The following is a 57,256-nucleotide window of genomic DNA, read 5'->3' as shown; positions in this document are numbered from 1 at the left end:
TAAACTTCGCGTTGATCACTCAGAACGCCTCTTAGATATGGCTAAGAAATTAGACATATCTGTAGCATTTTTATCTTCTGTAGAGATTGGAAAAAAATCTGTTCCTGTAGGATTGGAAGAAAAGATCATAGAGCTTTATGGTTTAGATAAAGCTATGGCTTCTCTCTTAAAAAAAGAAGCCTATTCTTGTCGAAAAAGCATCATAATAAAACCTTCTACTCCGTTGCAACGTGAAACTGTTGTTGCGTTTATGAGGCTTTTAGATGGCTTACATCAAGAAGCGTTAGCAGACTTCAAAGAAACATTAGAAACATTGTGCGAAGCGTGCTTTATAGAGAAATGTTAGAAAATCCTATTCCCTAACTTTTATCCACGTATCCATCACTTAAAAAAACATATGAAGTATCAACAGCTTAATAGGAATATAAAGCTATATGGTGGGCGATGAGAGACTCGAACTCCCGACATCCTCGGTGTAAACGAGGCGCTCTACCAGCTGAGCTAATCGCCCAATGCAATGATTAGCAATTGAATGGGAACTCTTTAAGGAAAAATTTTTCTAAACGCAAGAATAAAGATAGCATTTGATAATTTTTTTTAAAAATGCATAATCCTTCTTGACATAAACGCATGAACCCCTTACACGACCGCTTGTACCAAATTAAATTGGTTCGAAAAAAATGCGCGGGTGTAGCTCAGTTGGTTAGAGTGCTGGCCTGTCACGCCGGAGGTCGCGGGTTCGAGCCCCGTCACTCGCGCCATTTCGTGATTCCTTGTGAAATTTCCTTTTTAAAATATCCATATAGTATTGAGTGTGGTGGTGGAGTATTTGATTGGGGGATGATATGTTTTTTCTTTCTTTTTATATGGTTTATAAGAATAGGGCTTGCGTCTTTCTTTGCTCTGCGTTACCTATGCCGATAAGAAGAGTATCGCTCTATATGCATTTGAAGCAGTATGAATATAATTAATAGAGCGATTATTAAATTTGTCTGTTTGGTCTCGCAATATTGAATCATTGTGTTAAACTCAGGCATTTCGTTACGATGGAAGAGGGTTATGGCTTATTTATTGAGCTCTTATTTACCGGTCTTGATTTTCATTATTGTGTCAGCTGTTATTGCTGGAGTTTTGTTGATTACACCTTACATTGTAGCATATCGTTCCCCCGATCCTGAAAAGTTATCGGCTTATGAATGTGGGTTTAATTCATTTAGTGATGCACGCATGAAGTTTGATATTCGTTTCTATTTGGTATCAATTTTATTTATTATTTTTGATCTTGAAGTTGCTTTTCTTTTTCCTTGGGCTGTTTCATTCGAATCAATAGGTATGTTTGGCTTTTGGTCTATGATTGTGTTTTTAGCAATTTTGACTATTGGGTTTATATATGAATGGAAAAAAGGAGCCCTTGAATGGAATTAGGATCTAATAATTCAACGATTGCTGCTCCAAAACCAAAAGGAATCATTGATCCCAATACTGGTGAGCTGATAGGGTCTGACGATAAGTTTTTTCGTGATCTTAATGCTGAATTATCAGATAAGGGATTTTTAGTTACCTCGGCAGATGCTTTGATTACTTGGGCACGTACCGGTTCTTTAATGTGGATGAGTTTTGGTTTGGCATGTTGTGCTATCGAAATGATGCAATGCTCAATGCCTCATTATGATAATGAGCGTTTTGGATATGCGCCACGAGCTTCACCCCGTCAGTCAGATGTGATGGTGGTTGCAGGTACTCTAACAAATAAGATGGCTCCTGCTTTAAGAAAAGTGTACGATCAGATGCCAGAGCCACGTTATGTGATTTCTATGGGATCATGTGCAAACGGTGGGGGATATTATCATTATTCCTATTCAGTAGTGCGTGGATGTGATCGTATCGTGCCTGTCGATATATATGTTCCAGGGTGCCCACCTACAGCAGAGGCATTATTATACGGCATATTGTTGCTACAGAAAAAAATCCGTCGTACCGGATCCATAGAGCGATAGAGAGTTTTCTTGTCATGATGGATAAAACTTTGGTTGAACTTGCTGCTTATTTGGAAAACAAGTTAAAAAATAAGCTTGAAGAGACTGTTATTGCTTTTGGTGAATTGACCATTGTGGCACGTCTTGACGCAATTATCGATGTCTTAATGTTTGTTCGTGATGATTCGCGCTGTCAATTTATTAATCTCACAGACATTAGTGGTGTGGATTATCCTTCTCGCGATAAGCGCTTTGATGTTTCTTACCAATTGTTATCTCCTCGTGAGAATTTACGCTTACGTGTAAAAGTTCGTACGGATGAAAATACTCCTGTTGCTTCAGCTTGTACGGTTTATCCTGGCGCAGAGTGGTATGAACGTGAAACGTATGATATGTATGGGATTTTATTTTCAGGACATCCGGATTTGAGACGGATTTTAACAGATTATGGGTTTGAAGGATATCCTTTACGCAAAGACTTTCCTGTGACAGGATTTGTTGAATGTCGTTATGATAATGAAGCAAAGAGGGTAATTTATGAGCCTGTTGTTTTGCGTCAAGAGATGCGTAATTTTGATTTTCTTTCTCCTTGGGAAGGAGGACAGTATACTTTGCCATGTGATGAAAAATAATAATATTGGTTTTGATAAGGCATTATATTAGAGTACTGTATTTCTTAAATAATTAAATATTTTTTAGTATGATAGATTTTTTTGATATTTGATATGAAGTTTTTTAAAAAGCAAGGGGTTGATTGTGGCTGAGGTCAATGTTCGAAACTTTAATATCAATTTTGGTCCGCAGCATCCTGCCGCGCATGGGGTTTTGCGCATGGTTTTGGAGTTGGACGGTGAAGTTGTTGAGCGTGTAGATCCACATATTGGGTTATTGCATCGCGGTACCGAAAAATTAATGGAAACAAAAACTTATCTTCAAGCGGGTCCTTATCTAGATCGTTTGGATTATGTTGCTCCTATGAATCAGGAACATGCTTTTGTCCTTGCTATTGAAAAGTTATTGGATATTAAAGTTCCTAAAAGAGGGCAATTAATACGTGTTTTGTTTTCTGAAATTGGGCGTATTCTTAATCATTTGCTTAATGTAACGACACAGGCAATGGATGTTGGTGCTTTAACACCACCTCTTTGGGGGTTTGAGCAACGTGAAAGATTGATGATTTTTTATGAGCGTGCCTGTGGCGCACGTCTTCATGCAAATTATTTTCGTCCTGGTGGTGTGCATCAAGATTTACCAGAATCTTTAGTTGAAGATATAGGTAATTTTATTGATCCTTTTCTTGTTGCTCTTGGTAAACTTGATGCGCTTGTAACGCCAAATCGGATTTTTAAGCAGCGTAATGTGGATATTGGCGTGGTAACTATTGATGAAGCTTGGGCACGTGGTTTTTCTGGGGTTATGATTCGTGGGGCTGGTGTTCCATGGGATTTACGTAAAAGCCAACCTTACGAATGTTATGATGAAATGGAATTTGATATTCCTGTAGGTAAGAATAGCGATTGTTATGATCGTTATCTTATTCGTATGGAAGAAATGCGTCAATCAGCAAAAATTATGCGCCAATGTGTGGAGCGTTTGCTGAGTACTGAAAAAAATGGACCGGTTTCGAGCTTGGATCGCAAGATTGTACCACCGAAACGGAGTGAAATGAAAAGTTCGATGGAAGCACTGATTCATCATTTCAAGCTTTATACGGAAGGTTTTCATACGCCTCCTGGAGAAGTATATGTTGCTGTGGAAGCTCCGAAAGGGGAGTTTGGTGTTTATCTTGTTTCTGATGGAACCAATAAGCCTTATCGTGTAAAGTTGCGTGCTCCTGGGTTTGCGCATCTCCAAGCTATGGATTTTTTAACCAGAGGCCATATGCTGGCGGATGCTACAGCTATTTTGGGTTCGATTGATATTGTTTTTGGGGAGGTTGATCGCTAATGTCCGTACGCCGTCTTGCAGATGATGTTTATCAGCCCGCTGAGTTTTCTTTTACAAAAGAAAATCAGATATGGGTAAAAAATACTATAGAGAAATATCCTGTAGGGCGTGAGCAGTCTGCTGTAATTCCATTATTAATGCGTGCTCAAGAGCAAGATGGTTGGGTGACACGTGCCGCGATTGAGCATATTGCTCAGATTCTTTCCATGGCTTATATTCGTGTTCTGGAAGTTGCAACTTTTTACACTCAGTTTCAGCTTAAGCCTGTTGGAACAAAAGCGCATATTCAAGTTTGTGGTACGACCCCTTGTATGTTACGTGGATCTGGTGAATTGATTAAAGTTTGTCAGAAAAAAATTCATCATGAACCTTTTGTTACCAATCAGGATGGAACCTTATCATGGGAAGAGGTAGAATGTCTTGGTGCTTGTGTGAATGCTCCTATGGTTATGATTTTTAAAGATACTTATGAAGATCTTACAGCTGAGCGTCTTGAAGAAATTATTGATGCATTTGAAGCTGGGAAAGGTTCTGAGATAGCGGTTGGTCCGCAAAGTAGCCGTAAGTCGTCGGAACCGATTAGTGGTTTAACTTCTCTTATTGATGATGAGAAAGAAAAAAAGATCTCTCAAGTCTTCACCAAAAAAGGATAAGGAAAGAGTGGGAACATAATTAAGTATTTTTCTTGAAAAAATATTTTATTATTCTACCCATGATGACAACATTTAATGAAAAGTAAGAAGTCTTGAAAAGATATTTAAAAATTGCATTTGAGGAAAAGCGGAAAATGCTATGGGTAATAGAAAAAAAGGTGGGGTATGCTAGCTGATAAAGATCGTATCTTCACCAATCTGTATGGTTTAAAAGACAAATCATTAAAGGCTGCGATGTTGCGTGGGCATTGGAATGGTCTGAAAGAGATGATTGACAAAGGTCGTGATTGGATCATTGATGAGGTGAAGGCATCGGGTTTACGCGGTCGTGGTGGTGCTGGTTTTCCTACCGGAATGAAGTGGTCCTTTATGCCAAAGCAGAATGATGGTCGTCCTCATTATTTGGTTGTCAATGCCGATGAATCTGAACCTGGAACTTGTAAAGACCGTGATATTTTACGTCATGACCCCCATACTTTGATTGAAGGATGTGCAATCGCTACTTTTGCTATGGGAGCCAATGTTGCTTTTATTTATATTCGTGGTGAATATATTCGTGAACGTGAAGCGCTACAAGCTGCCGTTGATGAATGCTATGATGCAGGTTTACTTGGCAAAAAAACGAAATATGGGCATGCTTGTGATATTATTATTCATCATGGAGCTGGTGCTTATATTTGTGGTGAAGAAACAGCTCTTCTTGAAAGTCTTGAGGGAAAAAAGGGACAACCTCGGCTTAAACCACCATTTCCTGCCAATATGGGGATTTATGGCTGTCCAACAACAGTAAATAATGTAGAGTCCATTGCTGTTGTTCCAACGATTTTGCGACGGGGTGCTTCGTGGTTTTCGTCAATCGGACGAGCAAATAATGTTGGAACGAAATTATTTATGGTTTCAGGGCATGTTAATGCACCTTGTACATTTGAAGACGCTCTTGGTGTTTCATTCCGTGAATTAATTGAAAAACATACGGGTGGTGTTCGTGGTGGGTGGAATAATCTTTTAGCAGTTATTCCAGGGGGAGCTTCTTGTCCAGTCGTCCGTGGTGAGGATATGATCGATGCGATCATGGATTTTGATGGGATGCGAGATGTCGGGTCTTCTTTTGGCACGGGGGGAATGATTGTTATGGATAAATCAACCGATATTATCAAGGCAATTTGGCGTATAGCTGCTTTTTTCAAGCACGAGAGTTGTGGTCAGTGTACTCCGTGTCGTGAGGGGACGGGTTGGATGATGCGTCTTTTAGGGCGTATGGTTGAGGGAAGAGCACAAAAACGCGAGATTGATCTTTTGTTTGAAGTGTCTAAACAGGTTGAAGGACACACTATTTGTGCGCTTGGTGATGCTGCCGCATGGCCTGTACAGGGATTGATACGTAATTTTCGTCCGGAAATCGAGCGTAGAATTGATGAATACACGCGAAATGTAGTTCAAAGCAAAAACATTGCTTTAGAAGCAGTAGGATAGAAGATTTTTTAAAGAGCAGCCGAATGCAAATTTTAAGTGGGTTATCCGCAGGTTGGATGGGTGATGATAAATATCAAAGTTGATGGCAAAGAGATTGAAGTTCCTGATTACTACACGTTGCTTCAGGCTGCTGAGGCGGCTGGGGCAGAAATTCCACGTTTTTGTTTTCATGAATCTTTGTCAATTGCTGGAAATTGTCGTATGTGTTTGGTTGAGGTTAAGGGGGGTCCTCCAAAACCTCAGGCTTCTTGTGCTATGGGGGTTCGTGATTTACGATTAGGGCCTAACGGTGAAGCACCTGAGATTTTTACCAATACGGCGATGGTAAAAAAAGCACGTGAAGGTGTTATGGAATTTCTTCTCATTAATCATCCTTTGGATTGTCCAGTGTGTGATCAAGGGGGAGAATGCGATCTTCAAGATCAAGCAATGCTTTATGGACGAGATTGTTCTCGTTATAGTGAAAATAAGCGTGCTGTAGAAGATAAATATATTGGACCTCTTGTCAAAACTGTCATGACACGGTGTATTCATTGTACACGGTGTGTTCGTTTTACAACGGAAGTCGCAGGTATTTCTGAGCTTGGTTTGATCGGTCGTGGTGAAGATGCTGAAATTACGACGTATCTTGAAAAAGCTATGACATCTGAATTACAGGGAAACGTTATTGATCTTTGTCCGGTGGGAGCTTTAACTTCAAAACCTTATGCGTTTCATGCTCGTCCGTGGGAATTGGTAAAAACGGAATCGATTGATGTGATGGATGCGCTTGGTAGTGCGATCCGTATTGATAGCCGTGGCCGTGAAGTCATGCGGATTATGCCGCGTACGAATGAAGATGTAAATGAGGAATGGATCTCTGATAAAACGCGTTTTATTTGGGATGGATTGCGCACTCAGCGGCTTGATAGGCCATATGTACGCAAAGATGGAAAGCTTCAGCCTGTCAGTTGGACAGAAGCTTTTGCAAAAATTAAAATGGTGATCTCTAAAATTTTTCCAGAAAAAATTGGAGCCATTGCTGGAGATCTTGCGTCTGTTGAGGAAATGTATGCCCTTAAAGCATTATTGAGTTCTTTGGGCTCAACGCTTTTTGATTGTCGCCAAAGAGGGGGGGCTTTATCGCCTGAGTTTGGGCGTTCGAGTTATATTTTTAATCCTACAATTGCAGGTATTGAACAGGCTGATGCACTGCTTATTGTGGGATCTAATCCACGTCATGAAGCAGCTGTTTTAAATGCGCGTATTTTAAAGCGCCAACGGATGGGAAATTTTCCTATTGCATTAATTGGAGAGAAAGTCGATTTACGTTATCCTTATTCTTATCTTGGATCTGGGAGTGATACATTAACGACACTTATTCGTGGAGAGGATGTTTTTTTTAATGTCTTAAAAGAAGCGAAGAGGCCCCTTATTCTTATCGGAGAGGGGGCTGTTTCAGGAAATGAAGGTTTATCTGTTTTAAAAAGTCTTGCTAAATTAGCTGACAATATTGGTGCTCTTAGTGAAGAATGGAATGGGTTTGGGGTTCTTCATAATGCAGCATCGATTGTTGGAGGGTTGGACATAGGCTTTACTTCTAAGCTTGGGGTTGCAAATATTCTTAAAACCTGTGAAGTTTTATTTTTACTTGGTGCTGATGAAGTAGAATTAGCCAATACAAAAGCTTTTACAGTTTATATTGGTAGCCATGGTGATAATGGTGCACATGCTGCTGATGTTATTTTGCCTGCATCTGCTTACACTGAAAAATCAGGGCTTTATGTGAATACAGAAGGACGTGTTCAAATGACAAATCGGGCTGGTTTTGCTCCAGGTGAAGCAAAAGAAGATTGGGCTATTTTGCGTGCTTTATCGGATATTTTAGGACAAAGGCTCCCTTTTGATTCTCTTTCTCAATTAAGACAATGCTTGTTTAATGATTATCCACACCTTTGTGCTGTTGATGATATAGTACCTTCTGATATAAGTGGTCTTAAGGCGCTTGGTTCAAAAATGGTTTCTCTAGAGAGTCAAACCTTTACTTCTATGGTTAAAGACTTTTATTTAACAAATCCGATAGCACGTGCTTCTGCTGTTATGGCTGAATGTTCATCTCTTGCAAAAAACCGTGCTACGCAAACTGTAAAGTAAGGCAAAGGAAAAGGAATAATGATGTATGATTTCTTTATGACTTGGCTGTTGCCATTACTCATTATAGTTGGAAAAACACTTCTTCTTTTGGTCGTTCTTTTGATCTTAGTTGCTTATCTTCTTTACGCAGATAGAAAGATTTGGGCTGCGGTACAATTGCGTCGTGGACCAAACGTTGTTGGTCCATGGGGTTTGTTACAGTCTTTTGCAGATTTAATTAAATTTGTTGTTAAGGAGCCTATTATCCCTGCAGGTGCAAATAAGGGTGTTTTTCTTTTGGCTCCTTTTGTTTCAGCGACACTTGCTTTATCAACGTGGGCTGTTATTCCAGTTAATGAAGGCTGGGAAGTTGCAAAAATTAATGTTGGCTTGCTTTATATCTTAGCCATTTCATCTCTTGAGGTTTATGGTGTTATTATGGGGGGATGGGCATCAAATTCAAAATATCCTTTCTTAGGAGCCCTTCGTTCGGCGGCACAGATGGTTTCTTATGAGGTTTCAATTGGTTTTGTGCTTGTAACCGTCATTTTAGTGAGTGGTTCATTGGATCTTACAACAATTGTTCATAAACAAAGTTCTGGAATTGGTACAACTCTTGGTCTTCCTTTTAACAGCTTTCTCGATTGGAACTGGTTGGTCCTTTTTCCAATGTTTATTATATTTTTTATTTCTGCGCTCGCAGAGACAAACCGTCCTCCTTTTGATTTGGTTGAAGCTGAATCTGAACTTGTAGCTGGTCATATGGTAGAATATTCTTCAACGCCTTACATGCTTTTCTTTCTTGGTGAATATGTTGCGATTGTTTTAATGTGCGCATTAACAACCATTCTATTTTTAGGCGGTTGGCTGCCACCCTTAGATGTTTGGTGGCTTAATTGGGTTCCTGGTATCATTTGGTTTGTTTTAAAAGTCTGTTTTGTATTTTTTTGGTTTGCTATGGTTAAAGCATTTGTTCCACGTTATCGCTATGATCAGCTCATGCGGCTTGGTTGGAAGGTTTTTCTTCCTCTCTCACTAGCAATGGTTGTGATAACTGCTGCTTTTTTAAAGTTTACGGATTTCGTTTAAGAGGAGATTTTACGATGTCAGGTTTTATTCATGCGGCAAAGTCACTTCTTCTATTGGAATTTGTGAGTGCTTTTTTCTTAGCCATGCGTCAATTTTTTTCACCAAAGCCCACGATTAATTATCCTTATGAAAAAGGTTTTGTATCTCAGCGTTTTCGCGGTGAGCATGCATTGCGTCGCTATCCAAATGGTGAAGAACGGTGTATTGCTTGTAAATTATGTGAAGCAATTTGCCCTGCGCAAGCGATTACAATTGAGGCTGGACCGCGACGTAATGATGGTACGCGTAGAACTGTTCGTTATGATATCGATATGGTTAAGTGTATCTACTGCGGTTTTTGTCAAGAGGCTTGTCCGGTAGAGGCTATTGTTGAAGGTCCAAATTTTGAATTTGCAACAGAAACGCGTGAAGAACTCTATTATGATAAAGAAAAGCTTTTAATGAATGGAGATCGTTGGGAGCGAGAAATTGCTCGAAATATATTGATGGATGCGCCTTATCGTTAAGTGTATCGTTAAATGAGGTGTCGGATATTTTTCCGATAAATTGTAATCTGGTATGAAGTTTATACCAATTGTTTGAATATTTGAGGAGAAGCCTATGCTAACAGATCTAGCGGCGGCATTTTTCTATTTGTTTGCTTTTATTATGCTAACAAGTGCAGTTATTGTTATTACAGCACGCAATCCAGTGCATTCTGTTTTGTTTTTAATCCTCGCATTTTTTAATGCAGCGGCTTTATTTTTGCTTGCAGGAGCAGAGTTTTTAGGGCTTATTCTGCTTGTTGTGTATGTTGGAGCTGTCGCTGTTTTATTTTTATTTGTCGTTATGATGCTTGACGTTGATTTTGCTGAATTAAAGAGTGGAACTCTTCGGTATGCTCCTATTGGAGCTCTTATTGGTGTTATTATCGCTGTAGAATTGATTGTTGTTTTTGTGAGTAGCTATTTTTCTCCAGACTTGAGAACGCATGTTACCCAACCAATGCCAGATTTAGCGCAGCGAACAAATACACAAGCATTAGGTGATATTCTCTATACGGATTATGTTTTTTATTTTCAAATTGCTGGAATGATTTTATTGGTTGCAATGATTGGGGCTATTGTTTTAACACTTCGTCATAAATTAGGAGTAAAGCGGCAATCTATTGCGGAGCAAGTTTCTAGAACGGTAGAAAGTGCCATTGAAATCAAACAAGTTGAATCAGGCAAAGGTATGTAAGGGGGGCTATGTAGATGTATATTGATATTACACATTATCTCATTGTTTCTGCTTTGATGTTTACAATTGGTATTGCTGGAATTTTTCTCAACAGAAAAAACGTAATTATTATCTTGATGTCCATTGAGCTTATATTGCTTTCAGTTAATCTCAATTTTGTTGCATTTTCAGCATTTCTTCATGATCTCGTTGGTCAGATATTCGCTTTATTTGTCTTAACCGTAGCAGCTGCTGAAGCTGCCATTGGTTTAGCAATTCTGGTCGTTTTTTTCCGTAATCGTGGTTCCATTGCGGTTGAAGATGTTAATGTAATGAAAGGCTAACCAGTGATGTATTATACGATTGTCTTTCTTCCGCTTTTGGGTTTTTTAATTGCTGCACTAGGTGGAAAAACGATAGGAGATCGTGCGAGTGAATTGATAACATGTAGCTTTATGGTTGTTGTTGCCATATTATCGTGGATAGCATTTTTCAGTATTGCACTTGGTCATATTCCAGCGATTGATGTCTTGGTATTACATTGGCTTACTATTGGTGACTTAAGCTTTAATTGGGCTTTACATGTTGATACATTAACAGCTGTTATGCTTATTGTTGTGAATAGTGTTTCGGCATTGGTACATATTTATTCAATTGGTTATATGCACCATGACCCTTCAAGGTCTCGTTTTTTTTCTTATCTTTCTTTGTTTACATTTATGATGCTTATGTTGGTCACATCCAATAATTTGATTCAGATGTTTTTTGGATGGGAAGGTGTCGGACTTGCTTCTTATTTACTCATTGGTTTTTGGTTTCAGCGCGATTCTGCTAATAAGGCCGCAATGAAAGCTTTTGTAGTTAATCGTGTTGGAGACTTTGGTTTTCTCTTAGGAATCTTTAGTATTTTTGTTTTATTCCAATCGGTTGATTTTGCTTCCATTTTTGCAAAAGCTGCAAACAATAACCTTATACAAAATATGACATTTTTAGGTTGGCAATTTGATGGGCAGACGGCAATTACCATTACATGCCTTTTATTATTTATTGGTGCGATGGGAAAATCAGCACAATTTCTTTTACATACTTGGCTGCCTGATGCAATGGAAGGACCAACCCCTGTATCAGCGCTTATTCATGCCGCTACAATGGTAACGGCTGGTGTTTTTATGGTTGCGCGTATGTCGCCAATTTTTGAACTTTCTTCAACTGCTTTGACCGTGATTATTATTGTTGGAGCAACAACAGCGTTTTTTGCAGCAACTGTGGGGTTGGTGCAGAATGATATTAAACGTGTTATTGCTTATTCTACATGCTCTCAGCTCGGTTATATGTTTGTGGCATTAGGTGTTGGAGCTTATGGCGCTGCTGTCTTTCATCTTTTTACGCATGCTTTTTTTAAAGCCTTATTGTTTCTTGGTGCAGGTTCTGTCATTCATGCTGTATCTGATGAACAAGATATGCGAAAAATGGGTGGGTTACGCAAACATATAAAAGTCACCTATTGGATGATGATGGTCGGGACCATTGCATTGACAGGTGTTGGAATTCCAGGAACACTTTTCGGGACTGCAGGTTTTTTCTCAAAAGATGCGATTATAGAGTCTGCTTTTGTATCCCATAATATTGCTTCAGGATATGCTTTTTATCTTCTTGTTTTTTCAGCTTTATTAACAAGTTTCTATTCATGGCGGCTTATCTTTATGACATTCCATGGTAAACCACGGGCAACAGTTGATGTTATGCATCATGTTCATGAATCACCTCCAGTTATGTTGATTCCACTCTTTCTTTTATCTATTGGAGCAATATTTTCTGGTGTCGTTTTCCAACCTTACTTTTTTGGTGACTTGTATAATGCTTTTTGGAAGGGAGCATTATTTACAAGCAGCCACAATCACATTCTTCATGATGCCCACCATGTCTTTAATTGGGTAAAATGGTCGCCATTTATAGCGATGGTTCTTGGGTTTATTTTAGCTTATTTATTTTATGTTTCTATTCCATCTCTTCCTAAGAAAATGGTTCGTATTATGCCAGGAGCATATAATTTTCTTTACCAAAAATGGTATTTCGATCAATTATATAACTTTTTGTTTGTTCGTCCTACCTTTAGAATTGGTTCTTTTCTTTGGAAAGTGGGAGACGGTAAGATTATTGATGGTCTAGGTCCTAATGGTATCGCAGCGCGTGTTGTTGATATTACAAATAGAATTGTTCGATTGCAAACAGGCTATCTTTACCACTATGCATTTGCAATGCTTATCGGCGTTGCATTACTCATTACATGGATGATGATCGGGGGCGTAAACTAATGTCCGATTGGCCTATTCTTTCTACGGTTACATTTTTGCCACTTGTTGGTGTGCTTCTGATTTTGTTTATCAAAGATGATAGTGAAGTAGCACGCCATAATATACGTAATGTCGCATTTTTTACGACTTTATTTGTTTTTATTATTTCTTTAATTATTTGGATAGGATTTGATTCTAGCAACCCAAATTTTCAAATGGTTGAAAAGTCCAGTTGGTTAGGAGGGGGCATTAGCTATCATATGGGGGTTGATGGTATTTCTATTCTTTTTGTTGTTCTCTCGGCTTTTCTTTTGCCTTTTTGTATTTTAGCAAGTTGGGAAAATGTTAAAGAGAGATTAAAGGCTTATATGATTGCATTTCTTCTTCTAGAAGTTGCGATTATTGGCGTTTTTTGTGCTCTTGATGCAATGCTATTCTATGTTTTTTTTGAAGGCAGCCTTATTCCAATGTTTATCATTATAGGTGTATGGGGTGGAGCACGTCGTGTTTATGCAAGTATAAAGTTTTTCTTATATACTTTACTTGGTTCAGTGCTTATGCTGGTTGCTCTTATGGCTATGTATTGGGAGGCTGGGACACTTGATATACCAACTTTACTCAATTACCAGTTTCCTGCTCATATGCAAATATGGTTATGGCTTGCATTTTTTGCTTCTTTCGCAGTTAAAATGCCAATGTGGCCAGTTCATACATGGCTCCCTGATGCTCACGTGGAAGCACCGACAGCGGGTTCCGTTATTTTAGCTGGTGTCTTACTCAAATTAGGTGGGTATGGTTTTCTTCGTTTTTCTTTGCCTATGTTTCCTATCGCTTCAGCAGATTTTGCACCTTTGATTTTTACATTATCGCTTATCGCTATTATTTATACGTCGTTGGTTGCACTTGTTCAAAATGACATCAAAAAGCTTATTGCTTATTCTTCAATAGCGCATATGGGGTATGTGACAATGGGCATTTTTTCTGCGAATGAACAAGGGATACAAGGGGCTATTTATCAGATGCTATCCCATGGAATTGTTTCAGCAGCGTTGTTTCTTTGTGTTGGGGTTATCTATGATCGCTTGCATACACGTGAAATTTCAGCGTTTGGTGGTTTAGTGAATAATATGCCTAAATATGCTGTTGTTTTCTTAATTTTCACTATGGCAAATGTTGGTTTGCCTGGAAGCTCAGGATTTTTGGGTGAATTTTTAACCTTAATAGGTGTTTTTCAAGTAAATAAATTGGTTGTTGTTTTAGCAACAACGGGTGTTATCTTATCGGCAGCCTATGCCCTTTATCTTTATCGGCGTGTGGTTTTTGGTTCCTTGGATAAAGAGAATTTAAAAGTATTAATAGATCTTTCTTTAAGAGAAAAATTCATCCTTTATCCAATGGTTATTCTTACAATATTCTTTGGTATCTATCCAACGCCTATTCTTAAAGCAACGGCGTTTTCCGTAGAAACCCTCATCAATAAACTGCACTAGATAAGGGAAGAACGCACATGCAAACTGAAATAATAGCGCAATTAGTCTTAATTCTTCCGGAGCTTTTAATCGCATTAGGAGCTGTCGTGTTGCTTATGATTGGTGTTTATTCCAATACACGTGCTTCTTTAACAGTGACAGGTTTAGCCATGGCACTTCTTGTGGCAACCATTATTATTCTTATAGTTTTTCCGAAAAATGGTTCATTTCAAACCAATGCGCTCGTTATCGATTCCTTTAGTCGTTATATGAAAATTTTAATGCTTATTGGTGCACTCTTTTCTCTTATCATGTCTGTTGGTTTTGCCAATGCACAAAAGTTTAATATATTTGAATTTCCAGTGCTTGTTCTTTTAGCAACCCTTGGAATGATGTTTATGATTTCAGCGGGTAATATGCTGTCGCTTTATATGGGGTTAGAGCTGCAATCTTTAGCTTTATATGTTTTAGCAGCGATTAATCGTAATAATGTAAAATCTTCTGAAGCCGGTATAAAATACTTTGTTTTAGGAGCATTATCTTCAGGATTGCTGCTTTATGGTATTTCTTTGCTTTATGGTTTTACGGGTCAAATTGGTTTTCACGAAATTGCTGTTGCTTTAAAAAGTGAAAATTTGCAATTGGGAGTTATCTTTGGAATTGTTTTTATTTTAGCTGGTTTGGCTTTCAAAATTTCTGCTGTTCCATTTCATATGTGGACACCTGATGTTTATGAAGGAGCGCCAACACCGATTACAGCATTTTTTGCTGGTGCCCCTAAAGTTGCTGCAATGGCTTTAATCATCCGTATTATTGTGATGACCTTTATTCCCCTAGGGCATGTTGATAATGTGATGCCTGCATGGCAACAAATTTTGGTCTTCATGGCGATTGCATCAATGATACTTGGTGCATTTGCTGCAATTGGTCAAAATAACATTAAGCGCTTAATGGCTTATTCGTCGATCAGTCATATGGGCTATGCACTTGTTGGTTTATCTGCTGGAGATATGCTAGGAATAAAAAGTGTTATTCTTTATATGACGATTTATCTTGGAATGACGATTGGCTCGTTTGCTTTTATTCTTGGAATGCGCTCTCAGAATGGCAATGTTGAAAATATTTATGATCTTTCAGGGTTAGCAAAAACAAATCCGTTTATGGCTATTGTTATGACAATACAGCTTTTCTCGTTAGCCAGTGTACCACCTATGGCTGGTTTTTTTGGGAAGTGGTATACATTTTCTGCTGCTGTCCATGCTGGTCTGACGCCACTTGCAGTCGTTGGGATGATAGCGTCTGTCGTTGGAGCTTTTTACTATTTACGAGTCATTAAAATTATGTGGTTTGATGACGCAAAAGCGCATTTTGTTGCTTTATCGAATGAGCTTCAATTTTGTCTCGGTCTTTCTGCATTGTTTATTTTATTTTATACACTTTTTGGAGTTTGGTTTGCTGAATTAGCAGAAAAAGCAGCAGCTGCATTGTTTTAATGAATATGGTTTATATTTTATCAGATTTTGCTCAAGAACAAGGATACACTATTGAAGCGTATGATAGTGTTGACTCAACAAATCTCATTGCGCAACGAAAAGCACAAACTGGTCATCAAGGCAATCTTTGGATTGTTGCACAAGAACAATCACAGGGAAGAGCAAGAAGAGGGAGGACTTGGTCTAGTCCCAAAGGGAACCTTTATTCTAGTCTTTTATTAATTGATGATATTGTTCATCAAACTGCAGCTCAACTTGGTTTTGTTGCTGGAATAAGTGTGGCAGAGGCAATAAAACAATTGATAAAAGATGAAAAGCAGGCAAACAATATTGTGAGTTTAAAATGGCCAAACGATATTTTGCTCAGAGGAGAAAAAAGCTCTGGAGTTTTGCTTGAGATTTTAAAATTGTCATCACAACAATATGCATTGGTTATTGGTATTGGAATAAATGTGAAATATAATTATGAAGATGCACCCTATCCCACTTCAAGCTTAAAGAATATCGGTTTGCATATTGAAGCAGAACAATTATTTACGGTTTTGACGGAGTGTTTTTCTAGAAATTACCTTCTTTGGAAACAACCAAAAGGATGTGAAATAATCCGAAAAAAATGGCTTTTATATTCTGCTCATCTTGGGAAATATGTCAAAGTGGTGAATGATGAAAAAGTCATTGAGGGTGTTTTTGATGGTCTTGATAGTGATTTTAACTGCATCATAAAGCAAAAAAATGGTCAGACAGCCATTATAACAGCTGGAGATGTTCATTTTGGTTCGGCTGCTTCTATTAATGCAGGTCGTTATTAAAAAATTATTTTACCATCAGATACCTTAATGATTTTGGGAGATATTTATGGTTGCAGCTAATAAGAATGAGTTTGTTTTTTTACCTCTGGGGGGTGTAGGTGAAATAGGGATGAATTTAGCTGCTTACGGATTTGGTCCCCAACATCTTCGTGAATGGCTGCTGGTTGATATGGGAATTAGTTTTGCTGGTTCTGAATTACCAGGAGTCGACCTTGTTTTTCCTGATATTCGTTTTCTAGAAAGTGAAAAACATAATATACGGGGTCTTGTTTTAACACATGCACATGAAGATCATTATGGGGCCGTTCTTGATTTATGGCCAAAGTTACAAGTTCCAATTTACTGTACGCCTTTTACAGCAGGATTATTGGAAACTAAAAAACAATTAGATTTTGAATCTCAAAAAATTTTACTCAATATTTTTCAAGCTGGTGATTGTTTTCAGGTAGGTTCCTTTGCTGTAGAGGCTATAGCTGTTAACCATTCAATACCAGAATCTGTATCTTTAGCAATTACAACCTCTTTGGGGACTGTGATTCATACTGGTGATTGGAAAATTGATCATACTCCTTCACTTGGGGCTGTGACGAATGAAAAAAGATTTCGTGCGTTAGGAAAAAAAGGTGTTTTAGCATTACTTTGTGATTCTACAAATGCGTGTCGGGATGGTATATCTCCATCAGAGCAGCAGGTTCAAGCCAGTCTTTCTGAGATTATTTCCAAAGCTGAAGGGCGCGTTGCAATAGCAACTTTTTCTTCTAATATTGGTCGGATACGTTCTATTGCTCTTGCAGCTGAAGCTGCTGGACGTAAGGTGCTTGTCATTGGGCGCTCCCTTAAGCGAAGTATTATGGTTGCACAAGAGCTTGGTTATATGAATGGTTTAGCACCATTTGTAACGGAAGATGATTATGGTTACATTTTGCGAAAAGATCTTGTTTTAATTGTCACAGGGAGCCAAGGTGAGCCATGTGCTGCTTTGGCTAAACTGTCACGTGATGGAATGAGAAATATTGCACTTTCTGCTGGTGATACCGTTATTTATTCATCACGAAGTATTCCAGGAAACGAAAAAGCGATTATTGAGGTACAAAATCGTTTCATTGATTTGGGTATTGAAATTATTACGAATGAAGATGCACTTGTTCATGTTTCAGGTCATCCCCGTCGTTCAGAACTTTTACAGATGTATGATTGGGTAAAACCACAGATACTTGTTCCTGTACATGGGGAAGCAATGCATCTTAAGGCTCAGGCAACTTTAGCGCGTCAAGCGGGTATTAAAATTGTTACAGATATCAGAAATGGACATATGTTACGTTTTGCACCAGAGCCTGTAGAAGTTGTTGATCAAGTTCCTGTTGGCCGCATCTATAAGGATGGTTGCCTAATTGGAGATGAAAATGAACTAGGGATTCGTGAACGTCGCAAACTAAGTTATGCTGGTCATGTTACTATTTCTCTCCATATAAATAGTAAGCATGAATTATTAGGGGATATAGGTCTAACAACATTCGGGTTACCTGAAAGTAATGGAAAGGGAGAAAGTTTAAAAGATATTCTTTTAGATATTATAGAAAATACAGTTTATAATATCCCACGCATGAAACAGAAAAATAATGAACTTATTCGAGAGGCAACACGACGTGCTGTGAGGGCGGCTGTTCATGAAATTTGGCAAAAAAAACCTATCTGTACAGTTTTTTTACATCGGTCAAAATGAGGAACTTTCATATTACGTTATTTAAAAAGAGAAGAGCATTTTTATTTTATTGCTAAATAAGAAAAATAGAGAATAAAGCCTGGTAAATTTTTAAATAATAAGATCGTTATATTTGCAAGTATTCAGAATGCGGCTATAGATGAATAGAGGGTGTGATAAATTGTTCCGATATGATAGGTGTGATTAGGAGTTAGTTATTTAATGCGTCTTACTCAATATTTCCTTCCACTTTTAAAAGAGAATCCTAAGGAAGCAGAGATTGTTTCTCATCGGCTCATGTTGCGTGCCGGTATGATTCGCCAACAAACATCAGGAATTTATTCTTGGCTTCCTTTGGGAAAAAAAGTGCTTGATAAAGTTTGTAAAATTATTCGTGAGGAGCAAGAACGTGCGGGTGCAATAGAAATATTGATGCCTACAATTCAATCTGCTGATCTTTGGCGTGAAAGCGGTCGTTATGATGATTATGGTTTGGAAATGCTTCGCATTAAAGATCGCCAAAAGCGTGATTTACTTTATGGTCCAACCAATGAAGAGATGGTAACAGATATTTTTCGCTCATATGTTCGTTCTTATAAAGATCTTCCACTTAATTTATATCATATTCAATGGAAATTTCGTGATGAAATTCGCCCACGTTTTGGTGTGATGCGGGCACGAGAATTTTTAATGAAAGATGCTTATTCTTTTGATCTTGATTATGAAGGTTCTAAAACATCTTATAATCGTATGTTTGTTGCTTATTTACGCACTTTTTCTCGTCTTGGTTTAAAAGCAATTCCTATGCGTGCAGATACAGGTCCAATAGGGGGGGAACTCAGTCATGAATTTATCATTTTGGCTGAAACGGGAGAGAGCGCTATCTTCTGTGATAAACAATTTCTTGAACTTACTGTTCCTGATAGTTCAATCGATTTTAGTGATAAAGCTGTTTTGGATGATATTGTTAAACAATGGACATCTTTTTATGCAGCGACGGAAGAAATGCATAATGAAAAGGAGTGGGCTAAAGTTTCTGATCATAATCGTCTTTCAGCGCGTGGTATTGAAGTCGGGCATATTTTCCACTTTGGCACGAAATATTCTGCTCCAATGGGAGCAAAAGTTATGGGACAAGATGGAAAAGAGCATGTAGTCTCTATGGGATCTTATGGTATTGGACCTTCGCGTCTTGTTGCGGCCGCTATAGAGGCTTCTCATGATGAAAATGGTATTATTTGGCCAAAGTCGATGGCACCGTTTGATTTTGGAATTATCAATATGAAACCAGAGGATGAAAAATGTACACAGACATGTGAAATGCTCTATCAAGGATTAAGGCGTGCTGGTTTTGATCCATTATTAGATGATAGAAATGAACGTCCTGGATCAAAATTTGCAACAATGGATTTGATTGGTTTGCCAACGCAAATCATTGTTGGTCCTAACAGCATTGCACAAAATGAAGTTGAAATTAAAGATCGAAAAACAGGTGTAAAAAAATCTCTAAAGGTTGAAGATGTACTCAGCCAACTTTCTATGAATTAATAGGAAATGTTATGAAGAGGCTGAAAGACAAATGGTTTTCATCTTATGAGTGGATGATCGCTTTTCGTTACATGATTCCCAATAAAAAACATGTCGTTGCATCTGTTATTTCAATTATTTCTCTTATTGGGATTATGTTGGGCGTATTTGCTCTGGTTGTTGTTATGGCGGTGATGAATGGCTTTCGTACAGAGCTTCTCAATCGTATTCTTGGTATGAATGGGCATCTTATTGTTCAAACAGTTGATTCTGGTTTTTCTGATTATAAGACTCTTATTTCTTCTTTAGAATCTACAAAGGGTGTGAAGTTTGCTTTGCCTGTTATTGAAGGTCAAGCGCTTGTTCAAGGTGAAGTTCAAGGTGGCTCTGGCGCATTAGTTCGTGGTATGCGCAAACAAGATCTAGAAAAGCTTAAAACAGTCTCTCAAAACATTAAATTAGGATCGATTTCTCGGTTTGATAAAGAAGAAGGTGTTGCAATTGGAAGTGGCTTAGCAGAAAAATTGGGGCTGACAGTTGGAAGAGATATCCGTATTATTACTCCAGATGGTGATGAGACTCCTTTTGGCGTTACACCACGTGTGAAAGCTTATAAAGTCGTTGCTATTTTTGAAGTTGGTATGTCTGAATATGATTCAATATTTATCTTTATGCCTCTCCATGAAGCACAAATGTTTTTTAATTTGGGAGATAAGGTTCAGTCTTTAGAATTATTTCTAAATGATCCTGATGCTGTTGATCAAATAAAACCTGTTGTAGAAAAAACAGTTGATCAACAGGTCTATTTAATTGATTGGCGTACACGCAATCAGGCTTTTTTTTCAGCCTTACAGATTGAACGAAATGTTATGTTTTTCATTCTTTCTCTGATCGTTCTTGTTGCTGCTTTAAATATTATTTCAGGGCTGATTATGCTTGTAAAAGATAAAAGTCATGATATTGCGATTTTACGCACGATGGGGGCTCAACAGAGTGCGATTTTGCGTATATTTATCATTACAGGAATGATGATTGGTTTTATTGGAACTATATTGGGTTTAGTTTTAGGTGTTATCGCGACCGCGAATATTAATCATATCCAAGACTTTATATCTTGGTTATTTAATGTCGACGTTTTTAATCCTCAACTTTATTTTTTAACAAAATTGCCTGCACAAATTGAGTGGAAACAGACCATCTTGGTTGCTATGATGGCTTTATTTTTGTCGTTTCTTGCTGCTCTCATTCCGGCATGGCGTGCTGCTAAGCTAGATCCCGTACAAGCTTTGAGGTATGAATAATGACAGCTATTTTAGAGCTTGTAGAGATTGAAAGACACTTTTTCGAGAGTCATAAGCCGCTTATTGTTTTAGATAAAGCGAATTTTATTCTTAATCGTGGAGAGCTTGTTGCACTTGTTGCACCATCTGGTGCTGGAAAATCAACACTTCTTCATATTGCTGGATTATTAGAAAAACCAACAGCTGGTGATGTGATGTTACGGGGTATTTCTTGTGCAAAGCGCTCTGATAGTGAGCGAACAGCTATAAGACGAAATGATATTGGTTTTGTTTATCAATTTCATCATTTACTTCCAGAGTTTACGGCGTTAGAAAATGTCATGGTACCGCAAATGATAGCAGGATTAAAAAAATCCATAGCAGAAGATCGTGCGCGCAAATTATTGACGTATCTGCGTATTTCTCATCGTGCTAACCATCGTCCCTCAGAGTTATCGGGAGGAGAACAACAACGTGTTGCTATTGCACGTGCAGTAGCAAATGGCCCTTCGGTTCTTTTGGCTGATGAACCTACAGGAAATCTTGATCCAGTAACTTCAGCTTATGTTTTTCAAGCTTTGTCTATCCTTGTTCGTCAGTCGGGTCTTTCTGCCCTTATTGCAACACATAATTACGCTTTGGCTAAGCAAATGCATCGTCGAATTACACTTAAAGAACAAAAGATTATAGAACTTCCTTAAAAGCAAGGTACAAATTTTATACGACTAATTGAATAGTTTATATTACTTTATTCAAGGAGATTTTTTATGACAGTTTTTGTCGTTGACAAAAATCAATTAGATGTGCGTCGTCGTCGATTGATTTTTCGTGCATGGCATCGCGGTATTCGTGAAATGGATCTCATTTTTGGACATTATGTCGATGCTCATATTACTGAAATGAATGATAAAACGCTCTCTGAACTTGAATATATTATGTCTTTTGATGATCGTGATTTACTCACATGGATTACTGGAGAAGTTTCGCCACCCTCTGAAGTTGATAGTCCACTTTTTCGCGATATTGCCAATTATCGTATTTGCTTAAGTTATTAATCCTGATGCCTATATTTAAAAAAATTGTTATTCCCAAAAATAATTCTGTTCGTATGATTTTTGATGGAGTTCCTGATGGATTTGAAGCCTTTGCGCTTGCTAAATTAAGTTCAGAAATTGCACAAGGTAAACCACTCATCTATGTTGTCCGCGACGGAACAAAAATTGTTCATTTACAACAAGTTTTAAATTTTATTGAGCCCAATTTACCCATACTTCAATTTCCTGCATGGGATTGTTTGCCTTATGATCGTGTGTCACCAGGAATTGCTGTTATGGCACGTCGACTATCAGCATTGGCACACATAGCAAATTTACGTAAAGATCCACATCCTGCAATTATATTAACAACAGCAAATGCGATTATGCAAAAGTTACCTCCTCGTGAAATGATAGAAGCTCAGCTTATTCACGCACGTGTTGGCCAGCGCAATAACATGGGAAATCTTATTCAGTTTTTAGAAACCAATGGTTTTGAACGCGTTACGGTTGTCCGTGATGTTGGTGAGTTTGCTGTAAGAGGAGGAATACTTGATATCTTTTCTCCCATGGATGTTGAACCTTTACGTCTTGATTTTTTTGGAGATACCCTAGAAAGTATCCGCATATTTGATCCAGAAAGTCAAAGGACAACAGGTCAAAAAACTGAACTTTTATTACAGGCAATGAGTGAGGTTGTTCTTACACCAGAACGCATAAGCCGTTTTAAGAGCAATTATACCCGTACATTTGGTGTATCACAAAAAAATAACATGCTTTATGAAGCAATTGCTCAAGGTCGGCGTTTTGCCGGTATGGAACATTGGCTTCCATTTTTTTATGAAAACCTTGATAGTTTTTTTGACCATTGTGGTAACTTACCGATAGTTTTTGAGCATCTCATAGAAGAAGCCTTCATTGAACGCTATCGTCTTATTGAGGACTATTATAACGCGCGCAAAGAGCGCGAAAATGATGAAAAAAATTCTACTTCTTATCATCCAATAGATCCTAGTCTTTTCTATTTAACGCCAGAGCGTGTTTTGGAGGGTGTGCAACAATCTTCACAGCGTATTGATTTTTCGCCTTTTAATATTCCACAAAGTTTGGAAAAAACTGTTATTCACACCAATGTTAAACAGGGATATGATTTTGTAAAAGAGCGTAATGCGCAAGAAAAAAATGTTTTTTCAAGTGTTATTGATCATATCGCATCTTTACGCACTGCTGGTAAAAAAGTGCTTTTAGCGTGTTGGAGTGAAGGATCTCTCAATCGTTTGCTACAAGTTCTCGATGAGCATGGATTGAAAAAAATAGATGTTGCAAAATCCTTGCAAACTGTCAAAGCAACACCACGAGATCGCATATTAGCAGCTGTTATCATGATAGAACATGGTTTTGAGGCTGAAGATTTGGCTGTTATAGCAGAGCAAGATATCCTTGGCGATCGTTTTATAAGATCGCCAAAGCGGCGTAAAAATAATACAAATTTTATTTCTGAAATTTCTGCTTTAAATTCTGGTGATATTATTGTGCATATCGACCACGGTATTGGCCAATTTGTTGGTCTTAAAACCATCAAAACTACTGGAATTTTACGAGATTGTCTTGAAATTAGATATGCTGGAGGTGATTTACTCTTTTTACCTGTTGAAAATATTGAGCTTCTCTCACGTTATGGCTCAGAAGGAACAGAGGTAACTTTAGATAAATTAGGGGGTGTTGCTTGGCAAGCACGTAAAGCTCGGCTTAAAAAACATTTATTGGAAATGGCAGGGCAATTAATTCGTATAGCTGCAGAGCGTATGACTCGTGCTGCGCCTGCTTTACTTCCACCAATTGGACCATTTGATGAGTTTGTTGCTTGCTTTCCCTATGAAGAAACGGAAGATCAAATGAATGCAATTGATGCTGTTTTAGACGATTTAGCCTCAGGAAAGCCTATGGATCGCTTGATATGCGGTGATGTTGGTTTTGGAAAAACCGAAGTAGCCATTCGAAGTGCTTTTGTCGCAGCATTAAATGGATATCAGGTTGCTGTTGTTGTACCGACAACTTTACTTTCACGTCAACATTACAAGACATTTATTTCTCGTTTTCAAGGATTACCGGTTAAAATTGGACATGCTTCAAGGCTTGTAAAAGCGAAAGAACTTGCACAAGTAAAAAAAGGTGTTTCAGATGGTACAATCGATATTGTCATTGGAACCCATGCATTATTAAGTGGTGCCGTTAATTTTTTACGGTTAGGCCTTCTCATCATTGATGAGGAGCAACATTTTGGTGTCAAACACAAAGAGCGTTTAAAAGAGCTTAAAAGTGATATTCATGTTCTCACACTTTCAGCAACTCCCATACCACGCACTTTAGGATTAGCATTATCGGGTGTACGTGAACTTTCATTGATAACAACGCCCCCCATTGATAGAATGGCGGTTCGTACTTTTATTTCACCTTTTGATGCACTTGTTATACGAGAGACCCTGCTTCGAGAATATTATCGTGGCGGACAAAGTTTCTATGTTTGTCCTCGTATTTCTGATCTGGCTTTTGTAGAAGAATATCTCAAAACACATGTGCCAGAACTTAAATTCGTTGTGGCTCATGGACAAATGCCGGCTGGACAACTTGATGATATTATGAATGCATTTTATGATGGGCAATATGATGTTTTGCTATCGACAACCATTATTGAATCTGGTCTTGATATTCCAACAGCCAATACCCTAATTGTGCATCGCGCTGAGATGTTTGGTCTTTCTGCACTCTATCAGTTACGAGGGAGGGTAGGGCGCTCAAAACAACGTGCTTATGCACTCTTTACATTTCCTGCTGGTAAAGTTTTAACAGCTGCTGCTGATCGCCGTCTTAAAGTTTTACAATCTCTTGACACCTTGGGGGCCGGTTTTCAATTGGCAAGCCATGACATGGATATCCGCGGTTCAGGCAATTTTTTAGGTGAAGAGCAATCGGGACATATTAAAGAAGTTGGATTTGAACTCTATCAAAAAATGCTTGAAGAAGCTGTTGCTGAATTAAAAGATGGAGAGCTAAATGAAGATAAGCAATGGTCTCCTCAAATTTCACTTGGTACAACAGTGATGATACCAGAAAGTTTCGTGCCTGACTTGCCATTACGTATGGGGCTTTATCGTCGTTTAACAGAACTTGATGATTTAGAACAAATTGATGAATTTGCAGCGGAGTTAATTGATCGCTTTGGTCCTTTACCGCTTGAAGTTCAACACCTTCTTAAAGTCTTTTATATCAAAACATTGTGTCGAAAAGCGCATGTAGAAAAATTGGATACTGGACCAAAGGGGATTGTTATACAGTTTCGCAATAATTATTTTGCAAATAGTGTTGCTCTTGTTCAGTGGGTTGGAAAACAAGGTTCGATGGCAAAAATTCGACCAGATCAAAGTATCGCTCTTATTCGTGATTGGTCCACAGCGGATGAAAGGCTTGTTGGAGCAGCGAATATTATGACACAGCTTGTCGAAATGGCAGAACAACATTCTGGTTAAAAACTTCTTTGTTGTTTCAGAATTGTTACTCATTTTTATAAAATTATTATAAAAAACAAATAGTTATTGATTTTTTATAAGAATAAAATTTAAGTTTATAATAAAAGAACTTCTTACATATTCATTTTGCGTTCTTCATCATAAGACATATTGATACAATGAAGAAAATAGCTTAGACGGTGTAACCGTAATAAATAGAACGTGCATATAAGTACCTTCTCTAAAAAGCAAAAATTTAAGCCAAGATAACATGCTTTCTTCATTACAAAAGTTGCTAACGATAGTTTTTTACTCCCTGTAATATATGGCATAAAAACGCTCACGCTGATTTATCTTCTAAGGAACAATACCAACATTAAAAAACAAAAGAAAGAATACTAAAGATAGCATACAATTTATTGAAGATAAGTTATTTATATTTAGATATTTTGGGAAAAAATTTTTCTAAAGCAGAATACTATAAGCGTTTGCAGGAACGAAATAAGTTTTTAAAAGAACTGAAAAATCTGAAGAATGAATATTATAATCTTGGTTCGAATTACAGGATCTATTTGAAAAAAATAAAAATTTATCTCTAGGGTAGATATAGCGAGAGAGTACGAAGTAGGAGAATACGAAGAAAAGCTGAATTATTTAATAAATAGAAAATTATCCTCATATTTATTATTAGTTGCAAAGTTTTAGCGGATATATTGCAGAGTGATATAGGTGCTATTTTACGCAAAGATTTTGATTGGAAAGATAAAGATTTTTATTGAGTAAAAGACGCAATTAATTCGATAAGCCCCAGTTTCTAGCAATATAAAAGAATTGCTAACAGAAGGCTCTTAATAGCTATGAAAAACAAACATTTGATGATGTAAAAGATAAATTATTATTATAAATAAAATATTTTCAACAGTTATAAATTTTCTCTCTAAGAAAATATGTTGTTTAATTAAGAAAAAAGCACTTCTTTAGTAGCGTATTTTTAAACTAAACTTTTTGGTTAAAAGCTGTAGAATATAAAACTTTTATTACAAATAATGTATCGCCCTTGTTTTGTAAACAAGGGCAGAAAATTGTCCATTAGCAAAAAGTTCTCTTACAATTATGCAGAAATTTTAGACAATCAGTGGTTTTAATTTATGAAATGTTTCAATTATACCGTAAATGATTTTATTTTTGTGTATCACACGAATCACATAAAGAAAAAAGTAAAATTTATCTGATATTTTGAAGCTTCATGCATTACAACAGCTGTTGCTAAGGCTCTACGAGCTTAACATGAAGAGTAATAAATGTAAAAAGTTTAATTAGTAAGATTTTTAGAGTAGTATAGGAGTTTATTTTAATTAATATTGCAATATTGATTCGTTTGTGTAATCTTAGCTTAAATGCACAGAGGTGTTTTATGGATAGATTGCATCAAACACCAATATGATAAAGAGGGGAATTATATGGGTGTATAAAAATTAGAATAGCTTGTCGTATTTTTTTCTCTAAATTTGACTTTTTTTTTTATATTGAAGTAAAAATAGTAAAATTAAGTGTTATTTCATTATAATTTAATAAATTTAAGTTGGAATTATATTTAATATTTTTTTGAAGTTACTTAAAAGCGCGTTGAAAGGATTAACTTAATCATGTCGCATAAAAATGTTTATTCTGCTGTTTCAGTATTAGTTGGAGCCGCTGCCCTTTTTCTTATAGCTGGTATTTCTGCAAATGCGCAAACTTTATCACAAGGTTGGTACAAAGTTTGCAGTAAGCAGCATGATGTTGATATTTGTAATACAATGAATACTGTATTATCGAATACGGGACAACCTTTAACGGCTTTTAATCTTGTTGAAATAAAAGGGAAGCAAAATGAAAAACGTATAGGTATTCAAGTACCTACAGGTCGTTTTTTGCCAGAAGGTGTTCACATTAAAATCGGTGACGACTTCTCTAAAAAAATTCCTTATATTATTTGTAATGGACCAAGTTGTATTGCCAATGATGTCTTAGATGATAAGCTTATAGCTGCTATGAAAAGTGGTACAAAAATGGTTGTAACCACAGTTAATTTCCGTGGTTCAGCTAATCCTATTGAATTTTCTCTTAATGGGTTTACAGCAGCCTATACCGGTCCTGGTATGGAGGAAAAAGATTTCCAACAAGAACAAATAAAGATGCAGCAAGCTATTCAATCAAAGCAAAAAGAAATTGAAGATCGTATGCGGGCTGAGCAAGAAAAAGCAAAACAAAAGTGATAAACCCACACCATAGAATTGGTTGAAACGTCTTCTATAATTATTTATTTAAACCGCCACAGAAAACTGTGGCGGTTTTTTTAATCTTTAATTTTTCGAAAGAATTCTGCGTTTCCACCAACCAATACGTTCAGTTTTGGAAGAATCATTAGGCGTTGATGAAACAACAACGGGTTGATTAATTGTTTCTTCAATTTGGGAAGGAGAGGTTTCGACAACTTCCTCCATCTCGATTATAGTTTCTTTCTCTAATATTTTTTGTATTTGCGTTGTCTCTTTAGAAGATGATTTTTTACGTGTTCCACGTGTTGACTTTTTACTATTTTCAAGAGTTTTATCTTCTACTTTATGAATAGATTTGTCTGCCTTTTTTGTTTTAGCTTTACGTACTGAACTAGTTTTAGGTTTTTCTTCAAGAGATTTTTGTTCTACGACATTTTGATCATTATCTAAAGAAAGTTGATTTTCTACTACTTTTGAAGAACGTGTTTTACGTTTTTTAGGTTTAATACTTGTATCAATTTTTTTAGATTCACCCTGTTGTTGTATATCTAGAGCTTGTGTATTATTCTTTGTTTCTTCAAGTTCAAAAGATTTAGCAGGTGAAACACGATGTTTGCGGTGTGCTGCTTTAATTTCTGCTAAAGCCTGCTTAGCAAAATCTCCCACTGGTTCTGCGTAAGGAATGCGAATCTGATGAAAACTATTATCTTGATTGCGTCGACCACCACGACGTCCTCGACGACGTCCTCGACGATAAGAATCATCACTCAAGGTATCTTCTTTTTTATGAACGTTGGAGAGAGAATGATCAGTAATTTCATCGTGACGATTTTTGCGCCGACGCTTTTGGTTTGTTTCAATGGGAGAAGGATTTTCAATAGATTCACTTTCTGTGAAAACAGAATCTTCAATTTCTTGCTTATTAACATCTTCCAATGAAGATCGAGAAATGCTCTCTGCTAGTGAGCCTTTAGAAATAACAAGATGTTGCGTTCCAATACTATCATCTGCTTCAATACTAATATTAAGCTTAAAGCGAGTTTCTAAATTAACAAGAATATTGCGTTTATGATTTAATACATAAAGCGCTGTTGCTACGGGTGTGCGCACGATAATATTATATTGCGAATTATGAAGAAGATATTCTTCAATTGAGCGCATGACATGTAACGCAATTGATGATTCAGAACGTATATTTCCTGTTCCTGCGCAATGCGGGCAGGGCTGTGTTGTACTTTCTAAAACCGATATGCGAATACGTTGACGACTCATTTCTAAAAGGCCGAAGTGTGAAATATGACCTACTTGAATACGAGCACGATCATTTTTTAAACAATCTTTTAATTTTTTTTCGACCAGCTTTACATTGCGTTCTTCAAGCATATCAATAAAATCAATCACAATTAAACCAGCAAGGTCACGCAAGCGTAATTGACGCGCTACTTCTTCAGCAGCTTCAAGGTTAGTTTGTAAAGCTGTCTTTTCGACAGAGAATTCTTTCGTAGAGCGGCCAGAATTTACGTCAATAGCAACAAGTGCTTCTGTTTGATTAATAACAAGATAACCACCAGATTTTAAAGAAACCTGTGGTTGCAACATTTTATCAAGTTGAATTTCAATATTATTTCTTGCAAAAATGGGTGTAGGATCACGGTAAGGTTGCACAACTTTTGCATGACTTGGCATGAGCATACGCATAAAGTCTTTCGCTTCACGATATCCTTGGTCTCCAGAGACAAGAATTTCACTAATGTTCTTATTGTAAAGATCTCGTATAGAACGCTTGATGAGATTACTTTCTTCATGGACAAGGCATGGCGCCGTTGACTCGAGTGTCAAAGTGCGAATAGTATCCCATAACCGCATAAGATATTCATAATCACGTTTAATTTCAGCTTTTGTTCTATTGGCACCAGCGGTTCGTAAGATAACACCCATACCTTTTGGAACGGCTAATTCTTTTACGATTTCTTTAAGACGCTTACGGTCTTGTACGTTCGTAATTTTTCGTGAAATACCACCACCACGTGCTGTGTTGGGCATTAGAACAGAATAACGACCTGCTAAAGACAGATATGTTGTAAGGGCAGCACCTTTATTACCACGCTCTTCTTTAATGACTTGTACCAACAAAATTTGACGTCGTTTAATGACTTCTTGAATTTTATACTGGCGCCCTTGTTTTCTTTGATAAATTGGGAGCTCTTCACGGATGTCCTCAGCACCAACCATTTCGATCTCATCATAAGAGATATCGGCATTTAATGCTTCTTCTGTATTATCAATTATTGTTGATTCAGATGTGATATCATTTTCAATATCGGCTGCTATGACATTGTTTTTTCCATTTTTTTTTGTTATTCTGGAGCGTTTTTTATTTTTAGTTGCTTCTTCCGTAAAGGCATCTACAGAATTTTCTCCTACAGCTGCTTTTTCCTCTTCTTCAAGAAGAGCAAGGCGATCAGCAATAGGAATTTGATAATAATCAGGATGAATTTCAGAAAATGTTAAAAAACCATGTCTGTTTCCACCATATTCAACAAAAGCTGCTTGGAGAGACGGTTCTACACGCGTAATACGTGCGAGATAAATATTCCCCTTGAGCTGTTTTCTATGTTCTGATTCAAAATCAAGTTCTTCAATTTTGTTGCCGTGAACAACAACAACACGTGTTTCCTCCGGATGGGAGGCATCTATAAGCATTTTGTTTGACATAAGCTAATATCCTGAAGGCGACATGCACAATTTTATTCAAACGAACGCTATAACTATTCGTAAATATAAAAGGCTGTCTGCCATAAAAGGGAGGTACCAGAAAAACAGGACGGAACACCACGTGCAAAGGCATGACTGCATTTACACCATTTCTCATCATTATCTCCATCTGTTTTTTATGACTCATATTTCTTAAAAGTCTCCGGTAAAATAATCTTTAAAACAGTTCGGATATCCGAACCAACGAATCTTAAGTAATGCAATCCTAATGTTATAACATAGAAATTTTTCATCCATAAAAAAGTCTCAATGCATAATAGGCAAAAAACCTCTAAAGACAACTTAATATGAGTTACAGATAATTTAGATGACTATTATCAGCTAGGAAGCATAAATATTCTTTTATGTTGATATCATGCGTTTGGCAAGTAACAATGTAAATCATGTATAATGATAATGTCTTTAATGACCTTAATTTCGTTTTTGGGTGTTTATTTAGCTTTTATTGAAAAATAGAGAATAAATTGGTGTATCGTTTTTATATAACCAAGATAAATTATTACAAATGTAATGTAGAGTATTTTGCTTATGATAAGAGTTTTCTTTACCAAAAAGCTGAAAACAGCTTATGGGAATGTTATTGTGCTTGTCACATACTTTTTATTATTATTTTTGCTATTCCAAACCAGTGTTCAAGCCGCAGATCCTCTGAGACTTATTAATTTTCGAACCATTGGTGATAGTGTTCATACGCGTATTATTGCGGTTTTCAATTCAAAACCAAATGTTCGTTTACAGATTTTGGACAGGCCAGCACGGTTGGTTATCAATTTACCTACAATTGACTTTTCGATGCAAAATACGCCTTTAAAGAAACAGAATACATTATCCGTTATGCTTTCAGATGTGCGTTATGCTTTTTCTGACATACAGACTTCACGCATTATTTTGACAAGTAAAACGGCCTTTGTAATTGAAAAAAGTGTCGTAAAAAAATTAAATAATGATTTATGGCAGTTGCTGATTGATATTCGTAAAACTACACTAGAAAAATTTGATGAAATATTAAAAAAACAGCAAAAGACCAATTTTGATACAAAAACGCAGTTAATGCCAGCATATAATTTTCGTGTTGTTCTTGATCCTGGTCATGGTGGTATTGATGGCGGTGCACGGGGTGTTACTGGAGTTTTAGAAAAAGATGTGACTTTAGACTTTGCGCGTGCATTGCGAGACGAATTACAAAAGGATTCTCATATTACTGTTGCTTTAACGCGAGATTCCAATATTTTTTTAAGACTAAGTGAAAGAGTTAAAAAAGCGCAAGAGCTCGATGCTGATCTTTTTATATCTATTCATGCAGATACGATTGATCTACATTCTCTTCGCGGTGCTACAGTGTATACCATATCAGACAAAGCCTCTGATGCCATTGCAAAATCTTTAGCTGAAAATGAAAATAAAGTTGATTTGCTGGATGGTTTGCCTGCAGATGAAACACTCGAAGTTACAGATATTTTGATGGATCTTACACGACGTGAAACACATACATTTTCGGTTAATTTTGCAAATAGTGTTATTTCAAGTTTATCAAAGAATCATATTAACTTGATTAATAACCCACATCGGTATGCTAATTTTCAAGTTTTAAGAGCTTCAGATATACCCTCCGTCTTGATAGAGATAGGTTATTTATCCAATAAAGAGGACGAAAAGTTATTAAATGATCCTCATTGGAGAAAACAAATGGCAGCCTCTATTGCTCATTCTATTCGTCAATTTGCTCATTATAGGCAGAAAATGATACAGCCTCTTTAAATTTGTGAGAAAATAGAGTATCAATATGGGGTTCTAGTGTACCTTAGTATAAATAAAAGATAGAAAATAATTTCTCTTGATCTCAATCTTGTGGTGATATCCGCTTGGTGTGTTTGAAGTAACGTATTTTTTCTTTGATTAATTCTTAAGAAAGCGATAGCCGTTTTTATGATGATTTTTTTAAGATATCTTCTTCGTTTTTTTGTTGCTATTGGACTTTGTGGAGCAATAACATGGGGTGTTATGACCAGTGGTCAAGCAAATGCACTCCCTGATTATGAAGTTCTTTCACTTTATGAGCCGCCGGTAATGACCCGCGTCCATGCTTCTGATGGCCGTCTTATGGCAGAGTTTGCAACAAAACATCGCCTCTATTTACCAATTCAATCAATACCAAAGCTTGTTATAAATGCTTTTATTTCGGCTGAAGACAAAAACTTTTATCATCATTTTGGTTTAGATCCCGAAGGACTTTCTCGAGCTTTGATCAATAATATTCGTAATATTGGTTCTGGAAGACGTCCAGAGGGTGCATCAACTATAACGCAACAAGTCGCTAAAAACTTTCTTTTAAGTTCAGAAACAACGTTAGAGCGTAAATTTAAGGAAGCTATTTTAGCAATGCGTATTGAGAAAACTTATTCAAAGGATCATATTCTCGAACTTTATCTCAATGAAATTTATTTGGGTCGTGGTACTTATGGTATAGCCGCTGCTTCTTTGACCTATTTCAATAAATCCGTCAATGATCTGACGCTAGAACAATGTGCTTATTTGGCTGCTCTTCCAAAAGGGCCAGCAAATTATGATCCATTTAAGAATACACAACGTGCTATTGATCGGCGCAATTGGGTTATAGATCGGATGATTGCAAATGGATATGTAACGCGTGAACAAGGTGAAAAAGCGAAAGCTAAACCTTTAGGAGCGACAATACGTGGGAGTGATAGCTATGTTTTTGCGGCTGATTATTTTACTGAAGAAGTGCGACGTCGTTTAATACATCGCTATGGGGCTAAGACACTTTATGAAGGTGGGCTTTCCATTCGTACAACGCTTGATCCGCATTTACAACTTATTGCGCGACGTGCTTTGCACGCTGGATTAATTAGATTTGATCATTCGCAAGGATGGCGTGGAGCTTATGCGCATATCGATAAAAAAGGTGATTGGGGGATAGAACTTGCAAATATCACGGGGCTAAGTGATGTTCCTGAATGGCGTTTAGCTGTTGTTCTTTCTGCTAATCCCAATAAAGTAGAGATTGGTTTACAGCCACAGCGCGAAGCTTCAGGTATATTATCAAAAAAACGGGAAATTGCTGTTTTATCTGAATCTGATTCAAAATGGGCACTCCATGTTGTAAAAGAAAATGGTTATCGAAAAACTGTTCAGAATTTATCTCATGTTCTGCAAGTTGGGGATGTCATTTTTGTTGAAAAACTATCCAATACAAACAACACTTATCGTTTACAACAAATTCCAAAGGTTGAAGGTGCAATTGTTGCTATGGAACCTCATACAGGGCGCGTTCTTGCTATGGTGGGAGGATTTTCTTTTGCTGCATCTGAATTCAATCGTGCAACCCAAGCTTATCGCCAACCGGGGTCTGCTTTTAAGCCTTTTGTTTATGCAGCAGCTCTTGATAACGGGTATACACCAGCATCCGTTGTTTTAGATGGCCCCATTGAAGTTCGTCAATATAATGGGGAAGTTTGGCAACCAAAAAATTATGGTGGTACATTTGCAGGACCTTCAACGTTGCGTTATGGTATTGAGCGTTCTCGTAATCTTATGACAATACGGCTTGCCAATGATATGGGAATGCCTCTTGTCGCTGAATATGCAGAACGCTTTGGCATAGTGGATAAATTGCAGCCTTATCTTCCCATGGCTTTAGGGGCTGGTGAAACAACAGTATTACGAATGGTTACAGCTTATTCAGTTATTGCCAATGGGGGACGCTCTATTAAGCCTTCTCTGATAGACAGAATTCAAGATCGTTATGGAAAGACAATTTATCGTCATGATGATCGTATTTGTGAAAATTGTAATACGCCTTCATGGAATAATCAACGTGAACCCACATTGATTGATGAGCGAGATCAAGTTCTTGACCCTATGACTGCTTATCAGATTACATCCATGATGGAAGGGGTTGTTCAGCGTGGTACTGCAGCACGTTTACGTTATCTTAATCGACATATTGCCGCTAAGACAGGGACAACCAATGACTCTAAAGATGTCTGGTTTATGGGATTTACTCCTGACATTGTCGTTGGTATTTTTATCGGCTACGATCAACCTGCTCCATTAGGATATAATGGAACCGGAAGTTCATTAGCTGCACCTATTTTTGGTGAGTTTATGGCAAATGCTCTTAAAGGAAAGCCAGATGTTCCCTTTAAGATGCCAAAGGGTATGATTTTAATGCCAATTAATCGGAAAACAGGAATGCTTGCGGAAAGAGGAGATCAAGATGTCATTATAGAAGCATTTAAACCAGGGACTGGTCCTGCTGATATATATCAAGTTATTGGGAGTACAAATTCTTTTCAAGAAGGTGTTCCTGCAGTAACCACTTCTCCACAAGTCAATAAAGCCCTTGAAAGTGGGACAGGTGGGCTGTATTAATCAACAAAATCTCCTTTCGCCATGAGTCTATAGTTTTTATTTTTTTTACAGTGTCGGTCCTGTAAATAGAATGATAAGTCCGTGCTATTCCCTCACAGCAGCTATCGAATTTGTATAAAATTCTAGAGACATAACCAGAAAGAGTGTTAAAAAATACGGTGTTAAATTATGCGAGCAGAAATAGAAACATTAGTTGATGAAATCCAGAAAGCAATTCAATTGCTAAGGGGGCATCTTTGACTGGGATCAATCACTAAAACGTCTCGAATATCTTAATCAAAAAGCGGAAGATCCGTCATTATGGGATGATGCACAACAAGCACAGGATATGATGCGTGAGCGTCAACGTCTTGATGATTCAATCAATGGTCTTTTATCATTTACAAAAACACTTGAAGAATGCATTGAGCTTATCGCGATGGGCGAAGAAGAAAGTGATGTTGAAATTATCGCTGATGCAGAAAATTCAATACGTAATCTTAAAAATGAGATAGATAAAAGGCAAATTGATGTACTTCTTTCAGGAGAGGCGGATCCGAATGATACCTATTTAGAAGTTCATGCTGGAGCAGGGGGAACAGAAAGCCAAGATTGGGCTTCTATGCTCTTACGTATGTATATGCGCTGGGCTGAACAGCATGAAATGAAGGTTGAAATTTTAGAAATTCATGATGGAGAAGAAGCAGGAATAAAGTCAGCGACTATTCTTGTAAAAGGGCATAATGCTTATGGAATGTTAAAAACAGAATCAGGCGTTCATCGCTTGGTTCGGATTTCTCCATTTGATTCGAATGCAAAGCGCCATACCTCTTTTGCAAGCATTTGGGTTTATCCAGTTATTGATGACAATATTGAAGTTGATGTTTCAGAGGCAGATGTGCGTATTGATACATATCGTGCATCAGGAGCAGGAGGACAACATGTTAACACGACAGATTCCGCTGTTCGCATCACACATATAAAAACGGGTATTGTTGTTCAATGTCAAACAGAGCGTTCTCAACATAAAAATCGCGCTACGGCTTGGTCGATGTTGCGTGCACGGCTTTATGAAGAAGAGCTTAAAAAAAGAGAAGAAGAAACCAATGCTGCTGAATCTTCTAAAACAGAAATCGGATGGGGACATCAAATTAGATCTTATGTTCTTCAACCCTATCAGCTTGTCAAAGATTTGCGTACAGGGATTGAAAATACGGATCCACAATCCGTACTGAATGGTAATTTAGATGCATTTATAGAGGCAGCACTCGCACGGCGCATTTATGGACAAGACAAAGAAATTGAGGATATTCGTTAATTATATATCCTTCCTTCAAGCCATGTAGATTTTTTTCTTAAGTTGTTTGTTTTATTGATGTTGTGATATTACGATAGTTCTTGATACTTTAAAGGTTCAAAGAGGGATTTTCTTGTTCCTTTCTTCAATTTTTTCTCACACGCCAATCCTGCTTATGATATTGCAAGTGATAGAAAGCTGAAATAAGAAAAATTTGCGATATTCGGAGGACTAATATAAATATAAAACAATTCATTATCCTTATAAATCAATATATTGTAAAAATTGAATCCATTGAAAAACTAAAATCAATTCGGAGGATGACTTTTGCTTTTTAAGATAAATCAAACACTCAATTTATAAGTTAGCGTTATGATGTAAAAGTGTTGCAGTAGCTAAAACATTTTCAGCATGCCCAGATACGCTTACTTTGCGCCATTCTTCTGCTATTATTCCATTTGCATCAATTAAAAAAGTGCTCCGTTCAACACCCATATATTTGCGTCCATACATGCTTTTCTCAACCCAAACACCATAAGCTTCGAGGGTTGTTTTTTCTTCATCAGAAACCAAGATGACATCAAGTTCATATTTTACTTTAAATTTATCATGTTTTTTTACATTATCTGGAGAGATTCCAATAACAGCAACACCGATTTCATCAAATTTCATCTTTAATTTTGTGAAATCAAGTGCTTCGCTTGTGCAACCGCTGGTGTCATCTTTTGGATAAAAATATAAAACAACAGGTTTTCCTTTAAAGTCAGAAAGACATACTGTCTCTCCTCCATCGCGAGGCAAATTAAAATCAGGAGCAAGAGCACCCTTCATTGATCTTGTCATTGTTTTCATCTTTCTTGTGTAATAAGTATAAGATATCAGAGTACACAGAAGAAAAGAACTATTCAACTCTCTAGAATATTATTGTTTTTAAGAGACCTTTATTTTCCTAACAAAACTCGCTCTATCACAACGATTGGATTGAAAGAACAAGATCGGCGTGAACAACATAAACAAAACAACAAAAGATTATACTGGTTTTATCACAACATGTTTTTTCTTACCGAAAGAAAGCTTAATGATTCCTTCCGCACTGACATCCCCTTCAATAATAAGATGTGTTTCATCCTCAATAATTTGATCATTTACACGTACACCTCCACCTTGAACGTGTCGGCGTGCCTCACTATTAGATTTAGCGAGTCCTGCTTGTACTAAAAGAGTGAGCAATCCAACACCTTTTTTTAATTCTGAGGCATTAATTTCAACAGTTGGAAGATTTTTTCCCAGAGTTTTTTCTTCAAACGTTTTGCGAGCAGTCTCTGCTGCTGCATTGGCAAGAGCACGTCCATGCAACATTGCTGTAACTTCTGTTGCAAGAATTTTTTTTGCTTCGTTAATTTCTGTCCCTTGTAGTAGAGAAAGTTTAAGAATCTCATCCATTGGCAATGGGGTATAGAGCTTTAGAAATCGTATTACATCAGCATCTTCTATATTGCGCCAATATTGCCAAAATTGATAAGGTGAAAGCATATCCGCATTCAGCCATACAGCCCCATTCAATGATTTACCCATTTTGGCACCGGAAGAGGTTGTCAACAATGGTGATGTTAACGCATATAATTGTGGTGTTCCTAAACGATGCCCTAATTCGATTCCGTTAATAATGTTGCCCCATTGATCAGAGCCCCCCATTTGCATACGCAACCCATAACGTTTATAAAGTTCAACAAAGTCATAAGCTTGCAGAATCATATAATTAAACTCTAAGAATGACAAAGAGTGCTCACGCTCAAGTCTGAGTCTGACAGAATCAAATGACAACATACGGTTGACAGAAAAATGTTTTCCCACATCACGCAAAAATTCTAAGTAGTTTAAATTGCATAACCATTCAGCATTATTCACAATACAAGCATCAGTTTCTCGGTCACCGAATGTCAAATAGTTAGCAAATACCTTTTTAATACCATCGATATTTGCAGCAATATCATCTTGTGTCAGAAGACGTCGCGCTTCATCTTTGAAGGAAGGATCACCGATTAATCCGGTTCCTCCACCCATTAAAGCAATGGGACGATGACCCGTTTTTTGTAACCAATAAAGCATCATAATCTGAAGAAGACTTCCAGCATGTAAACTCGATGCTGTTGGATCAAATCCAATATAAGCGCTTACAATTTCTTTTGAAAAAAGATCATCTAAGCCTTTTTCATCTGAAATTTGGTGGATAAAACCACGTTCGCTCATAATGTGTAAAAAATCAGATTTAAAGGCAAACACAGATTCAATTTCCTAATTTTAAGAGTGCATTCATTTCATATAATAGGTGATTATATGATGGAGCGTTATCTATCATAACTGATGCACACATCACAAGAGAAAGAGACATATTGATAATATAAAGATAATAATACAGGTATTATTTCCTTTTTACGCTAAAAAAGAGATTTCTAGGTGATAGAAAAAATGCATTCTGTTATTCTCATTTCTATCCTAGAATAAAATTTAGAAAAGTTTTAAGTACAGACTAAAAAAATTACTTTAGTTATGATCAAAGACGATTTTTTCTGATTTTTTATAAATCCATCGTGTTTTCCTAAGTTAGTGAAAGTATTTCAGGAGGAGGAGCGAGAAGTTCATTGGTGATATGGTTATCCAAATAGTGGGCACATCGTTCAATAAGTTCTTCATGACATCCACTGAAAAAGTGATTAGCCTCTTCCAATATTTCTTGTGTGATGATGATTCCTTTTTGTGTTTTCAATTTATCGACAAGTATTTGAACATCTTTTGGGGGGGAAACTTTATCGATACCGCCATGAATGATAAGTCCAGAAGATGGACAAGGTGCAAGAAATGAAAAGTCATAAACATTAGGCTGAGGGGCAACAGAGATAAATCCCTCAATTTCCGGTCGGCGCATTAAAAGCTGCATACCAATCCATGCTCCAAATGAATATCCTGCGACCCAACAATTTTTAGAGTCTGGATGTTGTGTTTGCACCCAATCGAGAGCAGCAGCAGCATCTGAAAGTTCTCCTATTCCATAATCAAATTCACCCTGACTACGACCAATACCACGAAAGTTAAAACGTAAAGTTGTAAAGCCACGTTGTTGGAACATATAAAAGAGGTCATAGACAATTTTATGATTCATAGTTCCACCAAATTGGGGATGAGGATGCAAAATGATCGCAATGGGTGCATTTTTTTGTTGTGAAGGTTGATAACGCCCTTCGAGCCGACCCGCGGGACCGTTAAAAATAATTTCTGGCATAAAATGCTCCTTAAATGCAATAAAAGGCTTTCATTGACCTTGGTCGACTTTTACCATAGAATCTCTTAAATAATTATTAGATATTCTTTTTTTAGTGCACTTTTCAAGAAAATTGCGCTATTTTTTTTAATCAATTCATAAGATTAATGATTGCGATGTAAAATGGTTATAAGACGCCGATATTTTGATCATAACGCAACAACACCGCTCAAAAAAATGGCACGGATGGCGTTAGTGGAATCTTTAGAGATATTTGGTAATCCATCATCGGTTCATAAGGAAGGGCGTGCGGCTAAAACCTTGTTGCAAAAGGCACGTCGACAAATCGCTGAAAATCTTAAAACAGATCCAGATCACGTGGTATTTACCTCTGGTGCGAGTGAAGCAGCGATGACTTTGTTAACACCCTTTTACAATATGGGGAATGCAAAAGTTCAATTTTCTCATCTTTACCTTGGAGCGACTGAACATCCCTCTGTTGCAGAGGGAGGGCGTTTTTCTAAAGAATTGATAAGCGTCATTGCTGTTGATCAAGATGGGCTCATTCAACAAGATAAATTAACATCACTCTTAACGGTTCACGATAAAACAAAAGGTTTACCTCTTGTTGCTATTCAAGCTGCAAATAGTGAAACGGGTGTTATTCAACCGTTAACAGAAATCGCCGCTATTGTTCGGGATTTAGGAGGTACTCTTATTGTTGATTTGACACAATATGTCGATAAAAATTTCGTGGATATTAATCAGCTAGGAGGAGATTTTTTTATACTGTCTGCACATAAAATTGGTGGTCCTAAAGGAATAGGTGCTTTTGTTTCATGTGGTAATCTTCTTATGCCACAACCTCTTATTATTGGGGGAGGACAAGAAAAAGGTCTCCGTGGAGGAACAGAAGCATTGCCCCTTATTGCTGCTTTTGGGGCAGCAATGGCTGATTGTTTCACACAGGAAGAAATAAAACAGTTAATATATTTACGCAATAAATTAGAAGATGGACTACAAAAAATAAGTAAAAATGTTGAAATTTTTGGCAAAAGAGTTCAACGTTTGCCAAATACAACTTACTTTACCGTGAAAAATATAAAAGCTGAAACGATGCAAATTGCTTTTGATTTAGAAGGGTTTTCTATATCATCCGGCTCGGCTTGTTCTTCGGGAAAAGTAAAACAAAGCAAAGTGTTGGAGGCAATGGGGTATCATGTTCCAAATGGTGCCATTCGCATTTCGCTAGGGCGGGACACAACTTCTGAGGATATTGATGATTTTCTATCGTTTTTTTCTCAAATTATAAGCAAGAAAAAAGGGTAAGATTTATCATCAGAAAGTTATAAAATTAGAATTATTTTAAATAATAAGATAAGTTTGATTGAAATTTTTGCACTTTACCTATAGCCTAGGAAATAACTTGCTACTTTAATCTTGTAAAAAACAAGACTTTTAGTTACCGGTTTTTGACGCCAATAGTTACCGGTTTTTGACGCCAAAAAATGGAGAAAATTGATGCCGGCAGTACAAGAAACAATACGCCAAGTACGTGAAATAGATGTTGACCAATATAAATATGGATTTGAAACCAATATTGAAACAGATAAAGCTCCAAAAGGCTTAAATGAAGATATTATCAAATTTATTTCTGCTAAAAAACATGAGCCTGAATGGATGCTAACATGGCGCTTAAAAGCTTACCGACGTTGGCTGACAATGCAAGAGCCTCATTGGGCGCGTCTTGAATATCCTAAAATTGATTTTCAGGAGCTTTATTATTATGCTGCTCCAAAAAATCATACAGGACCAAAATCTTTGGATGAAGTGGATCCTGAGTTATTAGCAACGTACGAAAAACTTGGCATTCCCCTTAAAGAACAAGAGATTTTGGCAGGAGTAAGAAAACAGTCTGATCCCTCTACTTTCGATGACAGTATGTCTGTATCGGGGCAGGTGGCTGTTGATGCAGTCTTTGATTCTGTTTCTGTTGTAACAACATTCAAAAAAGAGCTGGCACGTGCTGGTGTGATTTTTTGTTCTATTTCAGAGGCGATTATTGAACATTCTGAGCTTATTAAGGAATATTTAGGAACAGTTGTACCTATAAGTGATAATTATTATGCGGCCTTAAATGCAGCTGTCTTCACAGATGGTTCATTTGTTTATATTCCCAAAGGGGTTCGTTGTCCTATGGAGCTTTCAACTTATTTTAGGATTAATGAACGCAACACTGGCCAATTTGAACGAACATTGATTATCGCCGCTGAAGATTCCTATGTTTCTTATCTTGAAGGGTGTACAGCACCCCAACGTGATGAAAACCAACTTCATGCGGCTGTCGTTGAACTTATTGCCCTTGAAAATGCAGAGATTAAATATTCTACAGTACAAAACTGGTATCCTGGCGATAAAGATGGAAAGGGCGGTATTTATAATTTTGTGACGAAGCGTGGAGATTGTCGAGGTGATAGCTCTAAAATCTCATGGACACAAGTTGAGACTGGTTCTGCGATTACTTGGAAATATCCATCCTGCTTACTCCGTGGTGATAATGCGCGTGGAGAATTTTATTCTATTGCTGTTGCAAACGGTCATCAACAAATTGATTCCGGTACAAAAATGATTCATTTGGGAAAAAATACATCCAGTCGTATTATTTCCAAGGGCATTTCTGCAGGTTTTTCAAATAACACTTATCGAGGACAAGTTACAGCATATCGAAAAGCACAAAATGCGCGTAATTTTACGCAATGTGATAGTTTGTTAATCGGAAATGATTGTGGTGCGCATACAGTTCCTTATATTGAAGCAAAAAATGCAACAGCTCAGTTTGAACATGAAGCCACAACATCAAAAATTTCTGATGACCAACTTTTTTATGTTATGCAGAGAGGAATTCCCGAAGAAGAAGCTATCGCATTAATTGTAAATGGTTTTGTAAAAGAGGTCATTCAAAAACTTCCCATGGAATTTGCTGTCGAAGCACAAAAGCTTATTGGTATCAGCCTTGAAGGTAGTGTTGGATAATTTATTGTAATTAGATAAATAGAAGACTTGATGTAAAAGGGCTGTAACAGTAGCAAATAATGCTAAAAATGACCTCTATGGTAATTACAAAAGTAGATGGATGCTAAGGCAAAATAATACGCATTGGTATCTGAAAAACAGCCAAAACAGGATTAAATTATGTTAGAGATAAAAAAATTGCACGCCCGTATTGCTGGGACCGATACAGAAGTTATTCGTGGTTTAAACTTGACAGTTCAAGATGGAGAAGTTGCCGCTATCATGGGACAAAATGGAGCCGGAAAATCAACTTTGTCTTATTTGCTTGCTGGTCGTGATGATTATGAAATAACAGAAGGAGATATTCTCTATAATGGAAAATCGCTTTTAGAAATGGATCCAGCAGAACGTGCTACATATGGTGTTTTTCTTGCATTTCAATATCCAATGGAAATACCAGGGGTAGCAACGATGGAATTTTTAAAAGTTGCGATGAATTCTCAACGCAAAGCGCGTGGTGACAAAGAGCTTAAAATTCCTGAATTTATAAAATGTGTTAAAGAAGTTTCAGCCAAACTTGAAATAGATATGGATATGCTAAAGCGTCCATTAAATGTAGGTTTTTCAGGTGGAGAAAAAAAACGCGCTGAAATTTTACAAATGGCACTTCTTGAACCTAGACTTTGCATTTTAGATGAAACGGATTCTGGTTTAGATATTGATGCATTAAAAATTGTTGCAGATGGTGTTAATAAACTTCGGGATTCAAAACGTTCATTTTTGGTGATTACCCATTATCAACGGCTGCTTAATTATATTATTCCTGACACGGTACATGTTCTTTATAAAGGACAAATTATCAAAAGCGGAGATAAATCCTTAGCGCTTTATTTAGAGCAAAATGGGTATGCTGATCTTATCAGGGAAGCGGTTTGAGGTTATTGAATATGAATACACAGCAAAACTTGTTAGCAGTTGAAGAAAATATACTCAGTAATTTCAATCAGTATGTAAACGACTTACCTGGTGATAAAGCTGTACAGGAAATCCGCAAGAAAACTATTGAGCAGTTTCAAACAACACGGCTTCCTTCCCGTAAAATCGAAAGCTGGCATTATACCAATCTGCGTACCTTACTGAAGTCTATTAGCAATTTTTCAAAAGTTCAAAACAATCAATTGGTTGATTCTTTGCTTTCAGAAAGTGCTGTTTTCTCCATAAACAATGGAAAAACATCGATAGAGTCAAAGGTAGATAATATTACAGTAAAACGCCTTTCAGACGCATTAGAAGATAATTCTGTACAGATAAATCAAAACATTTCTGATGAGGATTTTATTGGACAGTTAAATACAGCTTTTGTTACAGATGGTTGGCTTTTTCACATCCCTGAAAATACAAAGTTAAATATACCCATTGAATTACAAAATATACAAATGGGGGGACAGTCTCATATTTTTTCGGATATAAAAATTGATAAAAATAGTCAAGTTATGTTTATTGAACATCAGATTGGCAATGATAAAGATACCTTTATCAGTTCAATATTTTCATTAAATGTTGCTGCTGATAGCGATGTTACGTGGATTCTCATTCGCAATCGTGATTTTAATTCTACACAATTTGGTCGATTTTGTGCTGTTCTTGATCAAAGAGCGAAGTTATCACTTTATGTCATTAATATAGGGAGCCAATTAAATCGCCAAGAAGTCGATATTGAATTACAGGGAGAAGAATCTGATTTTCAATTACGCGTTATAAATTTATTATCAGGACAAACACATAGTGATCTTACAATGACTGTTCGTCACGTGGAAGAAAAATCAACATCAACCGAAATTATACGCAATGTGGTCACAGATAAGGCTGTTGGTGTTTTCCAAGGAATAATACGTGTGTCTCAAAAAGCGCAAAAAACAGATGCACGCATGGCTTGTAATAGCCTTATTCTTTCAGATGATGCAGAATTTAATGCAAAGCCTGAACTGGAGATTTTTGCTGATGATGTTGCATGCGGTCATGGTGCAACAGTTGCTAATATTAATCATGATTATCTTTTTTATCTTATGGCGCGTGGTATCCCATTTAAAACGGCTCGTGCACTTTTGATTAAAGGATTTATCTCTGAGCTCATTGATGAGATCAAGCAAGATAATATTCAAATTGCTTTGGAGAATATCATTAGTAAATGGCTTGAAAAAAATGTTTAAGGTAGAAAAAATGGAAAATAACGTAAAAACATTTACTTATAATGTCGAAGAAATTCGGCGTGATTTTCCTCTTTTGCACCATCAAGTTTATGGAAAGCGATTAGCATATCTTGATAGTAGTGCTTCTGCCCAAAAACCAATGTCAGTACTCAATGCAATGAATAATTATTATCACTATAGTTATGCTAATGTGCATAGGGGAATGTATTTTTTAGCCAACATAGCAACACAATCATATGAAAATTCTCGTGAAACCGTTCGTGTTTTTCTAAATGCTCAAAAAGCTGAAGAAATTGTTTTTACGAAAAATGCAACAGAAGCTATTAATACCGTTGCTTATGGTTGGGCTATGCCCAAACTCAAAGAAGGTGATGAGATTGTTCTAACGATCATGGAACATCATTCAAATATTATTCCTTGGCATTTTCTCCGTGAACAAAAAGGTGTTAGACTTATTTTTGTTCCTGTCGATGAAAATGGTGTTCTGCACATTGAAGATTTCCAAAAGGCTTTAAGCAAAAAAACGCGGCTTGTTGCTATAACGCATATGTCCAATATATTAGGAACTGTGCCTCCTGTTAAAGAGATTATTAAGCTAGCACATCAAAATTCTATTCCTGTTCTTGTTGATGGTTCTCAAGGAGCAGTACATTTAACCGTTGATGTGCAAGATCTCGATTGTGATTGGTATGTCTTTACAGGTCATAAGCTTTATGGTCCCACTGGTATTGGTGTTTTGTATGGTAAGGAAGATAGATTAGAAGAAATGCGTCCTTTTCAAGGAGGAGGGGAAATGATCGAGGAGGTAACAACCGATAAGGTTTTTTATAATGCTCCTCCTTACCGTTTTGAAGCAGGCACTCCTCCTATTGTTGAAGCTATTGGATTAACTGCGGCTATTGATTATATACAAGAGAAAGGTCGTAGCACGATTCATGCCCATGAGAGGTCCCTTTTAGCTTATGCGCAGGAAAAACTTAAAACTGTTGAGTCATTGCGTATTTATGGTCATTCTCCCAATAAAGGAGCTATTATATCATTTACAATTGAAGGGATTCACGCCCATGATATCGCTATGTTTATTGATAGAAAAGGAGTTGCAATACGCGCGGGAACCCATTGTGCACAGCCTTTATTACAGCGCTTTGGTCTAACATCTATTTGTCGGGCATCGTTAGCCATGTATAACACTCAAGAAGATGTAGATCAATTAGTAGAAGCATTGAAAGAAACAAGGACATTTTTTTAATGGCTGAATCAATTGAAGAGCGTCATTCTACAGAATCTGTTGAAACTGTAAGCGAAAATAAAAAGTCTTATGTATCAGCGATTCCAGCAGATGAAATTGATCGTATGACGAATGATATTATTGCTGCTCTCAAAACAGTTTATGACCCAGAGATTCCTGCTGATATTTATGAGCTAGGACTGATTTATCGTATTGATATTGAAGATGATCGTTCAGTAAAAATTGAAATGACTCTTACAGCACCGGGATGTCCTGTTGCTGGTGAAATGCCGGGGTGGGTAGAAAATGCAGTCAGTGCAGTTGAAGGGGTTTCGTATGTTGAAGTCATTATGACTTTTGATCCACCATGGACACCTGATTGTATGTCAGAAGAAGCTCAAATTGCTGTCGGATGGTACTAAAAATATTGTTAAGAGACTCTAATTTAGCCATTCATGAATAAGCTGTTTACTTTTCACAAGCGTTTAAATTTAAGGACAATCGCATGAGTTATAATAAACAAAAATTAGAACTTAACTGGATTGGAAAAGAAAAACGCCCAAAACTAGAGCCTCGTATCTTATTAGAAGATCTTGAAAAATCTTATCACGCTTCGCATCAAATATCATCCCAAGATATTTTTGATAATAAACTTATTTTTGGTGACAATTTGCTCGCACTCAAAGCGCTTGAATAAGAATATATGGGGAAGGTAAAATGCATCTATATCGATCCACCTTATAATACAGGCAATGCCTTTGAACATTATGAAGATGGTTTAGAGCATTCCCTATGGCTAAGCCTTATGAGAGACAGGCTAGAATTGTTACATCATTTACTGGCAGATGATGGAAGTATCTGGATATCAATTGATGATGACGAGCAAGCTTACCTTAAAGTGTTAATGGATGAAATTTTTGGTCGAAAAAATTTTATAAACAATATCATTTGGCAAAAAAAATATGCTCCACAAAATGATGCAAAGTGGCTTTCAGACAACCATGATTTTGTAATGGTTTATGCTAAAGATAAAACTGTTTGGCGCCCTCAATTGCTTCCTCGTTCAAGCGATATGGATGCGCGCTATAAAAACCCTGATAATGATCCTCGCGGTCCTTGGAAATCTGGAGATCTATCCGTAAAAAGAGTGACGCTTAAGGACATTTATGAAATCATCACACCTTCTGGACGCAAGGTGATGCCCCCTAATGGTAGAAGTTGGGCTATGAATGAAAAAAAATTCTTTGAATTATTGAAAGATAATCGTGTTTGGTTTGGTCCAACAGGAAGTAATGTTCCTTCTATGAAGCGTTTTTTATCAGAGGTAAAAAATGGTATGGTTTCAATGACCATTTGGCCTTATCAGGAAGTTGGCCATAATCAAGATGCAAAAAAAGAAGCCAAAGTCTTCAATTCTGATAGTGTCTTTACAACTCCTAAACCTGAGCGTTTAATGGAACGCATTATTCAACTTGCCACTAATCCCGGTGATCTTGTACTGGATTCTTTTGCTGGTTCTGGCACAACCGGTGCTGTTGCCCATAAAATGGGAAGAAAGTGGATTATGATTGAACTTGGTGAGCATTGTCACACCCACATTATCCCTCGTTTAAAACAAGTCATTGATGGAACTGATCAAGGGGGAATTTCCAAAAGTGTCAATTGGCAAGGTGGCGGTGGATTTCGCTATTATCGCCTTGCACCTTCTCTGTTACAAAAAGATCCATGGGGACAATGGATTATTAGTCGCGAATATAATGCTGCGATGCTTTCAGAAGCAATGTGCAAACATATGGGATTTACCTACGCACCTGATGAAAATCATTATTGGATGCAAGGGTATTCAACCGAAACAGATTATATTTATGTCACAACAAGCGCTATGACCCATGAACAACTCCGTATAATGAGTGAAGAGGTAGGCTCTCATCGCACGTTGCTGATTTGTGGTACAGCCTTTGATACAAAATCAGCATCCTTTGAAAATCTGACACTCACTAAAATCCCCCGTGCAGTATTAGAAAAATGCGAATGGGGAAGGGACGATTACAGTTTAAATGTAGCCAATCTTGAACCAGTGATTGTGGTAAAAGAAAACAACAAAAATAAAGATATTGTGCAAGCAGAATTAGATTTATTTGAATAGTATATAAAAGCGGAGTTTTTCATGAACACTATTGAAAAAAGGATTTCTGCTCGCTTATCGTTACGTGATCCTCAACGTGAATCTTTAAATATTTTGGTAAAAATCTTAGAAAATATAGAGCTTTCTAAAAATGCTGATTTGGTTGCAGAGTTAGAAGTGATAAAAAATCTTTATCCTTCTGTACAAGATTTTGAACGAAACTTTCCCTCTTTTTGTTTTGCCTTAGCAACGGGGGGTGGGAAAACGCGACTTATGGGTGCTTTTATCAGCTATCTTTATTTAACAGGTCGCAGTCGCCATTTTTTTGTTTTAGCGCCAAATTTGACTATTTATGAAAAGTTAAAACAGGATTTTAGTCCCCAAAGTCCGAAGTATGTTTTCAGTGGAATGAGTGAATTTATTGCCAATAGACCCGTTATTATTACAGGTGAAGATTATGAAAGTGGTAAAGGTATTCGCGCTGATGAACACTATTTTCAAGGACAAAAGCGTTTGTTTGAGAATAGAGATACGGCTTTTATCAATATTTTTAATATTTCTAAAATTAATACAACAGATAATAAAAAAGGCGCACTAAAATCTAGTATGCCGAGGATTAAACGCTTACAAGAGACAATTGGCGAAAGTTATTTTGATTATCTCGCAAATCTTCCTGATTTAGTTTTGTTAATGGATGAAGCACATCGTTATCGTGCTTCTGCTGGTGCAGCGGCAATTAATGAGTTAAAACCTGTTTTAGGAATAGAGCTTACAGCGACACCAAAAACAATAGGTGCAAAACCCGTAGATTTTAAAAATGTTGTCTATAGTTATTCACTTGCAGAGGCGATGAGGGATGGTTTTGTAAAAGAACCTGCTGTTGCTACACGTAAAGATTTTCAAGCTCAAAATCATACATCTGAGCAATTAGAACATATCAAATTACAAGATGCAATTCATGCCCATGAAAATGTGAAAGCAGATTTAATTGTCTATGCAAAAGATTATAACAAAAAGTTCGTTAAGCCTTTTATTTTAGTTGTTGCTCAAGATACAAATCATGCACAAAAACTACGGAATTTATTGGAATCAGATGAATTTTTTGCAGGGGCTTATAAGGGAAAAGTTTTAGAGATTCATACAAAACAGTCAAATATAGAAGAAGATCAAAATATTCAAAAAATTATTGCTATTGAGGATCCTCATGAGCCAACGGAAATTGTTATTCACGTTAATAAATTAAAGGAGGGGTGGGATGTTACTAATCTCTATACTATTGTACCGTTGCGTGCATCGGCTTCAGAAATTTTAACAGAGCAAACAATTGGGCGTGGATTGCGTTTGCCTTATGGGTATAGAACAGGCATGGAAGCTATTGATCGTTTAACAATTATTGCGCATGATCGTTTTCAAGATATTATTGATCGTGCAAACGATCCAAACTCAATTATAAAAAAGCATATTGAGATTGGAACAGGAGGGGATATCCCCTCTGAAAAGACAGATATAGTGACAGTTCCATGTCAAGTAGAAGCTTTATTGATGCAAACGATGGTAACACGTAATTCCGATATAAATGGAGCATCTGATTTACAAGGTATCATATTACGTAATACAGATTCCCCTACATTAACGCCTGAAGAGCAAGAAATTGCAGCGATCGCGTGGGATCTTATCAAAGAGAATGATAAATTGCCAAGTTCTCAAATGCTTTATTCTGCACCGATACAAGAAAAAATTGCTAATAAAGTTATGAATATTAAGCCTTCATCACAAAAGTCTCTTGTATCAAAAGTGGTTACAATTTTGACAAAACAATTAGCAGAATTGATGATAGATATTCCTAATATTGTATTCATACCTTCGCGTGACGTGACTTATGGTTTTTCTGATTTCGATTTGAAAAATCTAGAAAGCTTAAATTTGCAACCTGTTAGTAAAGAACTTTTAATTCGAGAATTGCGTACCCATAAAAGTATTTTTCTCACTTCTAAGAATGAATATGTCAAAGAGCCTTATCTTGAAAACTACATCATTCGTGGTTTAATTGATAATGATTTTATCGATTATGATAGCCATACGCTCTTATTACGAAAATTAGCTGGTCAGATGGTAGAACATTTCCGATCTTATTTACCCAATGATACAGCTGTTGAAAACGTATTAATTCACTATCAGAATAAGCTTACTAATTTTATTGTTGCGCAATTAAGAGAACATCAATGGGAAACACAAAAAGATTATGAGGTTAAAGTGACACGAGGTTTTACAACTTTAACACCTATCCATTATGTGTTGCCGCAAGGGACGTCTCCTCTTGATTTTCGTAATATTCCTGCCATTAAAAGCGATATTAAAAAACTTGTATTCAGCGGCTTTAGAAAATGTTGTTATCCTTTACAAAAGTTTGATTCAGTAGAAGGGGAATTACGATTTGCTCAAATATTAGAGGATGATGTACAAGTATTGAAATGGATGAAACCCGCTCGAGGTTTTTTCAAGATAGAATATGATAAAGGATCAATCTATGAACCGGACTTTGTTGTAGAAACGAAGGATGCCAAATATCTTTGTGAGCCTAAAAAAACCTCTGAAATGCAAAATCCTATTGTGTTAAAAAAGAGAGAAGCTGCAGTTCAATGGTGTTGTCATGCAACGCGCTATGCGGCTACTTCTGGCGGTAAAAAATGGTATTATATTCTTATTCCCCATGATGCTATTAAAGCAAATAGTAGTTTTGAAGGTTTGTGTGCAGAGTTTACCATTGCAGAATCTATACTTGAGAGCTCATAACTTATTTGCGTCAAAAATAAAACACATAAGTTTTTTAATTGACAGATGTGAGGTTCAATCAAATGTTTGAATAATTATTTTTAATTTTTTGCACTATCGCATCATTAATTTAAAAGTATTAATGGGTTCTTAAATCATAAAATTAATATTTTTTTCTAACAACATTAAAATAAAAGGAAAAATGTATAGAAAAGTTACACAAGATTATGATTTTTTATGGGGATTTTTAGCACATTTACAATTTTTGATAAAAGTACAATCTTACTTTCCTTATGTGAAAAGATCTTTGAGTTTATAGTCACAAATTAAAAAAAATATTTTAATTTCATTGGGTAATTTTATAAATATGCTTTTTTTAAAAAACTTAAATAGTTTATTGTTCTTTCATTTAAAAAACCTGAATATAATGAAATACCCAGAGGATAAAAGGGGGGAGTTTTTCATATGACTTTGAATTTAACAAACACTGTTTTTAATTTTTTAAAGAAAAACCCGACAAAAAAATTTACAGCTCGAGAAATTGCTCAATGGATATTTGAAAATTACCCAGAAAAATGCCGTCAAAAACAAAAGCATTCAACGGCAATAATTACTCCCCTTAATAGTGATGCAGCTCTTATTCAGCAAATTGTTGCTGAAATAGGAGCAGGACGCCCTCAGTTACAAAAACGTTATTCAGAAATTAAAACCACTGAAGGACGACCACGGCAATATTATTTTACTAAACAAACAGATAGTGCTGAAATTGATGCAGTAGAGGACATTGATGCAGCAGAGGACAATGCAAAGAGTAGAACAGAAGATGGCTCTGTTAAAGAGCATGATCTTTATCCGTTATTATCTAAATTTTTATGGTCAGAGCTTGCAGTTTACAGCAAGCGCATTAATGAGAAATGTTCTCGTAATAAACATGGTGCAGGCGGAAATAAATGGCTTTATCCAGATCTCGTAGGAATGCAAGATTTAAGCAGTGAATGGAATCGTGAAATCAAAGATTGTGTTTTGCAATATTTTGATAAAAAAACGAAGCTTTGGTCTTTTGAAGTAAAAATTCTCATCAATCGTTCAAATTTACGAAAAGCATTTTTTCAAACAGTTAGTAATTCGTCATGGGCTAATTTGAGTTATTTAGTTGCTAGTGAAATTGAAGGAGTTGATACATTAAAAGAGCTTCGAATGCTTTCAAGTTTGCATGGAGTTGGATTTATAAGACTTAATAAGGAAAACTCTTCCGAGAGTGAGATTTTAATTCCTGCCAAAGAACGTAGTGATATTGACTGGGATACTGCTAATAGACTAGTGGAGGAAAACAAAGACTTTCTTGATTATATTAAGCTCATTCGTCAATTTTATCAAACTGGCGAGATGCGTCCACTAGACTGGGATCATATGTATCCATGAGAGGTATTTTAAAAAAGACTCTATTGTTTAAAAGCCTTTTTTTCAGAGTGATAAAAAATTACTCTAACTATTTTATTTGACTTATTATATTGATATAATATATTGATTTATAATGATAATTATTCATTTGTTTTAAACTTAAATGAGGGGGGTAAATATCCTAGCATTCAATCTTTTAAGACCACCTTATATTGATATTGTATCAATCAAAATTGTTTGCATGCATCTCATGAGTGGGCTTGAGTAGGGGAAGAGTAAAAATTCCGTTTTAGACCCGTTCTATTTTGTACGTGAGGCGTAATTACATTAGATACTAGACTTAATAATTATAATTTATTACAAATTTGATATTTTAGAAAGTGAAATGCAATTTTCTTGCTTTGTTTACATCAAATATTGAAAATATTACTTCCTCATATTGAAGTCTTCTTACGGAGAATATACACTACTATTTCTTTAATTTTCATTGTTTTTCGTTTTGATTATTATTAAGTTTTTTGTTATCCAAATTAAACATTCAAAAAAAACTTTACTCTTATAAAATATTCACACAGTTTGCCACAATATTCTCTTTATTTTTCAATAATACCGCACGCCAAACGCGCACCACCTCCGTCAAGCGGTAATGGTTTGTCTGATTGATTATCTGCTCCTAAATGAATGACTAAAGAGTGCCCTTTAATTTCAGAGATTTTTTTTAATCGTGGAGCAAGAACGCTCATCATAGCATACCCTTGCTTATCAACATAAAGTGCTGGTAAATCACCAAGATGACCATTGACATTATAAGGTCCTAAATGTTTTCCGGTATGTTCCGGATCATAATGTCCACCTGCGCTTCCACCAATTATGCCATCTTTTGTATCACATGAAGGATTTACATGTATATGAAAACCATGCATCCCTTCTGATAAAGTAGATAAATTAGGGATAAAAATCAAACCGTATGTGTTTTCTTCAATTTTAATGCTACCAATAGCCTTTTTTGAATTATTATATTCTAATTTATAAATATTTACTTGTGTTGATAGTGCTAATGCAGAATTTTTATGAATTAAAAATGCCATAAAAACCAATAATGATAATAATATTTTTTTCATAAAATTCCTTTATACTTATATTTAAATAAATTTTATCTATAAAAATAATCTATATTATTAAATATATATGATTGTATTAAATTGAAATTTAAGAAAAATAATTTACATAGAAATATTATTTCATTTATAACACGATAATTATTTCATCAAAAACAGAACATATAATTTGTTGATGACTTAATTATTTTTCATAGAAAAAATGACGAAAAATTTTTATTCATTATGAAATTTACAAGAGAAAGAATTATTATGATTCATATAAATTTCCCATAAAATACAGCATATACCAACACTTCCTCCCATTCCTGATCCTATCAGTGTTCCTATTATCATTCCGGCAGAAAGTGCTACTCCTATACCCATTGCGATAACTGGACCAAATCCTGGAAGAGCAATATAACCATAAGTTGCAAGAGTTGCTGCGATAGCTCCTGATATGCTACCATTTAAACCGCCAATGAAAGCAAATTCTTTAATAGAATGGCAGCACTTTTTTAATTTTTTTTCCTTACAGCTATGAACAAAAACGTTGCTGTAAGTTTTAAAATCAATCATATTTTTTTCTTTCATTTTGAATGCTAACTGTTCCTGAATAGTCAACGGATACGAAAAAATGGGACTTTTTAAATTTTACTAAAGCACGCCAGATGCCTTTGTCATCTAAACGCAATCGTTTAATATTCTCAAAACCATTTTGCATAAGACAATTTTTAACTTGTGAAGCAGTAAATGAGTTCTGACCTATTTTAGTGATATTTTGAGTAGAGCTATAGGTAAAGGCTTGACAATAAGGAAGATGAAAAACCTCACTGATTGAAGTAGTGACTGTCAACGAGACACATACAATCATTATAAAAAAAATACTTAATTTCAAAAATTTATTTAGTTTCATCTTGTCACCATTTGTTGAAACAACACTTCATTAACCTCTGTGTTACTAACAAGTTCCCAAGATGATTTTATTTTTAATAATATACTTAATGATAAAAAGTTTTGAAACTCTATTGATTAAATAAAAATGTTTTTTATTATTTATTTTCTTATTTTATATTAGTATGCTAAATATATATAATAATTTTTAATAAAAAATGATGTATAGTACTACTAATTTTACATGTTTTATTACAAAAGCTCAAATATAAATAATTTTTCTGTGGTTATTGATACCTTATTCACTTATTATTATTTGTTTATTTTACGTTATTATCCATTATTGCTCAGTAGAGCTGTTTAGATGATTTTGTTGGAAATATTTGCATAATTTCCTTGAATCCACAACCGGGATACATTCCTTCGCGCATAAATAAATTACGTAATGGTGAAAAACTATGTAACAAACCAAGCCCAACGCTTCGTATCATATGAACAGGCAACATATGAGAAAGTAGAGCAGAGTTAAGTGTATGAACAGCTCCACTTCGGATTAATATATCTGGTTTGCGGCATTTGTTATAATGCGCAACAATCATTTCAGAGTTAGAATTGGACATTTTATTGAGTAAAATATCAATCAAAGTTTGGACATCACGGAATCCTAAATTCAATCCCTGTGCCCCAATAGGGGGGAAAACATGAGCGGCTTCACCCACTAAAATTGTTCGATTAGCAGCAAAATGATAAGAAAGAAGTCCTGAAAGCGGCCATGCTTGAATTGATGTTTCTAAGCTTAGCTTTCCAAGCATTGATTGCATTTGGTTTTCGATCATTTTTGCAATTTCTTTTGGTTCTATATTCAACAATTCCTCAGCACGAGAAGGATGAACAACCCATACAAGACTAGATCTTCGCCCTGGTAAAGGAACCTGTGTAAATGGACCATGTTCTGTATGAAATTCGGTTGATGTATTTTGATGAGAAAACTCATGAGAAAAGTTGAGAACAAGTGCTTTTTGTGGATAATTCCACTGTTTGACACTTATTCCTGCTGCGGCACGTGTAAGAGAGTGACGTCCATCAGCAGCAACAACAAGTGGTGCTTGAATGACTCTATGATCAGCAAGAGTAATACATACATGGTTTTTTGTGTGATGAAAAGATTTGGCTGCCGAAACAAATCTTGTAATATTGGGCGTATGTGTAACAGCATCGACTAAAGCACTGTTCAATTTTACATTAGGTATATTATAGCCAAAAGCTTTTTCACCAATTTCAGCAGAAGAAAAATGCACCGTAGGAGCATGCACAATTCTAGAAGTTATATCTACAATTCTCATGTAGGATAAAGAAGCAGCATATTTTTGAATATTATTCCAAATATTGAGTTTTTGAAGCATGCGTACTGCAGGCATCATAAGAGCAGTTGTCCGTAATTCATCTGTATGAGCAGGGGGGCCAACAAGAAAAACAGAAAACCCCTCATGTGCAAGACTCAGTGCGGACAACATTCCCACAGGACCTGCACCAATAACAGCAATATCTTTATGCTCTTTCTTTTCAAATATCACAACGATTTGAACCTTTATCCATTGAGAAAATATTTTAACATTTCCAAATGATCACTCTCTTTTTATTATATGAAGCTCTTCTATTATAGTATGTAATAAATAATGCGATATAAAAAAGTAACCTTTTTATGATTTTTTTAAATGCTGGGTTATATCATCGGCAAAAAATGGCGTATTGATAGATGGTTGAAGACTTTAAAAACGAGGATAAGAAAACCTTGAAACGTAAACTAACAAAGAAAATCAAAACAAATGCTAAATTATTACGCCATAAAAAAGTAACAATGCCACAAGCAAAGGCTTTTTCTGTTCATTTACTAACAGCTTCGGGATCATTTTTAGCGTTTCTTTCTCTTATATCAGCCTCTCAAAAAGAATGGACAGCTATGTTCTGTTGGCTTGGGCTTGCACTTCTCGTCGATGGTATAGATGGACCAATTGCACGCAAACTTGATGTTAAATACGTTCTTCCAACATGGTCTGGAGAGCTGTTAGATAATATTATTGATTACGTGACTTATGTCTTAATTCCTGCTTTTGCACTCTATCAAAGTGGTTTTATGGGGGTAGGGTTATCGTTTTCATTGAGTGCAATTATTGTTATTTCATCTGCTATTTATTATGCAGATACTAGCATGAAAACCAAAGAAAACTTTTTTAAAGGATTTCCTGTTGTTTGGAATATGATGATTTTTACGCTTTTTGTCGTAAGACCGGGAGAGTGGATTACTTTTATCATTATTGTTTTATCGGCGATTATATCTTTTTTGCCAATTTATTTTATCCATCCAGTAAGAGTCCTTCGTTTACGCAGAGTTAATTTTCCAATTTTTCTCTTATGGTGTTTTTTTGGTGTTTCTGCATTCTTTTATCAACTAGAGGCTCCCTCTTGGGTTAAAATAGGAATTTCAGTAACAGGATTTTATATATATTGTATTGGCGCAATCATGCAAATATTTCCTCAACTTGGGGCAAAAAATATAAAAAAACAATAAATAGTTGTTTTAAGAAGGGTGTAAGATGCAAATTGATTTTGGAGCAGATGATGATATTTCTTTTACGAAAGAAGGGCGTGCTGGTATTATAAAGCTCACACGCCCTTCAGCATTAAACGCTCTGAATCAACGAATGGTTTCAGCTTTAAAAAAAGCTCTCAGGACATGGGAAATAGATGATAATGTTTCTTGTGTTTTAATTGAAGGGGAGGGGCGTGCTTTTTGTGCTGGTGGAGATGTTGTAGAAATCTACCATATGGGGAAAAGTGCCTCTGCTTGTCAATACTTTAGTGATGAATATAGTTTAAATGCTTATATTAAACATTTTTCAAAGCCCTACATTTCTTTCTTAAACGGTATTTGGATGGGAGGAGGGGTAGGTATTTCTCTCTATGGTTCGCATCGAATTGTTACAAAAAAT

General features: G+C 36.3%; 46 protein-coding genes and 2 tRNA genes (1 of these 48 running past the window's edge). 39 read left to right on the top strand and 9 right to left on the bottom strand.

What is annotated here, in order from left to right; genetic code table 11:
- On the top strand, window positions 1-346 hold a 346-nt coding region (locus tag ACFIJ7_RS06395), incomplete at its 5' end, for an XRE family transcriptional regulator (protein ID WP_375644850.1).
- Between the two features lie 89 nt (window positions 347-435).
- Here ACFIJ7_RS06395 and ACFIJ7_RS06390 read toward each other — a convergent pair.
- Window positions 436-511, bottom strand: a tRNA-Val gene (locus tag ACFIJ7_RS06390).
- 173 nt (window positions 512-684) lie between these two features.
- On the opposite strand from ACFIJ7_RS06390, the gene ACFIJ7_RS06385 reads away from it, so the two are divergent.
- From ACFIJ7_RS06385 to ACFIJ7_RS06275, 23 genes are all read left to right on the top strand, one after another.
- Window positions 685-761 (top strand) — tRNA-Asp (locus tag ACFIJ7_RS06385).
- Between the two features lie 298 nt (window positions 762-1,059).
- On the top strand, window positions 1,060-1,425 hold the full coding sequence (locus ACFIJ7_RS06380; protein ID WP_005773599.1) for an NADH-quinone oxidoreductase subunit A: 366 nt from the start codon (window positions 1,060-1,062) through the stop codon (window positions 1,423-1,425).
- Window positions 1,416-1,997, top strand: a complete 582-nt coding sequence (locus ACFIJ7_RS06375; protein WP_375644849.1) for a NuoB/complex I 20 kDa subunit family protein — start codon at window positions 1,416-1,418, stop codon at window positions 1,995-1,997. Before ACFIJ7_RS06380 ends, ACFIJ7_RS06375 begins: the two co-directional genes overlap by 10 nt.
- A 17-nt stretch (window positions 1,998-2,014) precedes the next feature.
- Window positions 2,015-2,608: an NADH-quinone oxidoreductase subunit C gene (locus ACFIJ7_RS06370; protein ID WP_375636129.1), complete on the top strand. Its 594-nt coding sequence runs from the start codon at window positions 2,015-2,017 to the stop codon at window positions 2,606-2,608.
- 124 nt (window positions 2,609-2,732) lie between these two features.
- Complete coding sequence (locus tag ACFIJ7_RS06365; protein ID WP_273787995.1) at window positions 2,733-3,923, top strand: NADH-quinone oxidoreductase subunit D; 1,191 nt, start codon at window positions 2,733-2,735, stop codon at window positions 3,921-3,923.
- Window positions 3,923-4,576 (top strand): NADH-quinone oxidoreductase subunit NuoE, encoded by a 654-nt coding sequence (nuoE, locus tag ACFIJ7_RS06360; RefSeq protein WP_015856354.1) that lies wholly within the window; start codon window positions 3,923-3,925, stop codon window positions 4,574-4,576. Before ACFIJ7_RS06365 ends, nuoE begins: the two co-directional genes overlap by 1 nt.
- A gap of 165 nt (window positions 4,577-4,741) precedes the next feature.
- A complete protein-coding gene (gene nuoF / locus ACFIJ7_RS06355; protein ID WP_375636123.1) occupies window positions 4,742-6,049 on the top strand; it encodes an NADH-quinone oxidoreductase subunit NuoF in 1,308 nt (435 codons plus the stop codon).
- 63 nt (window positions 6,050-6,112) lie between these two features.
- Window positions 6,113-8,182, top strand: coding sequence for an NADH-quinone oxidoreductase subunit NuoG (gene nuoG, locus ACFIJ7_RS06350; protein ID WP_375628449.1), 2,070 nt, complete (start codon window positions 6,113-6,115; stop codon window positions 8,180-8,182).
- 21 nt (window positions 8,183-8,203) lie between these two features.
- Window positions 8,204-9,250, top strand: a complete 1,047-nt coding sequence (gene nuoH / locus ACFIJ7_RS06345) for an NADH-quinone oxidoreductase subunit NuoH (RefSeq protein ID WP_375644851.1) — start codon at window positions 8,204-8,206, stop codon at window positions 9,248-9,250.
- Window positions 9,251-9,264: 14 nt separating this feature from the next.
- Window positions 9,265-9,756 (top strand): NADH-quinone oxidoreductase subunit NuoI, encoded by a 492-nt coding sequence (nuoI, locus tag ACFIJ7_RS06340; RefSeq protein ID WP_375636121.1) that lies wholly within the window; start codon window positions 9,265-9,267, stop codon window positions 9,754-9,756.
- Between the two features lie 94 nt (window positions 9,757-9,850).
- Entirely contained in the window at window positions 9,851-10,471 is a 621-nt protein-coding gene (locus ACFIJ7_RS06335; protein WP_375636120.1) for an NADH-quinone oxidoreductase subunit J, read from the top strand.
- 14 nt (window positions 10,472-10,485) lie between these two features.
- Window positions 10,486-10,794, top strand: coding sequence for an NADH-quinone oxidoreductase subunit NuoK (nuoK, locus tag ACFIJ7_RS06330; protein ID WP_375644848.1), 309 nt, complete (start codon window positions 10,486-10,488; stop codon window positions 10,792-10,794).
- 6 nt (window positions 10,795-10,800) lie between these two features.
- Window positions 10,801-12,765, top strand: a complete 1,965-nt coding sequence (gene nuoL, locus ACFIJ7_RS06325; RefSeq protein WP_375644847.1) for an NADH-quinone oxidoreductase subunit L — start codon at window positions 10,801-10,803, stop codon at window positions 12,763-12,765.
- A complete protein-coding gene (locus tag ACFIJ7_RS06320) occupies window positions 12,765-14,234 on the top strand; it encodes an NADH-quinone oxidoreductase subunit M (protein WP_375644846.1) in 1,470 nt (489 codons plus the stop codon). Before nuoL ends, ACFIJ7_RS06320 begins: the two co-directional genes overlap by 1 nt.
- Window positions 14,235-14,251: 17 nt before the next feature.
- Window positions 14,252-15,706: an NADH-quinone oxidoreductase subunit NuoN gene (gene nuoN / locus ACFIJ7_RS06315; protein ID WP_015856362.1), complete on the top strand. Its 1,455-nt coding sequence runs from the start codon at window positions 14,252-14,254 to the stop codon at window positions 15,704-15,706.
- Window positions 15,706-16,515, top strand: a complete 810-nt coding sequence (locus ACFIJ7_RS06310; RefSeq protein ID WP_375644845.1) for a biotin--[acetyl-CoA-carboxylase] ligase — start codon at window positions 15,706-15,708, stop codon at window positions 16,513-16,515. Before nuoN ends, ACFIJ7_RS06310 begins: the two co-directional genes overlap by 1 nt.
- Before the next feature lie 46 nt (window positions 16,516-16,561).
- Window positions 16,562-18,238, top strand: a complete 1,677-nt coding sequence (locus tag ACFIJ7_RS06305; RefSeq protein ID WP_375628442.1) for a ribonuclease J — start codon at window positions 16,562-16,564, stop codon at window positions 18,236-18,238.
- A gap of 201 nt (window positions 18,239-18,439) precedes the next feature.
- The gene (proS, locus tag ACFIJ7_RS06300; protein WP_375644844.1) at window positions 18,440-19,765 is read left to right on the top strand and encodes a proline--tRNA ligase; all 1,326 of its coding nucleotides are present in this window, start codon (window positions 18,440-18,442) and stop codon (window positions 19,763-19,765) included.
- Window positions 19,766-19,776: 11 nt separating this feature from the next.
- Window positions 19,777-21,045: a lipoprotein-releasing ABC transporter permease subunit gene (locus ACFIJ7_RS06295; protein WP_375628438.1), complete on the top strand. Its 1,269-nt coding sequence runs from the start codon at window positions 19,777-19,779 to the stop codon at window positions 21,043-21,045.
- Entirely contained in the window at window positions 21,045-21,725 is a 681-nt protein-coding gene (locus tag ACFIJ7_RS06290; RefSeq protein WP_375644843.1) for an ABC transporter ATP-binding protein, read from the top strand. Before ACFIJ7_RS06295 ends, ACFIJ7_RS06290 begins: the two co-directional genes overlap by 1 nt.
- A 66-nt stretch (window positions 21,726-21,791) precedes the next feature.
- Entirely contained in the window at window positions 21,792-22,079 is a 288-nt protein-coding gene (locus tag ACFIJ7_RS06285; RefSeq protein WP_375644842.1) for a succinate dehydrogenase assembly factor 2, read from the top strand.
- Between the two features lie 5 nt (window positions 22,080-22,084).
- The gene (mfd, locus tag ACFIJ7_RS06280; RefSeq protein ID WP_375644841.1) at window positions 22,085-25,585 is read left to right on the top strand and encodes a transcription-repair coupling factor; all 3,501 of its coding nucleotides are present in this window, start codon (window positions 22,085-22,087) and stop codon (window positions 25,583-25,585) included.
- Between the two features lie 1,625 nt (window positions 25,586-27,210).
- A complete protein-coding gene (locus tag ACFIJ7_RS06275; protein ID WP_015856370.1) occupies window positions 27,211-27,822 on the top strand; it encodes an invasion associated locus B family protein in 612 nt (203 codons plus the stop codon).
- An 87-nt stretch (window positions 27,823-27,909) separates the two neighbouring features.
- Here ACFIJ7_RS06275 and ACFIJ7_RS06270 read toward each other — a convergent pair whose 3' ends face one another.
- Complete coding sequence (locus tag ACFIJ7_RS06270) at window positions 27,910-30,540, bottom strand: ribonuclease E/G (RefSeq protein ID WP_375644840.1); 2,631 nt, start codon at window positions 30,538-30,540, stop codon at window positions 27,910-27,912.
- Between the two features lie 588 nt (window positions 30,541-31,128).
- Between ACFIJ7_RS06270 and ACFIJ7_RS06265 the strand changes: the two genes are divergently transcribed.
- The 3 genes from ACFIJ7_RS06265 to prfB all read left to right on the top strand — a co-directional run bounded on the left by ACFIJ7_RS06265 (window position 31,129) and on the right by prfB (window position 36,289).
- Window positions 31,129-32,358 (top strand): N-acetylmuramoyl-L-alanine amidase, encoded by a 1,230-nt coding sequence (locus tag ACFIJ7_RS06265; RefSeq protein WP_375636112.1) that lies wholly within the window; start codon window positions 31,129-31,131, stop codon window positions 32,356-32,358.
- Between the two features lie 168 nt (window positions 32,359-32,526).
- Window positions 32,527-34,992: a penicillin-binding protein 1A gene (locus tag ACFIJ7_RS06260; protein ID WP_375636111.1), complete on the top strand. Its 2,466-nt coding sequence runs from the start codon at window positions 32,527-32,529 to the stop codon at window positions 34,990-34,992.
- 168 nt (window positions 34,993-35,160) lie between these two features.
- Window positions 35,161-36,289 (top strand): peptide chain release factor 2 gene (prfB, locus tag ACFIJ7_RS06255; RefSeq protein WP_015856374.1). Its coding sequence is split into 2 segments (ribosomal slippage): window positions 35,161-35,229 and window positions 35,231-36,289, totalling 1,128 coding nucleotides; the frame shifts between segments, so codons are not numbered across the junction.
- 336 nt (window positions 36,290-36,625) lie between these two features.
- On the opposite strand, the gene ACFIJ7_RS06250 is transcribed toward prfB, so the two are convergent.
- The 3 genes from ACFIJ7_RS06250 to ACFIJ7_RS06240 all read right to left on the bottom strand — a co-directional run bounded on the left by ACFIJ7_RS06250 (window position 36,626) and on the right by ACFIJ7_RS06240 (window position 39,548).
- Window positions 36,626-37,111 carry a peroxiredoxin gene (locus ACFIJ7_RS06250; protein WP_375636110.1) on the bottom strand — a complete coding sequence of 162 codons (486 nt, stop codon included), beginning with the start codon at window positions 37,109-37,111 and terminating at the stop codon, window positions 36,626-36,628.
- A gap of 186 nt (window positions 37,112-37,297) precedes the next feature.
- Window positions 37,298-38,551, bottom strand: a complete 1,254-nt coding sequence (tyrS, locus tag ACFIJ7_RS06245; RefSeq protein WP_375644839.1) for a tyrosine--tRNA ligase — start codon at window positions 38,549-38,551, stop codon at window positions 37,298-37,300.
- Between the two features lie 316 nt (window positions 38,552-38,867).
- Window positions 38,868-39,548, bottom strand: coding sequence for an alpha/beta hydrolase (locus ACFIJ7_RS06240; protein ID WP_015856377.1), 681 nt, complete (start codon window positions 39,546-39,548; stop codon window positions 38,868-38,870).
- 162 nt (window positions 39,549-39,710) lie between these two features.
- On the opposite strand from ACFIJ7_RS06240, the gene ACFIJ7_RS06235 reads away from it, so the two are divergent.
- The 10 genes from ACFIJ7_RS06235 (at window position 39,711) to ACFIJ7_RS06190 (ending at window position 52,296) form a co-directional block, all read left to right on the top strand.
- Window positions 39,711-40,856 carry a cysteine desulfurase family protein gene (locus tag ACFIJ7_RS06235; RefSeq protein ID WP_015856378.1) on the top strand — a complete coding sequence of 382 codons (1,146 nt, stop codon included), beginning with the start codon at window positions 39,711-39,713 and terminating at the stop codon, window positions 40,854-40,856.
- Between the two features lie 192 nt (window positions 40,857-41,048).
- A complete protein-coding gene (sufB, locus tag ACFIJ7_RS06230; protein WP_375644838.1) occupies window positions 41,049-42,560 on the top strand; it encodes a Fe-S cluster assembly protein SufB in 1,512 nt (503 codons plus the stop codon).
- Window positions 42,561-42,719: 159 nt separating this feature from the next.
- Complete coding sequence (gene sufC / locus ACFIJ7_RS06225) at window positions 42,720-43,475, top strand: Fe-S cluster assembly ATPase SufC (RefSeq protein WP_375636107.1); 756 nt, start codon at window positions 42,720-42,722, stop codon at window positions 43,473-43,475.
- An 11-nt stretch (window positions 43,476-43,486) separates the two neighbouring features.
- Window positions 43,487-44,749, top strand: a complete 1,263-nt coding sequence (gene sufD / locus ACFIJ7_RS06220; RefSeq protein WP_375644837.1) for a Fe-S cluster assembly protein SufD — start codon at window positions 43,487-43,489, stop codon at window positions 44,747-44,749.
- A 10-nt stretch (window positions 44,750-44,759) separates the two neighbouring features.
- Window positions 44,760-45,998, top strand: coding sequence for a cysteine desulfurase (locus tag ACFIJ7_RS06215; protein WP_375644836.1), 1,239 nt, complete (start codon window positions 44,760-44,762; stop codon window positions 45,996-45,998).
- Window positions 45,998-46,399 carry an SUF system Fe-S cluster assembly protein gene (locus ACFIJ7_RS06210; protein WP_375644835.1) on the top strand — a complete coding sequence of 134 codons (402 nt, stop codon included), beginning with the start codon at window positions 45,998-46,000 and terminating at the stop codon, window positions 46,397-46,399. The genes ACFIJ7_RS06215 and ACFIJ7_RS06210 overlap by 1 nt, the downstream gene beginning before the upstream one ends.
- A gap of 83 nt (window positions 46,400-46,482) precedes the next feature.
- The gene (locus ACFIJ7_RS06205) at window positions 46,483-46,674 is read left to right on the top strand and encodes a hypothetical protein (RefSeq protein WP_375644834.1); all 192 of its coding nucleotides are present in this window, start codon (window positions 46,483-46,485) and stop codon (window positions 46,672-46,674) included.
- Window positions 46,675-46,680: 6 nt separating this feature from the next.
- Complete coding sequence (locus ACFIJ7_RS06200; RefSeq protein ID WP_375644833.1) at window positions 46,681-48,123, top strand: site-specific DNA-methyltransferase; 1,443 nt, start codon at window positions 46,681-46,683, stop codon at window positions 48,121-48,123.
- Between the two features lie 21 nt (window positions 48,124-48,144).
- Window positions 48,145-50,895, top strand: coding sequence for a DEAD/DEAH box helicase (locus ACFIJ7_RS06195; protein ID WP_375644832.1), 2,751 nt, complete (start codon window positions 48,145-48,147; stop codon window positions 50,893-50,895).
- A 444-nt stretch (window positions 50,896-51,339) separates the two neighbouring features.
- Entirely contained in the window at window positions 51,340-52,296 is a 957-nt protein-coding gene (locus ACFIJ7_RS06190) for a COG2958 family protein (RefSeq protein ID WP_375644831.1), read from the top strand.
- A gap of 572 nt (window positions 52,297-52,868) precedes the next feature.
- On the opposite strand, the gene ACFIJ7_RS06185 is transcribed toward ACFIJ7_RS06190, so the two are convergent.
- The 4 genes from ACFIJ7_RS06185 to ACFIJ7_RS06170 form a co-directional block, all read right to left on the bottom strand.
- Complete coding sequence (locus tag ACFIJ7_RS06185; protein WP_375644830.1) at window positions 52,869-53,396, bottom strand: superoxide dismutase family protein; 528 nt, start codon at window positions 53,394-53,396, stop codon at window positions 52,869-52,871.
- A 213-nt stretch (window positions 53,397-53,609) separates the two neighbouring features.
- Window positions 53,610-53,966: a hypothetical protein gene (locus ACFIJ7_RS06180; protein WP_375644829.1), complete on the bottom strand. Its 357-nt coding sequence runs from the start codon at window positions 53,964-53,966 to the stop codon at window positions 53,610-53,612.
- Entirely contained in the window at window positions 53,944-54,288 is a 345-nt protein-coding gene (locus ACFIJ7_RS06175) for a hypothetical protein (protein ID WP_375644828.1), read from the bottom strand. Before ACFIJ7_RS06175 ends, ACFIJ7_RS06180 begins: the two co-directional genes overlap by 23 nt.
- Window positions 54,289-54,613: 325 nt before the next feature.
- Window positions 54,614-55,840, bottom strand: a complete 1,227-nt coding sequence (locus ACFIJ7_RS06170; RefSeq protein WP_375644827.1) for a UbiH/UbiF family hydroxylase — start codon at window positions 55,838-55,840, stop codon at window positions 54,614-54,616.
- A gap of 182 nt (window positions 55,841-56,022) precedes the next feature.
- Between ACFIJ7_RS06170 and pcsA the strand changes: the two genes are divergently transcribed.
- Together pcsA and ACFIJ7_RS06160 are read left to right on the top strand one after the other, a co-directional pair.
- Window positions 56,023-56,835, top strand: coding sequence for a phosphatidylcholine synthase (gene pcsA / locus ACFIJ7_RS06165; protein ID WP_375636099.1), 813 nt, complete (start codon window positions 56,023-56,025; stop codon window positions 56,833-56,835).
- Window positions 56,836-56,860: 25 nt separating this feature from the next.
- Window positions 56,861-57,256, top strand: partial view of an enoyl-CoA hydratase/isomerase family protein gene (locus tag ACFIJ7_RS06160; protein WP_375644826.1) — the 5' portion only. 651 nt of this gene lie beyond the right edge of the window; 396 of the gene's 1,047 nt are visible here — the first part of the coding sequence; it begins with the start codon at window positions 56,861-56,863; its stop codon lies off the right edge, out of view.

The organism is Bartonella sp. MR100HLJHH, assembly GCF_042194215.1.
Classification (GTDB): domain Bacteria; phylum Pseudomonadota; class Alphaproteobacteria; order Rhizobiales; family Rhizobiaceae; genus Bartonella; species Bartonella grahamii.
This window is presented reverse-complemented; position numbering and strand designations above follow the sequence as displayed.

What these genes read in the sequence shown, in the direction of transcription:
- ACFIJ7_RS06235 (WP_015856378.1), top strand. Translation starts at nt 39,711, where the DNA reads ATGGTTATAAGACGCCGATATTTTGATCATAACGCAACAACACCGCTC.
- ACFIJ7_RS06270 (WP_375644840.1), bottom strand. Translation starts at nt 30,540, where the DNA reads ATGTCAAACAAAATGCTTATAGATGCCTCCCATCCGGAGGAAACACGT.
- ACFIJ7_RS06275 (WP_015856370.1), top strand. Translation starts at nt 27,211, where the DNA reads ATGTCGCATAAAAATGTTTATTCTGCTGTTTCAGTATTAGTTGGAGCC.
- ACFIJ7_RS06185 (WP_375644830.1), bottom strand. Translation starts at nt 53,396, where the DNA reads ATGAAAAAAATATTATTATCATTATTGGTTTTTATGGCATTTTTAATT.
- ACFIJ7_RS06240 (WP_015856377.1), bottom strand. Translation starts at nt 39,548, where the DNA reads ATGCCAGAAATTATTTTTAACGGTCCCGCGGGTCGGCTCGAAGGGCGT.
- nuoI (WP_375636121.1), top strand. Translation starts at nt 9,265, where the DNA reads ATGTCAGGTTTTATTCATGCGGCAAAGTCACTTCTTCTATTGGAATTT.
- ACFIJ7_RS06260 (WP_375636111.1), top strand. Translation starts at nt 32,527, where the DNA reads ATGATGATTTTTTTAAGATATCTTCTTCGTTTTTTTGTTGCTATTGGA.
- ACFIJ7_RS06310 (WP_375644845.1), top strand. Translation starts at nt 15,706, where the DNA reads ATGAATATGGTTTATATTTTATCAGATTTTGCTCAAGAACAAGGATAC.
- ACFIJ7_RS06215 (WP_375644836.1), top strand. Translation starts at nt 44,760, where the DNA reads ATGGAAAATAACGTAAAAACATTTACTTATAATGTCGAAGAAATTCGG.
- ACFIJ7_RS06205 (WP_375644834.1), top strand. Translation starts at nt 46,483, where the DNA reads ATGAGTTATAATAAACAAAAATTAGAACTTAACTGGATTGGAAAAGAA.
- ACFIJ7_RS06335 (WP_375636120.1), top strand. Translation starts at nt 9,851, where the DNA reads ATGCTAACAGATCTAGCGGCGGCATTTTTCTATTTGTTTGCTTTTATT.
- ACFIJ7_RS06210 (WP_375644835.1), top strand. Translation starts at nt 45,998, where the DNA reads ATGGCTGAATCAATTGAAGAGCGTCATTCTACAGAATCTGTTGAAACT.
- nuoK (WP_375644848.1), top strand. Translation starts at nt 10,486, where the DNA reads ATGTATATTGATATTACACATTATCTCATTGTTTCTGCTTTGATGTTT.
- nuoF (WP_375636123.1), top strand. Translation starts at nt 4,742, where the DNA reads ATGCTAGCTGATAAAGATCGTATCTTCACCAATCTGTATGGTTTAAAA.
- ACFIJ7_RS06305 (WP_375628442.1), top strand. Translation starts at nt 16,562, where the DNA reads ATGGTTGCAGCTAATAAGAATGAGTTTGTTTTTTTACCTCTGGGGGGT.
- pcsA (WP_375636099.1), top strand. Translation starts at nt 56,023, where the DNA reads ATGGTTGAAGACTTTAAAAACGAGGATAAGAAAACCTTGAAACGTAAA.
- ACFIJ7_RS06285 (WP_375644842.1), top strand. Translation starts at nt 21,792, where the DNA reads ATGACAGTTTTTGTCGTTGACAAAAATCAATTAGATGTGCGTCGTCGT.
- ACFIJ7_RS06175 (WP_375644828.1), bottom strand. Translation starts at nt 54,288, where the DNA reads ATGAAACTAAATAAATTTTTGAAATTAAGTATTTTTTTTATAATGATT.
- sufC (WP_375636107.1), top strand. Translation starts at nt 42,720, where the DNA reads ATGTTAGAGATAAAAAAATTGCACGCCCGTATTGCTGGGACCGATACA.
- nuoE (WP_015856354.1), top strand. Translation starts at nt 3,923, where the DNA reads ATGTCCGTACGCCGTCTTGCAGATGATGTTTATCAGCCCGCTGAGTTT.
- ACFIJ7_RS06380 (WP_005773599.1), top strand. Translation starts at nt 1,060, where the DNA reads ATGGCTTATTTATTGAGCTCTTATTTACCGGTCTTGATTTTCATTATT.
- mfd (WP_375644841.1), top strand. Translation starts at nt 22,085, where the DNA reads ATGCCTATATTTAAAAAAATTGTTATTCCCAAAAATAATTCTGTTCGT.
- ACFIJ7_RS06250 (WP_375636110.1), bottom strand. Translation starts at nt 37,111, where the DNA reads ATGACAAGATCAATGAAGGGTGCTCTTGCTCCTGATTTTAATTTGCCT.
- nuoN (WP_015856362.1), top strand. Translation starts at nt 14,252, where the DNA reads ATGCAAACTGAAATAATAGCGCAATTAGTCTTAATTCTTCCGGAGCTT.
- ACFIJ7_RS06295 (WP_375628438.1), top strand. Translation starts at nt 19,777, where the DNA reads ATGAAGAGGCTGAAAGACAAATGGTTTTCATCTTATGAGTGGATGATC.
- ACFIJ7_RS06290 (WP_375644843.1), top strand. Translation starts at nt 21,045, where the DNA reads ATGACAGCTATTTTAGAGCTTGTAGAGATTGAAAGACACTTTTTCGAG.
- ACFIJ7_RS06375 (WP_375644849.1), top strand. Translation starts at nt 1,416, where the DNA reads ATGGAATTAGGATCTAATAATTCAACGATTGCTGCTCCAAAACCAAAA.
- nuoH (WP_375644851.1), top strand. Translation starts at nt 8,204, where the DNA reads ATGTATGATTTCTTTATGACTTGGCTGTTGCCATTACTCATTATAGTT.
- ACFIJ7_RS06320 (WP_375644846.1), top strand. Translation starts at nt 12,765, where the DNA reads ATGTCCGATTGGCCTATTCTTTCTACGGTTACATTTTTGCCACTTGTT.
- sufB (WP_375644838.1), top strand. Translation starts at nt 41,049, where the DNA reads ATGCCGGCAGTACAAGAAACAATACGCCAAGTACGTGAAATAGATGTT.
- ACFIJ7_RS06265 (WP_375636112.1), top strand. Translation starts at nt 31,129, where the DNA reads ATGATAAGAGTTTTCTTTACCAAAAAGCTGAAAACAGCTTATGGGAAT.
- ACFIJ7_RS06190 (WP_375644831.1), top strand. Translation starts at nt 51,340, where the DNA reads ATGACTTTGAATTTAACAAACACTGTTTTTAATTTTTTAAAGAAAAAC.
- ACFIJ7_RS06370 (WP_375636129.1), top strand. Translation starts at nt 2,015, where the DNA reads ATGGATAAAACTTTGGTTGAACTTGCTGCTTATTTGGAAAACAAGTTA.
- sufD (WP_375644837.1), top strand. Translation starts at nt 43,487, where the DNA reads ATGAATACACAGCAAAACTTGTTAGCAGTTGAAGAAAATATACTCAGT.
- nuoL (WP_375644847.1), top strand. Translation starts at nt 10,801, where the DNA reads ATGTATTATACGATTGTCTTTCTTCCGCTTTTGGGTTTTTTAATTGCT.
- ACFIJ7_RS06195 (WP_375644832.1), top strand. Translation starts at nt 48,145, where the DNA reads ATGAACACTATTGAAAAAAGGATTTCTGCTCGCTTATCGTTACGTGAT.
- ACFIJ7_RS06180 (WP_375644829.1), bottom strand. Translation starts at nt 53,966, where the DNA reads ATGAAAGAAAAAAATATGATTGATTTTAAAACTTACAGCAACGTTTTT.
- proS (WP_375644844.1), top strand. Translation starts at nt 18,440, where the DNA reads ATGCGTCTTACTCAATATTTCCTTCCACTTTTAAAAGAGAATCCTAAG.
- ACFIJ7_RS06200 (WP_375644833.1), top strand. Translation starts at nt 46,681, where the DNA reads ATGGGGAAGGTAAAATGCATCTATATCGATCCACCTTATAATACAGGC.
- nuoG (WP_375628449.1), top strand. Translation starts at nt 6,113, where the DNA reads ATGATAAATATCAAAGTTGATGGCAAAGAGATTGAAGTTCCTGATTAC.